This window comes from Corynebacterium sp. NML 150383 (assembly GCF_002285085.1).
Classification (GTDB): Bacteria; Actinomycetota; Actinomycetes; order Mycobacteriales; family Mycobacteriaceae; genus Corynebacterium; species Corynebacterium gottingense.
Genome location: NZ_NSGK01000001.1, coordinates 1 through 56,937 on the forward strand (window position 1 = coordinate 1; position 56,937 = coordinate 56,937).

Genomic DNA, 56,937 nt, shown 5'->3' on the forward strand with positions numbered 1-56,937 from the left:
CGGCCGCGGCGACGTAGTCAACGCCGGCGCGGTCGTGGGCCACAAGGTCTGCAATCACATCCATACCCAGCACCATACGGGCCTGTGACCAGCGCAAACAAGCACTTGTGAGAAGACTCCCAAAACATCCACCAAAGGGAACCGCAGGCCCGTTCCCTGCGTCTAATACGGGTTAAGGGTTTTCCGCGCGCCTCGCCGATGGGACAATGGTCCACCCGCTTGGTTAGGATGTTCGCATGCGCCAGACCATTCTTGCCGGCACCATCGCTGCCGCACTCGCTGTATCCACTGTCCAGTTCAGCCCCCTCGTCTCGGCCGCCGCCGCTGCGGAGGCGGGAGAGAACGGGGGCGATGGGGCGTCGTCAAGCACTCGCCCCAAGGGCAACAAGCCCGGCGACCCCTCGCCCGGCCTGAAGCCGCTGGACTACGACGAAGAGAAGGATCCCATGCACCTGGATCCGGACAAGAACCCGGTGAAGAAGGTGTCGAGCTCCGAGATGTTCCTGGATTGGACCAAGGACATGGAGGAGGGCGACGGCAAGGACGTCGTGCAGGCGTGGGCGAAGAACTCGTCGGTGCCGGATACCGCGAACCCGTGGGAGCTGGCGAAGCAGGAGGTGCAGGGCTCGTCGATGATGTCGTCCGGCTTCTTTACCGGCGACTTCGCGCAGAGCTCCGCGGGCTCGAGCCGCGCGGCGTCGTCCGTCATCCCGGTCATGCTGGGCCTGCTGGTGATCGGCCAGCTCGTGGAGCTGGTGATGCGCGGCATCCGCATGGCGCAGCAGTAGCTACGCCGCACGGCATGGCGACTTCCCCGCCGACACCGTTGCGAGTAATATACAGTGCACAGTATATTTCTACGCTTCTGGAAGTTCCATGCACGCAACATTCACCGCACGCCGGGCAGGCGTCCTCGGGGCCTGCCTCGCCGCAGCGACCCTGCTGACCGGCTGCGTGACTAACACCGAGGACGGTACGCCCGATGGCTGGGAGCCGATCGTCCCGGAAGAAGTCCCCGAGATCGCGGCCCTTGTGCCTGAGCAGGTCGCCGCGGACGGCAAGCTTTCCATCGGCGCCAACCCGCCATTCGCCCCGTTCGAGTTTAAGAACTCCGAGGGCGAACTCATCGGGTTCGAGATGGACATCGGACGCGCACTCGCGGGCGTGATGGGCCTGGAATACGACCCGCAAGACATGGACTTCTCCATGATCCTCCCCGCGGTGCAAGCCGGCAGCCTCGATGCCGGCATATCTGGATTCACTGACAACCCGGAGCGTCGCGAATCGTTCGACTTCGTCGACTTCCTGTACGCCGGCATCCAGTGGGCGCGGCAGACTGACAGCGCCGTCGACCCCAACGACGCCTGCGGGCTCACCGTTTCTGTGCAGCGCACGACCGTCTCCGAAACCGACGACGTGCGCCCCAAGTCCGACGCCTGCGTCGAGGCGGGCAAGGAGCCGATCACCGTCCTCTCCTTCGACACCGCCGATAACGCGGCGCTGGCCGCGCTCGTCGGCCGTGCGGACGCGTACAGCGCCGACTCCCCCGTCACCGCGTGGGCCGTGGAGCGCTCGGGCGGCGACCTCGAACTCGTCGGCGAGATGTTTGACGCGGCGCCGTACGGAATCGCCGTACCGAAGGACTCGGAGCTGGGCCCCGTCATGGCGCTGGCCATGCAGCACCTGATCGACACTGGGGAATACGCCCGCATCCTGGAGCAGTGGAACGTCGATAGTGGGCTGCTCGAACACGCACTCCTGAACGAACAACCGATAGAAGGGCTGGGGTAACACCAGATGAGCAACAAGGTATACAGCCGGCGGAGCAAGCCGGAGCGCATCGAGGCGAAGCCGCTTCGCCACCCCGGCCGCTGGGTACTCGCCGCGATCCTGATCGCACTCGTCGCCTGGTTCATCATCGGCGCCGCGCGTAACGACGCCTACGGGTGGGACACCTACTTCCAGTACCTCTTTGACACCCGCATCGCCATCGCCGGCCTGCACACGCTCGCGATCACGCTGCTGGGCATGATCATCGGCGTCGTCGGCGGCATCCTGCTCGCGGTCATGCGCATGAGCCCGAACCCGGTGTTCAACGCGGTTGCCTGGCTCTTCCTCTGGGTCTTCCGTGGCACGCCGGTCTACGTGCAGCTGATGTTCTGGGGACTGATCGGCGCGATTTATGACTCGATCAACCTCGGCTTCACCGAGATCCCGCTCGAGCCGTTCACCTCTTCCGCGTTCGCGCTGGCGGTCGTGGGCCTCGGGTTGAACGAGGCCGCGTACATGGCGGAGATCGTCCGCTCGGGCGTGTCCTCGGTGCCGGAGGGGCAGGTCGAGGCGTCGAAGGCACTCGGCATGAGCTGGCGCCAAACGATGACGCGCACGGTGCTCCCGCAGGCGATGCGCATCATCATCCCGCCGACGGGCAACGAGTTCATCTCGCTGCTCAAGACCTCGTCGCTGGTCGTGGCGGTCCCCTACTCGCTCGAGCTGTACGGCCGCTCCATGGACATCGCGGCGGCCCTGTTCCAGCCGGTGCCGCTGCTGCTCGTCGCGGCGACCTGGTACCTCGTCATCACCTCGCTGCTCATGGTCGCCCAGTACTACCTGGAGCGCTACTTCGAGCGCGGTGCGACTCGCCAGCTCACCGCCCGCCAGCTCGCCAGCTTGGCCGACGCGGAGGGCACCATCCCCTCCAACGTGGAAATCATCACCGCACCGGACAAGAAGAAGGGACGCTAAGCCATGACGGTCAAAGCAACACCGATGATCCAGGCCGTGGACGTGTGGAAGTCGTTCGGCCAGCTGGACGTGCTCAAAGGCATCAACCTGGAGGTCATGCCGGGCAGCGTCACCTGCCTCATCGGCCCGTCGGGGTCCGGCAAGTCGACGTTTTTGCGCTGCGTCAATCACCTGGAGAAGGTCAGCGCGGGCCGCCTGTACGTCGACGGCGACCTGATCGGCTACCGCGAGCGCGACGGCGTGCTCTACGAGATGAGCGAGAAGGATGCGGCCAAGCAGCGCCGCGACATCGGCATGGTGTTCCAGAACTTCAACCTCTTCGGCCACCGCACGGTGCTGGAAAACATCATCGAGGCGCCCATCCACGTCAAGGGCGAGGACCCGGCGAAGGCGAAGGCGCGCGCGATGGAACTGCTTGAGATGGTCGGCCTCGCCGCGAAGGCCGACGCCTTCCCCATCCAGCTCTCGGGCGGCCAGCAGCAACGCGTCGCGATCGCGCGCGCCGTGGCCATGGAGCCGAAGCTCATGCTTTTCGACGAGCCCACGTCCGCCCTCGACCCCGAGCTCGTCGGCGAAGTGCTGCGCGTGATGAAGGACCTCGCCGCCGAGGGTATGACGATGATGGTGGTCACCCACGAGATGGCGTTTGCCCACGAAGTGGCCGACCACGTTGCGTTCATGGCGAACGGCCAGGTCATCGAGTACGGCACGCCCGCCGAGGTCCTGGACAACCCGCGCGAGGAGCGCACCAAGGCCTTCGTTTCGACGCTGTTCTAACGCTCGTTCTAGCGCCCTTTACGCCCCGAACATCCCGACCAGCCCGCGCACGAGCGCGGTAAACCCGCCGAAAAACGCGAGCGAGAGCGCCACGGTGTGCGCCTTGGCGCTCGGGATGTGCGGGGCTAATTTCGTGCCCGCAACCTGGCCGACGATGAGCCCCGCGGCCGCCGCCGCCCAGAACGCCGCCGGGATGGTCGCCAGGTTCGCAGCCCCGGTGAGCTCCTTGATCAGGAACGAGACCGCGCCGGAGACCATGAAGATGGGCTGCAGGGTGGCCGCGTAGGTGCGCTGCGGCCAGCGCGCCGCCTGCGAGTACACCGTGATGGCGGGCCCTGCCACGCCAGCGAGCGTGTTCATGAACCCGCCGACGGCGCCGGAGACGGCCGCGGGCAGCGCGCCTTCGATAGGCGGCACGTAGCGCTTACCCAGGGTCACCACGCTCAGCGCGATGAGGAGCACGATGCCGACGACCACGAGCAGCGCCGAGGGCGACACCGCGCGGATGAGGAACGCACCCGGCACCGCGCCGACGACGAGCGCCGCCGCAATCGGTGCGAACTTGCCCCAATCGACGTCCGCGCGCATGGACCACGTGTTCAGCACCGCGTTGATCGTGGCGAGGACGTTGATGAGGATGATGCCCACGACCGGCCCCAGCATGAGCGAGAGCGCGGGCGCGGCGATGAGACCGAGCCCCATGCCGGAGACGCGCTGGGAGATGGCGCCGGCAGCGATGGCAACGAACACGCCGACGGCGAGCCAGATCACTGGAACTTCTCCCGCATGGCCTCGCGAACCGTGTGCGGCACCAGCCCGGTGACGTCGCCGCCGTACTTGGCCACCTCTTTGCACAGGGAGGAGGAGACGTAGCCGTACTTCTCGTCCGTCATGAGGAAGTAGGTGTCGATGCCGGACAAGCGGCGGTTCATCTGCGCCATGGGCAGCTCGTAGTCGTAGTCCAGCGAGGAGCGCAGGCCCTTGACCAGGGCGGTCACGCGGTGCTCGTTGGTGTAGTCGACGAGCAGGCCTCCCCAGGAGTCCACGCGCACGCCCGGGATGTCCGCGGTCACCTCGCTGATGAGCGCCATGCGCTCGTCCACGCTAAACAGGCCCGACTTCTTCGACGGGTTGCCGGTGACAAGCACGATGACCTCGTCAAAGCTGTGCGAGGCGCGGCGCACGATGTCGAGGTGCCCGTTCGTGATCGGGTCGAAGGACCCGGGGCAGACAGCGGTGGTCATTGCTCCTCGCTTTCGTTGGTCTCGGGGTCCGCGTAGACGGCCATGTCCATGCGGGCAATGCCGTAGGTGCGCTTCTTCAGCTTCTGGCCCGTCGGGGTGAAGGTCGCCGGCCAATCGGTCTCGGGGCTGTCGCGGTGGCGCTCGACGACGACCACGGCTCCGTCGATAAGCAATGGCTCGAGCGCGCGGACCATCTCGGCGACGGTGGCGTCATCGAGCGCGTACGGCGGGTCTGCGAGCACCATGTGGAAGTGCTTGCGCGGGGCGCGCGCAACGTAGGTGGAAGCCTTGACCGGCTCGATGCGGACGTCCGCGTGGCCGACAACCTCGGCGTTATGCTCGATGACGGCGACCGCACGCGGGTCATTTTCCACCAGCACCACCTGCTGCGCGCCGCGCGACGCTGCCTCGAGGCCAAGCGCGCCGGAACCGGCGAACAGGTCGAGCACGTTCGCCCCCGTGAACCCGAAGCGGACCTGGAGGGACGAAAACAGGCCCTCGCGGGCGCGGTCGGATGTCGGCCTCGTGCCCTCGGGCGGGACCTTGATCTTCCTGCCGCGGGCGTCTCCGGAAATAATGCGGTTCATGCCACACACTGTAGCGGGCAGGTAGCGCGGGTTTAGCTTTTGTCTAGGTATTCGAAGTCTTCGGCGACAAAGTCCGCGGTGGCGCTGCGCGCGAACTCCAGGTTGTCGGCGACGATGCTGCCCGCGTCCCGGTAGGCGCGCTCGACGAGTGCTCGGTCGTCCACAAGATTGATCAGCCGCAGGGTGCGGTGCAGGCCCGATTGCTCCTTGCCCAGCACGTCGCCCTCGCGGCGGTTAAGCAAATCGAGCTCCGCGAGTTTGAAGCCGTCCGTGGTGGCCGCGACCTGCTGTACCCGGGTAAACGACGGGGAGCCCTGGTCCGCCAGCGTATGGAAGAGGCACCACGACTCGAACCCGCCACGGCCGACGCGCCCGCGCAGCTGGTGCAGCTGGGAGACGCCGAAGTGTTCGGACTCGCGCACCATCATCACCGTGGCATTGGGCACGTCCACGCCGACCTCGATCACCGTGGTGGACACGAGCACGTCCGTGGCGCCCGCGGCGAAATCCGCCATCACGGCGTCCTTCTCTTCGCCCTTCATCCGGCCGTGGAGGACGGCGACCGTGCTGTCCGGGAACTCCGCGTCGGCGAGGTACTCGGCCACCTCGTGCACGCCGCCCTCGCTCTCGATCCTGGGGCAGACAATGTACGCCTGGTGGCCCGCCGCTATCTCTTCGCGGATCTTCTCCCACGCGCGCGCTACCCAGGACGGCCGAAACTCCGGCACGACCGAGGAGCGAATCGGCTTGCGCCCGCCCGGCAGCTCTTTGAGCGTGGACACGCTCAGGTCGCCGAACACGGTGATAGCGATGGTGCGCGGGATGGGGGTCGCAGTCATGACGAGCAGGTGCGGGGTGCGCTCCTCCGCCTTCGCCCGCAGCGTATCGCGCTGCTCCACCCCGAACCGGTGCTGCTCATCCACCACGACCAGCCCGAGGTTGAAAAAGTCCACCGTGTCCTGGATCAGCGCATGCGTGCCCACGACTATGTCCGCCTCGCCGGAGACGATCTTGAGCAGCGCCTCCTGCTTCTGCGCGGCCCCCATGGAGCCGGTGAGCGCGACGACGCGCGCGGGAACGCCGGCGCGCAGCAGCGTCTCTGTAAGCGAGCGCGCGTGCTGCATCGCCAGCACCTCCGTCGGCGCGAGAAGCGCGGCCTGCGCGCCGTTGTCCACCGCCTGCAGCATGGCGATCAGCGCGATGATCGTCTTGCCGGAGCCGACCTCACCCTGCAACAGCCGGCTCATCGGCCGCACGGAGGCCATGTCCGCGCTGATCTCCCCGAACACCGCCGATTGACCCTCCGTGAGCGCGAACGGCAGCTGGCCCAGCAGCCTCGCCTGATCCCGGTCCGCCACCCGCGGCAGGGCCTCCGCGCGGCGATGCGAGAGGTCCGCACGGCGCACCCCCATGGCCAGCGCGACGGACAGCGCCTCGTCGTACTTCAGCCGGTGCAGCGCCTTGCCGGGCCCCTCGGGGCCGGGCTCGTGGATCTGGCGGACCGCCGAGTTCAGCGGCAGCATCCCGATCGGAGTGAACCCGAGCGGCTCCTCGATGGCCGGCAGCGAGTGCAGGACCATGTGGACCGCGCCCATAATCGTCCAGGTGTTGATCCCCTTTTTGGCCGGGTAGATGGGCAGCCAGTCGCGCCCGGAAAGGATCTGCTCCAACGACCCGAAGTGCATGAGTTGTTTCAGTGAGCCGGTGGCCTGGGACGTGCCGTCGAGAAGCACGAAGTCCGGGTGCTGGAGCTGGGCGCGACCGCGAAAAAAATTGAGCTTGCCGTTGAGCATCACGCGGCGACCCTCGCGGAGCATGCGTTGCGCGTAGGCGGAGCCGAAGAAGGTGGCGGGGATGGTTTGGCGGCCGTCGTCGACCTCGATGCGGAAGATGGGGCGCTTCGGGGTCTTGCGGTTCGGGATCAGGGTCGTGCTCACGACGGTGCCGATGATCGTCGCGGTGGAGCCCTCCTCCATGCCGGTCAAGTCTGCGCCCTTGCCGTACTGGAGGTAGCGGCGCGGGTAGTACTGCAGGAGCTCGCCGCAGGTCGTGATGTCCAGGTGCTTCGCAATCGCGCGCGCCTGTTTGAGCGGGATGACCAGGTTCAGCGGACGCGAGTCTGCAAACCCAAGCATGGGCTACTCCACCCCAATCTCGGCGACCGCGCCGAGGCCGTCCGCGGGGTACGCCACCGCCTCAACGCCGAGCGTCTCGGCGAACCGCACCGCGAGCGCGTCCAACTCTTCGGCGTGCAGGTAGGTGGGGTCGTAGAGCACCGTGACCTGCTCGCCGCCGTGATCGAGCAGGCGCCGGCACGCACCCTCGAGCGCCTCCGCCGGCGTGTCCGCGATGAGCACGGTCTCTCCGTGAGCAGTAACGATGATGTCGCCCTTGCCCACGGGGCCACCCTGGATAAGCCCCGCCTTTTCGGCGCGGTGCGCGACGGCCGTGCGCATCTCGCCCGCGGCCTCGGACATGGTGAACGCGGCGGTCGCCAGGGGCTGGTTCGCGTCGTGGACGGTCAACGCGGCGATCCCGGAGACCAGCCGCACGGTGGCGAGCAGCGTGATCGTCTGCTCGAAGGCCCGCGTCGCGCGCTCGACCGCGACCAAGTTCCGGCTGTCCAGCAGCCCGTTTGGCAGCAGGATCACCTCCTGGGCGCGGGAGCGGCGGATCGCTGCGAGGATGTCCGCCACCACATCAGGGCCGGGGGCAATGGTCACGGCGCCGGCCTGACCGTACAGCTCGGTGAGCGAACCGGGCGGCGTGACCGCGATGATCACTCGCTTCGGCGCGCGCGTCACCGGCTCCGCGGGCAGGATCTCCAGCCGCAAGTTACTGACCTGCCCTGCGCCGAAGGCCTGCTCGATCACCTCGCCGGCGCGCTCGGTATGGATATGGACGGTTCCCTCGTCCTCGCCGGCGCGCGCGACGACGAGGCTGTCTCCCAGCCCGACCAGCGTGTCTTCGAGCCTCCCGAGTGCGCCGACCTCGCCGCGGAAGTAGAACATGACCTCAAGGTTTCCCGCGGCACCGTGCGAGTGCGCCGCCGAGCCAGTGCTTCTGGGCGCCCCCTCCCCCGGCTCGCTTGCCCCCGGCGCGTTTTGCGCAGCGCCATCCGCCACCTCGGCCACGAGGGCTTCGAGGAGGATGACCAGCCCCGTCGCGCCCGCGTCCACGACTCCGGCTTGGCGCAGGGCCTCGAGCTGCGACGGCGTGTTCGCCAGCGCCTGCTGCGCCGCCCCGGTTGCGGCGGCGGCGACGTCGCTGAGCGTGTTCGCGGTGGTGCCGGCAGCCGCCTCCTCTGCGGCGACGGCGGCGGCCCGCAGCACGGTGATCACTGTGCCCTCGACGGGCTCGGCGATCGCCCGGTCCGCAAACCGCACCGCGGCGGCGAGCGCGTCGGCGACGATGGCCCCACCGGAGGTCTCCTCCGTCATGGACTGCGCCAGGCCGCGCATGACCTGGGAGAGCACGACACCGGAGTTGCCGCGTGCGCCCCGCACCGCGCCCTGGGCGAGGGCTTCGGCGACCTCGGCGGCCGTGGCGTCCGCGCCGATCTGCTCGGTCGCCTCCACGGCAGCATGCATGGTGTGCGCCATGTTGGAGCCGGTGTCCGCGTCGGGAACCGGGAACACGTTGAGCTCGTTGATCTCCACCCTGCGGCGTTCGAGTTCGCTGGCGGCGCGCCTGGCCCATGAGCGCAGGCGTTCACCGTCGAAGCCACGAGGAGTCACCATGAGCGGTTATCTTACAGGCCCCAGTCCACCGGCTGCCCACCTTGGTCTTGAAGCGCCTGGTTGGCCCGGCTAAACGGGCGGGAGCCGAAGAACCCTCGGTTGGCGGAAAGCGGGGACGGGTGCGGGGACTCGATGCGCGGCGTATCACCAAGGAAGCGCGCCGCCGACTGCGCGTCGCGGCCCCAGAGGATCGCCACGAGGGGCTGGTCGCGGGCCGCGAGCGCGCGGATCGCCGCCTCGGTCACCGCTTCCCAGCCCTTCCCGCGGTGCGAGGCGGGCGCACCGGGCCGGACCGTGAGCACGCGGTTGAGCAGCAGGATGCCCTGGGCGGACCAGGACGACAGGTCGCCGTCGGCGCGCGGGACGACACCGAGATCCTCCTGCAGCTCCTTGTAGATGTTGACCAGGCTGCGCGGCGGCTTCACGCCCGGCTGGGTGGAAAACGCCAGGCCCATCGGGTGGCCAGGCGTAGGGTACGGGTCCTGCCCGACGATGAGTACGCGCACCGTGTCAAACGGGTCCGCAAACGCGCGCAGGATGTCGTTACCGCGCGGCAGGTAGGCGTCCTCGCCGCGGAGGAAGTCTCCCATGGCGTGGATGCGGTCCTCCACTCCCGCGAGCGGTGCCTGCCAGGTCTCGTGTACGGGCAGATTCATCCGAAGCTCTCCCATCCGTTGGTGTAGTGGGGCGCGGTGGCGTCGATAAGCACCTGCCCTGTGCGTGTGACCCTCCCGATCGAGCGGAAGCCGACGGGCGCGGAGCCGTCGCAGGTGCCCAGGAGCGTGTGGTCCTCGCCGCCGGTGAGCACCCACTCCCAGGGGTCCTGTCCGAGGAGCTCGCCGGCTTTGCGCAGCAGATCGTCGGGCGCGATGGCCAGGCTGGACAGGTCGATGCCCACCTTGGAGTGCGTGGCAATCTGGGACAGGTCGCGGATCAGTCCGTCGGAGTTGTCCGTCATCGCGGTGGCGCCGGCGGCGCGCGCAACCACGCCGCGGCCGGGGGTCAGGCGCGGGACCTGGTGCGCGTGGACGAGCGGCTCGAGCGCTTCCGGGATCCGCACCCCGGCGTTGAGCAGCGCGAACCCGGCGGCGGAGTAGCCGATGTCGCCGTGGGCCACGACGCGCTGCCCGGGCCGCGCGTGGTCCAGCGAGAGCGGATCGCGGTTCCCGCCGAGCGAGCCGATCGCGGCGACGGAGACCACGAGCTGGTCCGACTGCGTTACGTCGCCGCCGACGAGCTCGGTGGAATAGTCCGCGGTTGCCTGGCCCACGCCGCGCGCAAGCCCCTCGATCACGGCGAGCGGCATCTCCGGCGGCGCGGCGATGGCCAGCAGCGCGGCGATCGGGCGCGCGCCCATCGCCTCGATGTCGGCGAAGTTTTGGACGACGGCCTTGCGCCCCACGAATTCCGGCGTGGTGAGGTCGGCGCGGAAGTGGCGCCCCTCCACGAGCATGTCGGTGGCGGCCACGACCCGCGAGTTCGGGGTCGAGGGGGTGAGCACGGCGGCGTCGTCGCCGTTGATGGGCGATGGCGAGGCGCGCACGATGGCGTCGATCACCGCGTGTTCGCCCACGGATGTCAGCGTGGGCCCGACGGTGGGAAACCCGGTTCGGATCACGGTTGCTATACCGCCTTTCGTTAGACTGTGGCGCCATGAGTGCTTCCCCGGCGAACGAATCACAGGTTAATAGAACAGCGGCGTACGTCAGCCTTGGGCTCGCCGTCATCTTCGTTGTGGCGGTGCTCGGCGGGGCGCGCTTCGTGGCCACCCAGGCCGCGAACCAGCCGGTAGCGATGTCCCAGCTCGACTCGCCGCAGGCCGGGTCTCAGGAGTGCAGCACGCTTATCGACGCCCTCCCCAACCGCCTCCTCTCCCACCGCCGCGCAGCACTTGCGGACCCCGCGCCCGAGGGCGCTGCCGCGTGGCAGTCCTCCTCCACCGAGCGGGTGACCTTGCGTTGCGGGGTGGCCATGCCGCAGCAGTACACCGCGTTCGTCGAGCCCCTAACCTTCGAGGCCGCGGGCGCCCGCTGGCTGCGCGTCGACGACGCCACCCCCGGCTCCACCATGTCCACCTGGTACACCGTGGACCGCGAGCCCGCCGTCGCCGTCACCGCTGACGAGGCATCCCTCGGCCGCGACAACACCCCGCTCGACGGCCTGGACCTCTCCGGGCTGCCGGCGCAGCAACACGCCTACGCGCCGGTGCCGCTGACGCAGCTCGCTGCCGACGAGTCGGGCGCGGCGGACTCATGCCGCGCGCTCACGGACGCCGCCCCCGACTCGATTGCCGAAGGCTACCGCCGCAGCGCGCCTCGCGACGTCCCCGAGTCCGCCCACGTCATCGGCTGGATCGCGGACGGCAAGGAGCCGATCGTGGTGCGCTGCGGTGTCGCGGACCCGGCAAGCTACGCCGCGGGGGCGCAGCTCTCACAGGTGGATGAGGTCCCCTGGTTCGAGGACACGACGCTGGCGAACGGGACGACCGCCTCGACCTGGTACGCGCTGGGGCGCGCGACGGGCGTGGCGGTGTCGCTGCCGCAATCGGCGGGCAACGAGGCAATCTCGAACCTCTCCGCGCTCATCGCCGAGCAGCTGCCGGAGCAGGGCTAGCGCTACCGCTTCAGCGCGGTGGTGACCAACAGGTCCAGCAGGTCTGGGTACGCCAGACCGCTGGCCTGCCACACCTGGGGGTACATGGAAATCGGGGTGAACCCGGGCATGGTGTTGATCTCATTGAGCACCGGGCCGTCCTTGGTAACGAAGAAGTCGATGCGGGCCAGGGACTTGCAGTCCAGCGCCTCGAAGCAGCGCAGCGCGAGCCGCTTGAGCTCCGCGATCGTTGCCTCGCCGTAGGGCGCGGGAATGGTCGCGGTGACCTCGTTGTCCAGGTACTTCGTCTCGAACCCGTAGAAGCCTTCGGCGGAATCCTCGGTGCCGTTGAGCTTGGCGGGCACGCTCGCTTCGATGCGCCCGTCCGGGTGCTCGATGACGCCGACTTCTACCTCGTCACCGTGCAGCTCCAACTCGACGAGGACCTTGCCGTCCGATTCGTGGGCGAGCGCGATCGCCTCGTCGAGGGCCTCCCATGACTCCACCTTGGACACGCCAATCGACGAACCACCCGAGGCAGGTTTGACAAAGACGGGCAGTCCGAGGCGGGCACGCTGGGCGTCGTCAAGCGTCTGCCCTGCGCGCAGCACCACCTCCTCGGCGACGGCGACCCCCTCCGCCCGTACGAGCTTCTTCGTGTACTCCTTGTCCATCCCGCACGCGGAGGCGAGGACGCCGGGGCCGACGTAGGGCACGCCGGCCATCTCGAGGAGGCCCTGGATGGTGCCGTCTTCGCCGAACTTGCCGTGCAGGACCGGGAAGACAACGTCGACCTGAGCCAGGGCCTCGCCGCTTGCCGCGTCGACGAACACGCCGCGCCGGTCCGGGTTGAGCGAGAGTGCCACTTCGCGCTTCCCGGATACCTCCGGCAGCGTGGCGCCCGCGACCGGGTCGAGCGCGCCCTCCACCCAGGCGCCGCTGCGCGTAATGCCCACGGGGTAAATCTCGTAGCGCTCGGACGAGAGGTGCGCCATGACTGCGCCGGCCGAGATGCAGGAAATCGAGTGCTCGGTGGACTGGCCACCGTAAATAACGGCTATACGAATCACAGATCGAGACTACACCAGCCAGCTGCTCCGCCAGCTTCCCAGCTACTCCGACTTCTTGCTCCGCCCCATCAACGCTGCAATCGTCTCCGGCACCTTCACGCCCTTGTGGCACACGGCGTACACCGCCTGGGTCAGCGGCATGTCCACGCCCCGCTCCTGCGCGAGCTGGAAGATGCTTCTCGACGACACGACGCCCTCCGCGACCTGCCCCTTCGTTGCAGCCTTCGCCTCCTCGATCGTGGCCCCCTTGCCCAGCGCGGCGCCGAACGTGCGGTTGCGGGACAGCGGAGACGAGCACGTGGCGACGAGGTCGCCCAGGCCGGCCAACCCGGAGAACGTGCGGGCGTCCGCGCCCAGCTCCGTGCCGAGGCGGGTGATTTCCGCGAGGCCGCGCGTGATCAGCGAGGCCAAGGTGTTCTCGCCGAGGCCCTGGCCGGAGGCCATGCCGCAGGCGAGCGCGATGACGTTCTTGGTCGCCCCGCCGATCTCGCAGCCGACGACGTCCTCGTTGGTGTACGGGCGCAGGTAGTTCGTCGCGCAGGCGGCCTGCACCAGCTTTGCGCGGTTGAGGTCGGAGCAGGCGATGACGGTGGCGGCCGGCTGCTCGAGCGCGACCTCCTTGGCCAGGTTCGGGCCGGAGAGCACGGCGATGCGGTCCTCGGTCGCGCCGGTGACCTCGCCGATGATCTGAGACATACGCAGGTGCGTGTCCGATTCGATGCCCTTGGAGATGGACAGCAGCGTCGAATCGGTGCGCAAATGCTGCGCCCACCCGGTGAGGTTGTCGCGCATCGTCTGGCTCGGCACCGCGAAGACGACGATGTCCGCGCCGAGTGCGGCTGCGGCGTCGGAGGTGGGGCGCACGGCGTCGGGAAGCGTGATGCCCGGCAAATAGTCGGGGTTTTCGCGCGTGGTCTCTATCGTGCGGGCGAGCTCCGGGCGGCGCGCCCAGAGGTCTACCGCGTTGCCGGCGTCGGCGAAGACCTTTGCCAGCGTGGTGCCCCACGACCCGGCGCCGAGCACTGCCACATTCACCATTGCGTTGCTGCCTTCCTCATTCTTCCTCGCTGTGCCTCAACAAACTTTGTCAGCCTATCAAGAGTTTTGCACGCCGTGCGCGGCACGCGGGCGCAGCGGGCGCATTGGCGCGCGGGCGCAGCGGGCGCATTGGCGCGCGGGCACAGCGTGCGCAAAAATAGCGGGTATGGCTGACAAGAAATCGCGCGCGGGCGCGCCGCGCAAGGGGAAACTGCACGAGCAGCACAAGGACATCGCCGGGGAGATGTTCCTCACCGGGCGCCACCAGGAGATCCCGAAGCGCCCGCTGGACGAGTTCCCCCGCACCACCCTGGCCGCGGGCGCGGTGCTGTGGCGCGGCGACCGCACCCGACCGGAATCCATCGAGGTGGCGTGCATCCACCGCCCGCACTACGACGACTGGTCCCTGGCCAAGGGCAAGCTCGACCCCGGCGAGTCGCTCGTGGTCACCGCGGTGCGCGAGATCCGCGAGGAGACTGGCTACGAGGTGCGTCTGGGCAAGCTGCTGGGCAAGACCATTTACCCGGTGAAGCACACCACGAAGGTGGTCTACTACTGGACGGGCGAGGTCACCGGTGGCGAGTTCACCCCGAACGACGAGGTGGACGAGATCCGCTGGCTGCCCATCTCCGAGGCGAAGCCGCTGATGAGCTACAACCTGGACCGCCAGGTGCTGGAGAAGGCACAGAAGCGCTTTGCACGCTCCGCAGATACCCGCATCCTCCTCGTGCGCCATGCTCGCGCGCACGAGCGCGCGAAGTGGTCCGGGGATGACAATCTGCGCCCGCTGGACAAGAAGGGTCGCCGCCAGGCGGAAATGCTGGTGCCGATGCTCTCCCCCTTCGCACCCACCCGCATCTTCTCGGCGGAGCCGGACCGCTGCCAGGCCACCGTCGAGCCGCTTGCGGACGAACTTGGCCTGGACGTCACCGTCGACCCTCGCTTCGGCGACCAGGCCTGGCTGGGCGATATGGTCGGCGCGAAACGCGCGTTCGAGGACGTGATCAACGCCGAGGGCACGAGCGTGATTTGCAGCCAAGGCGAGGCCATCCCGGGGCTGATAGCGTGGTTGGCAGCAAGCGGTACGCTGCCGATTGATACGGAAATCAACGCGAAAAAGGGCTCGGTGTGGTCGCTGACGTTCCACAAGGGCCAGCTCTCGGGTGCGGATTACCTGCCTTCGGCGCTACCGGTGAAGTAGCAGAAAGGACAACTATGGCTTTCGCCCCGATTACGCAGGAGCGCGTCGAGGCCACACTGGACGAGCTGGGCCTCAAGCACTACCGCAGCGAGTCGGACGACATGACGGTCACCGCGTTCCCCAGCGCGGTGTGCTTCTTCCGCTTCGACGGCGACATGTTCAACATCGTCGCCCGGTGGCTGGGTACCGCCCGCACCGAGGAAGACAAGCGCGCTTTGCGACGCTGCGTAAACACCGTCAACCGCTCCCTGCCCCGCCTGCGCATACACCCCACCCCGTGGGAAGACGACGCCATGCTGGCCTTCGTCGATTCCCCGTTCTTCCCCAGCGGCGGCGCGGAGGACGAGCAGCTCAAGCGCATGCTGGACTTCTACTTCTCCATGCTGCGCTACGCCACCGATGCGCTCAACGAGGAGCTCAGCGAGCTTCGCGACGACATCGCGCGCGAGCGTTCCGCCGAATCCAGCACTGAATCCGACGCATCCGACGCATCCGACGAGGGGGCACAGTAATGGCCGACCACACAACCGGTTACCGCAACACCGACCTGGACCGCGTACGCGAGTACTTCCGGCAGCAGGGCTGGACCTACACCGACTCCGAGAACCCGGATTCCTTCCAGACGGGGTTCGCGGGCATTTCGATGGAAATCTCGTACACGTCGAACTCGATCGTGCTGTTTACCACCGTCGGCGTCAGCGAGGTCACCGCATCCCGCTTCGACGAGGTATTGACCTGGTGCGAGGAGTTCAACAACGTGCGCTCCTTCCCCACTGCGGTGGCGCTGGAGGACCCGGAACGCGACCTCGCCGCGCTGGGCGTGACCTACGCGCTGCCGTGCCACTGGAAGCACACCGACGAGCAGTTCCGCGACTTCGTGGACCGCGGCGTGCTCGGCCTGGTGAACACCTCCAAGGCGTTCCTCAAGGAGTTCGCCCCGGAGGCGCTGGAAAACCTGCCGGAGTAGCGCGACTAGCGCACCGCCGGCTTGAACGCGGGGCGCTTTGCTTCGAAGGCCTGGATCGCGGGCTCGTCGCGAAGCGTCAGCCCGATGTCATCCAGCCCTTCCATCAGGCGCCATCGGGTGTAGTCGTCGATGTCGAAGGTGTACGTGTTCTCGCCGACGGTGACCGTGCGGTCCGCGAGCGAGACCGTAGCCTCCAGACCCGGCGTCTGCTCCAGCTGCTTCCAGATCAGCTCGATGTCGGACTCGCTCATGATGCCCGCGAGCAGGCCGGCCTTGCCGGCGTTACCACGGAAGATGTCAGCAAACCGGTGGCTAAAGACGGCTTTGAAGCCGTAGTCCATGAGCGCCCACACGGCGTGCTCGCGCGAGGATCCGGTGCCGAAGTCGGGGCCGGCGAACAGCACCGAGCCTGCCGCGAAGTCCTCCTGGTTCAGCACGAAGTCCGGCTGGTTCTCGCACCAGTTGGAGAACAGGCCGTCCTCGAAGCCCGTGCGGGAAACTCGCTTGAGGTAGCGGGCGGGGATAATCTGGTCCGTATCGACGTTTGACCTGGTCAGCGGCACCCCAACGCCGGTGTGGGTGGTGAACTTCTCCATGATGTGTACTCCTCGTTGTCGTGTGTGAGTGCTGGTGGGCTTAAAGATCCGCGGGGCTGGCCAGGTGCCCGGTCACCGCAGTTGCGGCGGCCACCAGCGGCGAGACCAGGTGGGTGCGCCCGCCGGGGCCCTGGCGGCCCTCAAAGTTGCGGTTGCTTGTCGACGCCGACCGCTCCCCCGGCGCCAGCTGGTCCGGGTTCATCCCCAGGCACATCGAGCAGCCGGCGGTGCGCCACTCCGCGCCGAACTCGGTGAAGACCGCGTCCAGCCCCTCCTCTTCGGCCTGCTGCTTGACCAGCGTGGACGACGGCACGACGAGCATGCGGGTGCCGTCGGCAATGCGTCGGCCGCGCACGACCTCGGCGGCGGCGCGCAGATCCTCGATACGCGCGTTGGTGCAGGAGCCGAGGAAGACGGTGTCGATGGCGATGTCGCGCAGCGGCGTGCCCGGGGTGAGGTCCATGTACGCGAGCGCCTTCTCGGCGGCCTGCTTCGAGCTGTCGTCGGTGAAGCCCTCCGGGTCCGGCACGTTTTCACCCAGCGGGAGGCCCTGGCCGGGGTTCGTGCCCCAGGTAACAAACGGGGTGAGCGCCGAGCCGTCGATCTCGACGACGGTGTCAAAGGTGGCACCCTCGTCCGTGGAAAGCGTCTTCCAGTACTCGACGGCCGCGTCCCAGTCGGCGCCCTTCGGCGCGTACTCGCGGCCCTTGACGTATTCGAACGTCGTCTCGTCTGGGGCGACCATGCCCGCACGCGCGCCCGCCTCGATGGACATGTTGCAGATGGTCATGCGCGCTTCCATCGACAGCTTGCGGATCGCCTCGCCGCGGTACTCGATGATGTGGCCCTGCCCGCCACCGGTGCCGATCTTGGCGATGATTGCCAGAATCAGGTCCTTCGCGCTCACGCCCTCGGCGAGCTCGCCGGTAACCTCGACGGCCATCGTCTTAAACGGCTTGAGCGACAGGGTCTGCGTCGCCATCACGTGCTCGACCTCGCTGGTGCCGACGCCCATGGCGATGGAGCCGAACGCGCCGTGCGTCGAGGTGTGCGAGTCGCCGCACACAATCGTCATGCCGGGCTGGGTGATTCCCAGCTGCGGGCCGACCGTGTGGACGATGCCCTGCTTGACGTCACCCATCGGGTGTAGCGTCACGCCGAATTCCTCGCAGTTCTTGCGCAGCGTCTCCACCTGGATGCGCGACGTCGGCTCGGCGATCTCAAGCAAGTTGCCGTTCACGATGCCTTCAGTGGGCACGTTGTGGTCCTCGGTGGCCAGGTGCAGTTCGGGGTGGCGCATGGTGCGCCCGGCCATGCGCAGTCCGTCAAACGCTTGTGGGGAGGTGACCTCGTGGAGCAGCTGGAAGTCGATGTAGATAAGGTCGGGCTCGTCGCCCTTGCCTGCGGAAACGACGTGGTCGTTCCACACTTTTTCGGCCAGCGTCAGGGGCTGTTGCTCCATGGTGATTCTCCTTGGGTCAACGCACCGTCGAGAAGCGCTGCTTCCCAAAATGCGAGATGCTACTATCCATTACGTGAGACAGTATAGCGAAGACTCCGGCATCAAAGTGCTCGACCGTTCCGTAGCGATCGTCCGCTCGGTCGCGCGGGGCGACAAGACCCTCGCGCAACTCAGCGAGGACACGGGGCTGCCCAGGGCCACCACCCACCGCATTGCCACCGCGCTCGAGGTCCACAACATCCTCGCGCGCACCGACACGGGAGCCTGGACGGTGGGCCCCGCGCTCGAGTCGTTCTCTTCGGGCACGCCGCCGCAGCTGCTCAGTGCGGCGTCGCCCATCATGCGCGAACTCGTCGCCACGACCGGCGAGGCGGTCCAGCTCTACGAGCTCACCGGCGACACCCGCACGTGCATCGCCGCCGAGGAACCCGCGGCCGGCCTGACCTACACCGTGCCGGTCGGCTCGCAGCTCTCGCTCACCGCGGGGTCGGCCGCGCGAGTCTACGCCGCACATGCGCTTATCGACGCTACCCCGTTCCCCACCTCCGAACTGGACTCCGTGCGCGAGACGGGCTTGGCAGAATCCGTCGCCGAGCGCGAGGTCGGCCTCGCGTCCGTCTCGACGCCGGTGCGCGACCCCGACGGCTCGGTCATCGCGGTGCTCTCTATCTCCGGCCCGGCGGAGCGGTTCTCCCCCAGCCCCGCCGACAAGTGGGGCGCGGAGCTCCTAAGCGCCCGCGGCCGGCTCGAGGCCGCCCTCTAAGTTAGGCCTCTAAGTTAGGCCTCGACGAAGCCCTCGCCGATGCGCCACTGCTGCTCGTGCGCGAGCGACACGGTGGCGTCCGGGTCCTCGACGTCGGACACGCGGTAGTAGAGCATGTCGACGTAGTCGTGGTGGATGCTGGCGACCCCGTATCCGTGTCCGTCAAAATCGATGTGCTTGACCCACGGGTTGTTGTCACGAATGACCTTCTCCACCAGCAGCGAGGTGGAGTTGTCCTCCTCGTGGTAGGTGCCAAACGCGCTGGTGAGAATCTCATCCACGTTGGGCGCCGAGATGGAGGTGGTGACCATCTCGCAGCCGATCTCGCCGTAGGTCGAGGAGATGGAGTTCGCCCACTCGGAGTGGATGTCGCCGGTGAGGAACAAGACATTGCTCTCCTGCTCGTCCAGCATCGTAAGCAGACGGTTGCGCTCGGCAGCGTAGCCGTCCCACTGGTCCGAATTGACCGCGATACCGGTGGAGCGCTCCCTAATGAACCCAACGGCTTCATTCGCCTTGTCGTTGTCCGCGATGGTGACAAAGCGCATCGGGGAAATCATCACCGAGTTGCCCAGCACGTCCCAGCGGGCGTTGGATTCCTGCAGCTGCTCGGCAAGCCAATTGAACTGCTCGCTGCCCAGCATCGTGCGATCCGGATCGTCGAAGTGGTCGCTGCCGGACTCCTCGTCGCGGTAGGTGCGCAGGTCCATCATGGTCAGCTGCGCGAGCTTGCCAAAGTTGAAGCGGCGATAGATGCGGCGCTCTCCCGACAGGGATTCCGCGCGAACCGGAAGCCACTCAAAATAGGCCTGCATCGCAGCGTCGCGACGCTCATCAAACTGCCCTTCCTCGCGGCCGTCCGTGTGGTTCTCCGCGCCTTCGCGCCAGTTGTTGTTGGCCACCTCGTGGTCGTCCCACACCACGATCCACGGACAGGCCGCGTGCGCCGCCTGCAGGTTGAGGTCCGTACGGTAGCGCCCGTAGCGCTGGCGGTAGTCCTCCAGCGTGGTGATCTCCCACTCCGGGTGGTGCATACGAGCGACACCGCTCTTGCCCGCGTACTCGCCCGTGGGGTACTCGTAGATGTAGTCGCCCAAAAAGACCACGTGGTCGATCTCGCCACTGCGTCCGCGCTCGGCCATGTCCGCATACGCCTGGAAGTACCCGGATTCCCAGTTGGCGCAGGAGGCGATGGCCAGGTTGAGCTGGTCCAGGTCCGCGTCCTCCTTCGGCGCCGTCAGCGCGCGCCCGACCGGAGAGACCGCTCCCTCATGCTCGCCGCTTTTCACGACAAATCGGTAGAAGTACTCCGTCTCCGGCTTCAGTCCGGTCGGGTCCACGTGCACGGTGTGGTCCGACGACGCCACCGCCATGACGGAGCCCGTCTTCGGCTTCTTGAAGTCCTCAGAGGTGTCCAGCTGCCACTCCAGCTCCACATCTTCGCCCAGACCAGAACCCGGTAGCGCCTCGCGCGACGGGGTGACGCGCGTCCAGAGCACGACCCGGTCCGGCAGCGGGTCACCGGACGCGACACCGTGCAGGAACGGCAGGCCCCACTGGTCCGCAGTGGTGGGTGTTTCCGGGGTGGAGACGGTACCGGTGCGGGCGGCGTACGCCCCGGTGGCCCCCACAGCAGCGGCGGCAGCGGACGCTGCGGCCGCCTGCAGGACGACGCGACGATTCACACGAAACTCTGAGCTCATGACCGTTACTTTTACCCAACGCTCATGCCTCCGCAAGACGAACAGCGCAAAGTAAGTTACTGTTCACTTAAATTTCAGCTTTCCGCTGCTTTGCACGTAACCGCCTGTTCAGAATCTTCAGATTAAGTAAAGGACCATGGCCTTCATGCGTACCCCTCACCGTTCCCCCGCCCGCCGCGGCGCACTCGCAGCCGCACTTGCAGTGTCCCTCTTCGCCGCTCCCGTCGCAGTGCCCACGGCGCACGCCGCGACCAATGCGGTCGACCGCGTCGCCCTCGGTATCGGCGCTGACGAGACCCAGGCGAACGTCGCTTGGCAGTCCGCGCGACTCGGCGAGCAGTACCTCGAGTACTGGAAAAGCGACGATCCGTCGTCGAAGCAGAGCGTGACGTCGGAAAAGGGCCCCCGCGAGGCGCTGATGACCAACCTCGAGCCGGAGACTGAGTACACCTACCGCATTGGCAGCGACAAGATCGGTTGGACCGATGAGGCGACCTTCACCACCGGCGAGGAGTCGGATTCCTGGAACTTCCTCGCGTTCGCAGACGCGCAGATCGGTGTGGACACCAAGATCGATGAGCAGGCCGCCGCCTGGGACAAGGCAGTCACTACCGCTACCTCTGAGCACCCGGATTCCGCATTCATCATGCATCTGGGCGACCAGATCGAGGGCTGGGGTGCGCCGAACCAGCAGATGAAGGCGTTCCTGGCTCCGGAGAAGCTCAAGGAGTACCGCCTCGCCGTGCTGCGCGGCAACCACGAGACCTACGCCCCGGCCAGCATCTTCGACGACGGCTTCTACCTCCCCAACGAGGACGCCGATACCACCGACTACTTCTTCACCTACAACAACGTGCTGTTCATCGGCCTGGACGGCAACCGCAGCTCCAGCGAAGACATTCAGAAGCACGCGGAGTTTGTAAAGAAGACCATCGCCGAGCAGGGCAAGGACGCGGACTGGGTGATCGCCGGCATTCACCAGGCGCCATTCTCCCAGGGCACCCACTACACCGACAATGACGTCGTGCGTATGCGCAACGAGCTCACCCCAGAGCTGTCCAGCGCCGGCGTGGACCTCGTCCTCAGCGGCCACGACCACATCTACACCCGCACCCACCTCATGAACGGCGCCGACCCCGTCGTCCCTGAAAGCGCGGCGAAGGCGGGGGACGTACTCATCCCGGACGAGAACCAGGTCCTCTACGTCACCTCCACCACCGCGACCGGTGGCAAGTACTACGACTTCCAGGACGAGAACAAGGAGAAGCACCCGCGCATCCGCGAGGAGCGCGCGACGGACCTTGTGCACAAGTCCACGGCCCGCTGGCGCCAGGACTACAACCCGGACTACACCAGCATCGATGTCTCCCCGGAGTCCCTGAAGCTGACCACTTACAACATCAACACCCCGTACACGGTCGATCAAGTCACGCTGCAGAAGAAGGACGCGGCGAAGCCGGAGGAGACCACCACCCCGGCCAAGCCGTCCGAGGCCACGACCTCCGCGACCTCCGCGCAGGCGACGCCGACCACGGGCAAGACCAGCCCGGCCGAGACGACGACGGCAACGACCACCGTGCGGCAGGAGCCGAAGACCAGCGTGGTCACCACCACCGTGGAAAAGCCGGTCACCACGACGCAGACGGTGGACAAGACCACCGAGGTCCCGACCACGATCACCAAGGGCTCCCCGGCCCCGACCACGGTGACTACTGCGGTCCCGACGACCGTGCGCGAGGAGGTGGAGAAAACCACCACCAAGCTGGTGCCCACCACCATCACGCGCACGGAGGAGGTGTCCTCCACCGCGAAAGAAACCGTCAAGGAGACGGTAGAGAAAACCGTCGCCACCACCGCACACGCCACGGTGACCACCACCGCCGAGCCCACTGAGAAGCCGGACCAGCAGCCAAGCGAGAAGCCGGACCAGCAGCCAAGCGAGAAGCCGAGCGACGACACCGAAGGCGCATCGAGCGGCAGCAGCGTCGCCGGCGCCGTCCTGCTCGCGCTCGGCCTGTTCGCTTCCCTGCTCGCCGTCATCGCCGGCATCTTCGCCCACCAGTACCCCGACCTGGTGCAGCAGATCCGCAACTACTTCAACATCTAGCTCAACGGCCATTGCCGCTTTGCGCCGCCGCCTGCCTCCACGAGGGGCCAGGGGCGGCGCATTGTGTATGAAGCGCCCGGAATCGGCGACGTCCAGGCAGGGGTGTGTGAATCCGGAGCCGCCCCGACGGTGCCCAGTTGACGAGAACCCCGTGACGAAGACGCTGGAAAAACTCCGTGATCTCGTCAACCTGTCTTCGTCAAACAGTCCAAACTGCACCCCGCCGGCACGCCGGGCCAGTTACGGCCCACACGACAAAAGCCGGACCGGCTTCCACGCTGTGGTGAAAAACGGTCCGGCTACGTTGTACCCCGTACGGGATTTGAACCCGTGTTACCGCCGTGAGAGGGCGACGTCCTAGGCCACTAGACGAACGGGGCTCGTTCGCTGTCCTTGCGACTTTGTAAACAATAAAGGCAAACCCTACCACTTAGCAAATCGCTAGCTCATGCCCCGTTTTTCGCGCGGATCACAACGCGACAAAACCAACAAGCGCCGCGCCGATGACAACGGCCCACGCGGGCACCTTCCACGACCGCAGCGCAACGAAGGCGACCGCGGCGAGCGCCATCGTCGCGGGCCCTCCGATCCCCGACGTAAACACCGGCGTGTACAGCGCCGCTGCCAGGATTCCCACTACCGCGGCGTTCGCGCCGGCGAGCACGCTGCGGCTCGCCGGGTGGGCACGCAGCTGGTCCCAAAACGGCATCGCCCCCGCCACGAGGAGCGCAGCGGGCAGGAAGATCGCCATCGTGGCCAGGACCGCGCCCAGCGCCCAGTGGATGCCGTGTGCGCTCGCGCCGAGGAACGAGGCAAACGTGAACAGCGGCCCGGGCACCGCCTGCGCGGCGCCGTAGCCGGCAAGGAAGACGTCCTCGCCCACGAGCCCGTTCGGCACCACGGCCTGCTCAAGCAACGGCAGGACCACGTGCCCGCCGCCGAAGACGAGGGCGCCAGCGCGGTAGAAGGTATCCACGATACTGAGGCCGACGTCGCCGCCCCGAGCAATCAACGGCAGCGCGACCAGCAGCCCGGCGAACAGCGCCAGGCACGTCACGCCCACGCCCTTGGACTGCTGCGGGGTGGCGCGGTCGCGCGACGCATCATCGACCGTGCCGTCCTCCCCGCGCAGCAAACCGAACCCGGCCGCCGCGCCGAGGAGGATCGCCGCCACCTGCACCCAGGGGCTCGGCACGAGTAGGACCAGCACCATCGCGGACACCGCAATCAGCGCGCGCCACTTGTCCGTCACCAGCGAACCCGCCATCCCAATCACCGCGTGCGCAACCACGACCACGGCGGCGGCTTTCATTCCGGTGAGCCAGCCGGCGTGGGTGGCGTCGTCAAGCGTGGCGAGCCCCAGAGCGAAGCACACCAGAGCGATTGCCGACGGCAACGTGAAGGCCGCCCACGCCGCCGCCATGCCCAGGTACCCCGCCCGGCGGAGGCCGAGCGCCATGCCGACCTGGCTGGAGGCGGGGCCAGGGAGGAATTGGCAGAGCGCGACGAGGTCGGCGTACTCGGAGTCCGAGAGCCACTTCCGGCGCTCGACGAACTCGTCGCGGAAGTAGCCGAGGTGCGCAACGGGGCCGCCGAAAGAGGTGCAGCCGAGTTTGAGGGAGACGCCGAATACCTCGGCGACGCTGCCGCGCTGGCTCACTCCTGCTCCTTTGGCGTTGACGCGAAGACCAGTGGTGGGTCGATGCGGACCACTGCGGCGGTGTCGATCTCCGGGCGTGCGCTGCCGGGGGCGAAGGCGCGGAACTCGTGGTCACCCGCGCGCAGCGAGACCGAGTAGCCGCCGCGCTCGTAGAGCGCGGATGTCACGATCATCGTCATCGCCGTCGCTGTCGCGCCGTCGTGCCCGGCGCCGTCGAGGTGGACCATGGATGGCCGGACCGCCACCTCGACTTCGGTGCCGTCCGCCGCGGCGGTGCCCGAGAGCTCGGCGGGCCAGGACAGCTCGGGAAGGCTATCGACGACCACCCGTCCCCCATTGATCCGCCCTGGCAGCACGGTGGCGTCGCCCATAAACGACGCCACCCACGCCGACGCCGGCCGCGCGAGCAGGTCCGCCGGGGCAGCGATCTGTTCGATGACGCCGTCGCGAAGGACCGCGATGCGGTCGGCGATCGCCAGCGCTTCCTTCCGGTCGTGGGTGACGTGGACGGTGGTGAGGTTGTGCGTGCGTGTCAGCGCCACGAGCTCGCGCCGCAGGCCGTCGCGGAGGGGCTCGTCGAGGGCGGACAGGGCTTCGTCGAGAAGCAAAACGCTCGGCCGCGCGACGATGGCACGCGCGAGGGCGACGCGCTGGCGCTGGCCGCCCGACAGCGAGTCCGGTTTGCGCGCGCCGTACCCCGCCAGGCCGACGAGCTCGAGCACCTCTTCGACCCTGCTGCGGCGCTGCGACGCGGGCACCTTGGCCTGCTTGAGAGGGTAGGCCACGTTGGCCTCCACCGTCATGTGCGGCCAAACCGCGTGCTGCTGGAAGACCATGCCCATGTTGCGGTGCTCCGGCGGCACGGCGGACACGTCGCGGCCACCGATGCGGATCGTGCCGGACGTGGGGCGGAGGAAGCCGGCGAGGGTGCGCAGCAGTGTCGTCTTGCCCGAGCCAGAGGGGCCGACGAGCGCGAGAAACTCGCCGCTCTGCACGGTCGCGTCGAGATTGTTGAGGCCGACGGTGCCGTCGGGAAACGCCACGGTCAAGTGCTCGAGCTGGATTTCGCTCACTTGGCGCTCCTTTCTGGGTTGCGGATGGTCAGGGCGAGCGCGACGATGCCAATGACGGCGAACATGAGCGCCAGCGCGGACGCCTGGTTGTAGTTGCCGGATTGCTGCAGGTTAAACAGCTGCACACCGATCGTGGTGGTGCCGGGCGCGATGAGCAGGATGGAGACAGTGAGTTCCCGCACCGCGGTGACCGCAACCAGCACCGCGCCGGAGACGACCGCGGGGATGGCCATGCGGCCGGTCGTATCAAGCATGGCGCGGAGCCGGCCAGCACCGGAGATGCGCGCCGCCTCCTCCACCGCGGCTGGCATGGACGCCAGCGGGGCACGCACAGCCTGCAGCACGAGCGCGGTAAACGCGCACACGTACGCCAGGAGGATCACCCACCGAGTGTTGTACAGGTCGGTGTAGCGGCCGTAGATGACCCATCCGACGCCGATGATCAGCCCGGGCAGCGCCGTCGGGAGCAGCACGATCAGCGTCAGGGCGGTGTTCGAGCGCGCCCGTGTGCGGGTGACCAACAACCCGACTGCCCAACCAAGCAGGCCGCACAGCAGCGCAGCACCTAGCGCGAGGGTGACCGAATTGGTGAAGCCCTCGATCACACGCGGGTTCTCCAGGGTGGACTGGAAGTTCGACAGCGAGATGTTTTCCAGCGTAAATGGCACGCCCGGTGCGGGAAGCAGCGCGCGGTACGTCAGGCCGATGAGCGGCCCGAGGGTGAGCGCCAGCGCGACGATCCAGGCGACGACGGACACCGCCGCCCGCGACTTCCCCAGCGGCAGCGGCATCGACGCGCCAGTGTGGGTGGTGTTCGCGGCCCGGGCGGAGACGACGTAGTCCGCGACCACCGCCACGATCCCGAGGACAAGCAGCACCGTGCCGATGGTGGAGACCACCTGCAGCGGGTTGGCCACGATGCCTGACTCCATCATGCGGTAGACCATGGTGGCCAGCGTTTCGAAGCGGACAGGCGAGCCCAAGATCGACGGGATTCCAAAGTCGGCCAGGTTCGACACCGCGGTCAGCGTAAACGCGCTGAGGAACGCGGGGCCGAGCAGCGGCAGCGTGACCGTCCGCAGCACGCGGGCGTTGCCGGCGCCACTGATCCGCGCGGCGAGCTCCAAGTCGGCGGGGATGGAGCGCAGCGCCGCCGCGACGATGACGTACACCAGCGGGTAGGAGTGCAGCGTCATGAGGAAGATCACGCCGTCCGCTCCGTAGAGGTTCCAGATCTCGCGGCCGAACACAGCGTTGAGGCCCTGGTTGTTGCCAAACAGCTGCAGCCAAGAAATCGCACCAACAAACGGCGGGACGAGCAGCGGCGACAACAGCAGGATCCGCAGCGCGCCTTTGCCGTACACGTCCGTTCGCTCGAGCAGCAGCGCCACTGCCCCGCCGAGAAGCACCGCAAAGGCTGACGACGCCAACGTGGTCACCGCCGAGTTCAGCGTCGCCTTACCAAGGCCTTGCTCCAGCAGGAGCGGAATCTGGTTGCCGCCGAGCGCGAGCGACACGACGAGCGCGAGCGGAGTGAGAAACAGCGCGGCGACGACCAGCCACACGCCGAGGCGCGCGAGGCCGACGCCGGTGATACGGCGAGAGGTGGTAGTGGGCACGGTAATAGTCGGGCTACTTCACCGCGTTCTGGAAGAACGAGACCGCGTCCTCGCGGTCGTTGGTCACCGACTCGAGGTCGGCCTCCATCAGCGGGATGTCCTTGAGGCTCGGTGCGTCGCCAGGTGTGCCCACCGAATCAATCACCGGCAGGTAGTTCTGCTCCACCGCCAGCTTCTGCCCCTCCTCAGAGAGCACGAAGTTGATGTAGCGCTGCGCAGCGTCTTGCACATCGGAGTCCTTGAACACGGCGATGGGCTCGGTGATAAACGGCGCGCCCTCCTCCGGGTAGGACGTCGCGATCGGGGACCCCGCATCCGCCAGGTCGCGCACCAGGTAGTCCACCACGACGCCCACCGGGTGGCCGCCGCCCGCGATCTCCTGCGAGGTCGGGCCGTTGGACTTGGCAATCATCGGCTGGTTCGCGCCCAGCTTGGTGATCCACTCGTCGCCCAACGCCTCGTTGCCCTTCCACACGGTCGCGTTGTACGCGGCGGCGCCGGACACGGACGGGTCCGGCATGACGATCTTGCCCTGATACTCCGGGTCGGTGAGCGCCTGCCAGGAGGCGGGCGCGTTGCCCTGGTCGTACACGCCGGTGTTGTAGGCAATCACCGTCGGGATGATGCGGGTACCCACGTACATGTTGTCGGCGTCCTGCGCCTCCTCGATCACCTTGGAGGTGTCCACGTCCTTCAGCTCAGCCAGGTCGCCCGCTTCCTTGTACGTCTCAAAGGTCGGCGCGTCGGCGGCCCAGAAGATGTCGGCCTCGATGCTGCCCGCGGTCTTCTCCGCCTCAAGGCGCGCGGTGAGGTCGCCGGTGCCAGCGCGGTAGACCTCCACATTCACGTCCGGGTTGGCCTTCTCAAAGGCCTGGTTGATCTCGTCCACCTTCTCTTCCGGCTCGGAGGTGTACACGGTGATCGTGGTCTCGCCGCCATCGGCCGCGGCCGTGGACCCGTTCTCGGTGGAATCCTCAGCGGAAGGTTCGGAGCAGCCAACCAGCAGCGCCGCCACGGATCCCGTGGCAAACAGGGCGGTCAGGGTGGTTTTCGCAGTCATGCGCATGTCAATCGTTCCTCGCACTCGGCCATTTTTAACGACCAATACCGTAGCAAGGACTCAGGTACTTCGCAGCGCGAACGCACTATTGCTTCTCGACCCCACTCCCCCGCTCCCAAACGCAAAAACTGAGGCGGCCAGCAAACTCGCTGACCGCCTCAGTATCTTGTACCCCGTACGGGATTTGAACCCGTGTTACCGCCGTGAGAGGGCGACGTCCTAGGCCACTAGACGAACGGGGCTTAAGGACACAGAACTACAATGTGGAGTTCTGTTGCTGGCCTACCTGGACTCGAACCAAGAATGGCGGTACCAGAAACCGCTGTGTTGCCAATTACACCATAGGCCATCGTTTTTCAGTGCTTACCGGAGTAAACTCTCTGTGAAGTTGTTTCCGTGTTCGCTCTGAACAACGATGATTACTATAACCAGAACGCGCTATACATACCAAATCGCCTGGTCAATGCGCATTTTCAGTACCTTAAATCACGCCGTTGTAAGTGTGCTTTTGCGGGCCCTCTCCCGCCCTGCTCTCCCCCCACACAACGACAGCACCCGCGTGGCAGGCGGTGGGCCTGGCACGCGGGCGTCGTGAAGCAATGGGCGCCTATGCGGCGGTGAACGGGGTGACCTCGCGCGCGGCGCGCAGGCGGGTCAGCGTGGACTCCTTGCCCAAAAGCTCCATGGACTCGAACAGTGGCGGGGAGACCTGCTCGCCGGAGATGCCCACGCGCAGGGCGCCGAAGGCCTTGCGGGGCTTGAGCTCCAGCTTCTGGATCAGGGCCTCGTTGAGCGCCTCGTCGATGGCGTCGGTGGCCCACGCGGACTCGTCGATCGCCTCGAGGGCGGCGATGCCCTCGTCGAGCGCCTGGACCGCGTCCTCCTTGAGGTTCTTCTTCGCGGCCTTCTCGTTCAGCTGCAGCTCGGCGTCCGGGGTGACAAGGAACTTGAGGAGCCCGTAGGCGTCGCCAAGCATCTTGATGCGCGTCTGCACGAGCTCCGCGGCCAGCGCGAACTTGTCGGCCGGGTAGTCGGCCGGGAAATCGGTGTACTCCGTGAGGTAGGCGCGCAGGCGATCGCGGAAGTCCTCCGAGTCCAGCTGGCGGATGTGGTCGGCGTTGATGGCCTCGAGCTTCTTCTGGTCAAAGCGCGCGGGGTTGCCCAGCACGTCGTGCACGTCGAAGGCCTTGACCATCTCGTCGACGGAGAAGATGTCCTGGTCCGCGGACAGCGACCAGCCGAGCAGCGCGAGGTAGTTGATCATGCCCTCGGGGATGATGCCGGCGTCGCGGTGGTTGAACAGGTTGGACTCCGGGTCGCGCTTGGACAGCTTCTTGTTGCCCTGCCCCATCACGAACGGCAGGTGGCCGAACTCGGGCGTAAACTCCGCGACGCCGATGCGCTGCAGTGCCGCGTAAAGCGCGATCTGTCGCGGGGTGGAGGACAGCAGGTCCTCGCCGCGCAGCACATGGGTGATGCCCATCAGCGCGTCGTCGACCGGGTTGACCAGCGTGTACAGCGGGGCGCCGTTGGAGCGGGCGACCACAAAGTCGGGCTGTGTGTTCGACTTGAACGTGACTTCGCCGCGGACCAGGTCGTTCCAGGTCCAGTCCTGATCCGGCATGCGCAGGCGCCACACGGGCTTGCGACCCTCGGCCTCGAACGTGTCGATCTGCTCCTGGGTCAGGTCGCGGTCAAAGTTGTCGTACCCCAGCTGCGGGTCGCGGCCGGCGGCCTTGTGCCGCTCCTGCACCTCCTCGTTAGTGGAGTACGCGGGGTAGACCTCTCCGGCCTCGATGAGCTTGTCCAGCACATCTTTGTAAATGTCCATGCGCTGCGACTGGCGGTATGGCTCGTGCGGGCCGCCGACGTTGATGCCCTCGTCCCAGTTCAGGCCGAGCCACTCGAGCGACTCGATAATGGCCTGGTAGGACTCCTCGGAGTCGCGGGCGGCGTCGGTGTCCTCGATGCGGAAGACAAACGTGCCGCCGCTGTGCCGCGCCTGCGCCCAGTTGAACAAGGCGGTGCGCACCATACCGACGTGCGGGGTGCCGGTTGGCGATGGGCAGAAACGTACGCGCATTGCAGAATCAGTCATGGGGTAAATAGTAGCGCGGACGCAAACAGCGTCAATTAGCAGGCAATTGCTTCTCGACGCCCCTCCCCACGCCCCCGACCACGAGCGCCAAATCCCCAAGAGTTGCCGCACACATTGCGGTTGCTAAAGTCTTCCCTTATGCCGCATACCCCCGCGTCCGATTCCCTCCGCCCCGCGAGCGCACCCGACTTCCTGCTCTCACGCCCGGGCGGCTCTGTGCGCACCCAAGGAGCCGCGCGCCGGTTCTCCGACGCGTGGGACGCAATCGACGCGCTCGAAGCAGGCGACGTGGACATGCTCGTCGGCGCCCTGCCGTTCGACCAGGACTGCCCCGCCGCGCTCACCGCCCCGGAAAAGATTGTGCGCGAGTCCGGCACGCTCGAGCCCCACCCCTACTACCGAGTGGGCCCGGGCGCCCAGCTCAACGCGTCGGTGACCAGCTTCGACCCCTCGCCGCAGGAGCACCTGCGCCGCATCGAGGCCGCGATCGGCACGATCGAATCCTCCAAACTGAACAAGGTGGTCTTGGCGCGCGCCGTCGATATTGCCTTCGACCCGCCAGTTGATCCCCGGCTCGTCGCCGCGCGCCTGATTGACCTGTCGTACACCCGCGACGGCTTCATTGCGGACCTCACCCCCTCCGGCCGCACCGGCCACTTCTTTGTCGGTTCCTCCCCCGAGGTGCTGGTGAAGCGGCGCGGTTCGGAGGTGTCCTCGCGCCCGCTGGCCGGCTCTGCCGCGCGCATCCCGCACGACCGCGACGCCGACGAGGCGGCGGCCGCAGCCCTGTACAACTCGGCGAAGGACCTGGGTGAGCACGCCTACGTGGTTGAACACATCCGCCGCGTACTCGCACCGCTGTGCTCGCGCCTGGACATCCCCGACCGCCCGGAGTTGGAGAAGACCAGCGAGATGTGGCACCTTGCCACCCCGATCCGCGGCGAGCTCAAGGATCCAGCGCCGAGCGCGCTGGACTTGGCGCTGCGCCTCTACCCCACTCCGGCCGTGTGTGGGACCCCCTCCGACGCGGCGGAGGCGCTGATCACCACCGCGGAGACCGACCGCGGTTTCTACGGCGGTGCGGTCGGCTACACCGACGCGAACGGCGACGGTGAGTACATGGTGGCCATCCGCTGCGCCGAGGTCGACGCCGCTGGCGCCACCGCCCGCACCTGGGCCGGCGGCGGGCTCGTCATCGACTCCGACCCGCAGGCGGAGCTGGACGAGACGAGCGCAAAGCTGCGCACCATCATGCGCGCGCTCGGGCTCTAGGTCCGCCTGCCGCTACGCCTTCGCGACCGGGTTGCCCAGCGAGCCGATCCCGGGGATCTCAACCTCGATGAAGTCACCCGGCACCATCTCCGCGGTGCCCGCCGGGGAGCCGGTGGCCATGACGTCGCCCGGCAGCAGCGTGAACGACTGGGTGACCCACTCGATCATCTCACCGATGCTCATGATCATCTGCTTCGAGTTGGAATCCTGCTTCGTCTCCGTGGTGCCGTCGTGCGTGAGGTGGGCCTTGATGGGCAGGTCCGTGAAGTCGAACTTATCCAGGTCCGTCTCAATCCAGGGGCCAAGCGGCGCGAAGGTGTCGATGCCCTTGGCGCGGGCCCACTGTCCGTCCGCGAACTGGAGGTCGCGCGAGGAGACGTCGTTGATGATGGTCACGCCGCGTACCACTGACCTCCAGTCCTTCGCCTTGACGTTCTTGCACGGCACACCGATGACGACGGCCAGCTCACCCTCAAACTCCACGCCGGTGGCAAAGTCCGGGATGCGGATCGGCGCACCGGGGCCCACCACGGCTGTCGGCGGCTTGATAAAGATGGTGGGCGGCAGGTGCTCGGCAGATTCCTTAAACACCTCGGCGACGTGGTCCGCGTAGTTGCGGCCGACCGCCACGATCTTGCTCGGCAGCGTCGGCGCGAGCAGGCGCACGTCTTCCAGCTTGTATTCCTTGCCCGTGTACTCGGGGTCCGTGTAGGGGGTGCCGGCGATTGCCTTGGCCACCTTCCCCTCGTCATCGATGACCGCGAAGGTCATCCCCTCGGGTGTTGCAATTCGTCCAAAACGCATGCCGACGAGCATACCGAAACACATAGTGCAGTGATACATCACTCACCAGACAGGGCAAGGTAAAGTTCCGCACACGCCAGCGCGTCCGTCAGCGCGCTGTGGCTTGAGTACCGCGGCAGATTGTACCGCTGCCGCACCCGCGCCAGCCGCAGATCCTCTCCGCGCGGGTACGTGCCCATCCGCTCCATGTGGCGCCGTTCCAGTGCCATCGTATCCACCACCTCACTGTCGCGCAGGACCCACTTCGTGCCGGTGACCTGCCCGCCCAGGCGCCCCAGAAACCCGGTCTCCATCTGGGAGAAGTGCGCCAGCAGCTTTCGCCCGTCGATCGCGCGCGCGAACGCCGCCCACACCTCGGCCGGGTCCTCGCCCAGGCGTGCAACGTCGTCGTCGGTGATGCCGTGCACCGTGGCGGAATCGCCCACCTGCGCGCCAGCGAGCACGTGGTATTCGGCTCGCGAGAGGTCGATCACCCGCCCGTCAAGCGGCACCCAACCGACGGCCACCAGTTGGTCGCGCCCGGGGCGCAGGCCGGTGGTCTCGACGTCGACGGCCAGGAGCGCGGCGTCGACAAGCGTCCTGCGGGATGCTCGCGTGAACCCAAACATGTCACACCGCCTGGACCGGGTACTTGCTGGCCAGCGCGTTTTGCAGCGACTTGATCACGCGGAAGCTGTCGCGCAGCGCGGCGCGGTCACGCTCGGTGAGCTCGCGCGGGTCGATGTGGTAGTCGGGGCGCTCGCCCGCGCGCAGCTGCCGCGCCTGGTGGCGAAGGACCAGGTCGGAGAGGTAGTCGGAGGCGTCGAGAAGCTCGCGCGCCCCCTTCTCGGAGAGGGCAGTGCCTATCGACGCCCGCACGCGCTCCCCCGTCGCCACCTCCCCAACCCCCGCGACGATGGCGTACAGGCGCGCCATCTGGACGACCGCCGCGGTCCCGCCACGCTTCACGTCCAGGGTGGAGGCGTACTCGCCACCGCGCTCGACGACGAGCCCCCGGAAGAACCCGATCGGCGGCTCGCGGAACGTGGCCAACGCCGCCAAATGGGTGTGGAGCCGCCGCGAGCCGTGCGCAGACGCGAGTGCGGACTCGCGCACCTCCCGGGCCACCTCCCGCGCCGCGTCGTCCGAGGCGAACACGGTGCGGAAGTCGAAGAAGACCTGCGCGTGCAGCAAGGCGTCGGGGTCGGGCGCGGTCACCCAGCGGTGGAAGGTGCGCTCCCACTGTGCCTGCGTCATCCGCCACGCCGCGTTGGACACCATCATCTCGCCCGGGCACAGCGCCTGCCCCGCCTCGCTGAGCCCCTGGCAAACAAACCTCCCGAGGGCGGCGAAGTACTCGCCGTGCGCCTCCGGGTCGTACGCGTTGCCCAACACCAACGCGTTGTCCTGGTCCGAGGCCGGCCCCATCTCGCCGCGCGCCTGCGAGCCCACGGCGACGAACGCGAACGGGACCGGCGGCGGGCCGAGCTCCTCGATGGCCAGGACGCACAGACGCCGCGCGATGGCGTCAGTGATCGAGGTGAGCAGACGCTGCGACTCGGCGGCGGTGGCCCCGCGCTCGAAGAATCGCGCCGACACCTCGGTGGCGCGGCGAAAAGCGCCGTCAAGGCCGGAGCGGCTACTGCGCTCCACGTCGGCGGCGAGGTAGATCGGGTCCGCCTGGAGCAGGCGCATAATGTCGCTGGAGGTCACCACGCCGACGATCCCGCCCGTGCCGGTGACCGGCAGGTGGTGCACGCCGAGTTCGCCCATGAGCAACATCGCCTCGAACACGAGGGCGTCCGCGCCGATGGTACGCACCGGCGCAGTCATCACCTCGCGCACCGGCCCGCGCGGGTCCTTGCACCGCGCCATGACGCGGGAGCGCAAGTCGCGGTCCGTCAGGATGCCGGGCCGCTGCGTCCCCGTTGCATCGGCGACGATCAGACACGTCACGCCCTGCCGGTCCATCTCGGCAGCGGCCTCCGCAATCGAGGTGCCGGGGTGGACGGTGGCAAGCTTGCGGTCGCGGAGCAGCTGGTCCAGCTCGGTGCGCAGCACCTCCGCGGAGCTCGACCTCCGGACCTCTTCCGCAGCAGCGCGCACACGGCGCGAGGCGGACTGAAAGAATCGCCCCAGGTCCGGGTAGCTGGCAAGGAGCTCGCTAAACGACGCGCGCGGCAGCAGCAGGAGCAAACTGTCTTCCACCGCAACCATGCCGTACTGCGATTCCCGCGCGCCGAGCAGCGTGGAGTAGCCAAAATTCTTGCCGGCATCGCGGCGGTCCAGCAGCACGCCGTCCCCGGAGACGATGTCCACCGCGCCGGAGCGGATGATGTGGAGTGCGTCGTTGACCTGCCCGGGCGCCACGATCGTCTCGCCCCTACGGACGTACGTCACTGTCATTTGCGCAGGCAGGCCGGCGAGCACTTCCTCCGGCAGGTGCGAGAACGGCTCGTGCTGGCCGAGGAAACCTGCGACTTCTTCAAGTTCGACGCTCATGCCCCAACACTAGCGTGGGGCAGCGCACAATATCAGCGGCTTTACTGGTAGCTCACAAACCACGGGCGGGGCTGGACGTCGTTGAACGTCTGCTCCGGGCTGAAGGTCGGGGTGTCCTCGTCCAGGAAGTTCTTCCACGCCATGAAGAAGCGCGGGTTCAGGCCCTCCCGTAGCACGTTCCAGGTATCAAACTTCTGCCCCGGGTCGCCGTGCCCGTCGGCGTGCAGCACGTACGCGAGCTCGTCGCGGTCGGTGCGGATGTTCTGCCGGTCGGGGAACATCTGTACCTGGAATTGGTGCAGCACAAACGCCTTCTGTGGCAAGTTGTTGTCGCGCGTGAGGTCCGCGAGCCAATCGGCAACGACGTTGATCTCCTCGGCGGTGGCGGAGCCCACGCGGGACAGCGGCGCCTCGCCCGGGGTGAGCTTCCACTCCGCGTCGAGTGCAAGGCCGACGTTCGGTCGCTTCAGCAGCTCCTCGTACATCTGCACCTGGTGGAGGAAGTCGCCCTGGCCCGGTTGCAGGTCCAGCACGGCGTAGCCGCCCGCCTCCGTGATCGCATCGATGTACGGCACGACCGATTCTACGGGCGCCTCGTTGGAATAGTCGCCGTCCTCGCCCGGCGAGTTGGACGCAACGGTCACGATGATCTCAAACGCCGGAATTACCGGTTCCCCGGCCAACGGCTGGTACTTGCTGGCGTAGTCTTTGGCCATCGCGGCAGCCTCTTGCGGCGGCTGCTCGCCCATCACTCCCAGCTCGGGCGCGAACGAGTGACCATAGAGCGCGATCATCCTGCGCCCCGGGAAGACCAGGCCACCGCCGCCCGGCAGCTCGCCGTTGCCCGCCAGCTCCACGCGGCGCGCGAACGCATCGGTGCCGCCCCACTGCAAGCCAAGCGCGAGCGTGTCCTGGTCGGAGACCGTACGCATGCTTTCCGACGTCACACGCGGATCCGGGTACGCCACCACCTGCACGTGAGCGCCTGCGGCGCGCGCCGTCGCGGCCGCCGCGCGCGAGGTCTCGGCGGTGGCGAGCATCGGCGGGAGCTCGCGCTCGCCCTTGTTCGGCGCATCGAGCGCTGCGATCGCGGCGACGTCCTGTTCCGGCGCGTCGCTCTGCACGGGCTCGGTGGCGTCGTCGGCGGTGTCCTGCGCGTTCGCACCGACCTCGATGACCTCGTCGGCGCCTAGACGTTCCAGCTCCGCGCTCACCGCGTCGCCCGTCGCCGGGTAGCGCACGAGCATCGGCGCCCCCTTGTCCACCGCCAGCGCAGCGGCCTTCAGCTGGTCCTCACGCTTCGGGCCGGACACCACGGCGGTGTCGGCGGCGTCAAAAAGCCGACGCGACACTTCGACGCCGGAGCCGTCGGCGTCGTCAATCGCCTCGGCACCATGCGTCTCCAGCTTGTCGGGCTGCGGCGAGGATGCCGCGCCGATGCCGCCCTCACCGCACGCGGTCAGGGCGAGGCTGGAGGCCAGCACTACGGCCAGCCCCACCGCCCCAATTACCTTCCTACGGGCTCGGTTCGTGCTGGCGGACATCGCGGGAACGCTCATACGGGAGTGCACCTTTCATCTGTCTAAAGCTGGCTGACAGATTACTGCAGTGCTGCCGCGATCCGGGTTCCGACCTCCTCGGTGCGCACCGCGCCGCCGTCGCGAGCAGCCACCTCATCCTCAACCGCGCGCTCAATCCGCGTGGCGTTCTCCTCATCGCCGAGGAAGCGCAGCATCATCGCCACGGAAAGAATCATCGCGGTCGGGTCCGCTATCCCCTGCCCCGCGATGTCCGGCGCCGAACCGTGCACCGGCTCGAACATGGAGGGGAACTCGCCCGCGGCGTTGATGCTGCCGGAACACGCCTGCCCCACGCCGCCCGTGATGGCGCCCGCGAGGTCCGTCAGGATGTCGCCGAACAGGTTGTCGGTCACGATCACGTCGTAGCGCGACGGATCATCCACCATGTAGATCGTGGCGGCGTCGATGTGGTTGTAGTCCACGTCGACCTCGGGAAACTCCGAAGCAAGCTTATCGACGACACGCTGCCACAACCCGCCCGCGTTCACCAGCACATTCGTCTTGTGCACCAGGGTGAGCTTCTTGCGCCGCGTCATGGCCAGCTCGAAGGCGTAGCGCACCACGCGCTCCACGCCGAAGTAGGTGTTCTGGCTCACCTCGGAGGCCACCTCGTGGTCGGTGCCCTGGCGCAGCGTGCCACAGTTGCCGGCGTAGAGCCCCTCGGTGCCCTCGCGCACGACGACGAAGTCCACGTCGCCGGGGTTGGCCAGCGGGCTCGTCGACGTCGGGAACAACCGCGACGGGCGCAGATTGACGTAGTGGTCAAGCTTGAACCGCAGCGGCAGCAACAGACCGCGCTCCAGCACGCCCGCGGGGACGTTGGCTGGGTCGCCAACCGCCCCGAGCAGGATCGCGTCGTGTGACTTCAGGCTGTCCAGGTCCGCGTCCGTGAGCAACTCGCCGTTGCGGAGGTAGCGGCGCGCGCCAAGGTCGTACTCGGTGGTCTCCACGTCGTTGCGGACAGCGCGGAGCACCTTGAGGCCCTCCGCCATGACTTCGGTCCCGATGCCGTCGCCAGCAATCACAGCCAGTTTCATTTTCTGAGATTCCTTTCCCACATATTGGACTTACGGGATAGCGTAACAGCTCCGCCGGCGAAAAATCGGCGCTGCGCGGAAAAGGATTCAGGACCGCGTGAGGCCCGCAGCGACCTAGTCCAGGTCGATCTGCAGCGCGGAGGCGCCGAGCTCCTGTGCAATCTCGTTGACCAGGGCGTCCGGCACCTCGGCCTCGACGCGCAGAATCAGGATTGCGCCATCGCCCATGGACGCCTGCGTGAGCGCGGCGGCCTCGATGTTGATGCCCTTGTTCCCCAGTTTGCTGCCCACCGTACCCAGCGCACCGGGCGCGTCCGTGTACTGGAAGAACAGGTTGCGCCCCTGCGCGCGCATGTCCACGCCGCGGCCGTTGATGCGCACGATCTTCTCCACGCCCTCGAGGCCGGTGAGCGCGCCCGTGACCGTCACGGCGTTGCCCGCCGCGGAGACCACCTGGACCTCCAGCGCGCTGCGGTGCGCCCGCGCCTCCGTCTGCGTCTCCACCGAGTACTCCAGCCCGCGCGACTGCGCGATCTGCGGCGCGTTCACAAACGTCACCGGCTCATCAATGATGCCGGAGAACAGGCCGCGCACAGCGGACAGTCCCAGGGAATCAATCTGTTCCGTGGACAGCTCGCCGCGCGCGGTCACCTTCAGCGACGCCGGCGCGCCGTCCAGCAGCTCGCCGGCGATCAGGCCAAGCTTGCGCGACAGCTCCAGCCAGCGAGCGACCTCCTCGCCCACGCGGCCGCCGGTGATGTTCACCGCGTCGGCGACGAACTCGCCGGCCAGGGCCTTGAGCACCGAGTCCGCAACGTCCGTTCCCGCGCGGTCCTGCGCTTCCACCGTGGACGCGCCCAGGTGCGGGGTGACGACGACCTCGTCCAGGGCAAACAGCGGCGAATCGGTGCACGGCTCGGTGGCGTACACGTCGAATCCTGCGCCGCGGATGGGGCCGTTCACGATGGCGTCGGCAAGCGCCTGCTCATCGACCAGGCCACCGCGGGCCGCGTTAATGAGGATCTGCCCCTCCTTCGCCTTGGAGAGCAGGTCCGCATTGAACATGCCTGCGGTCTCCTTCGTCTTCGGCAGGTGGATGGTAACGAAGTCGGCGCGTCCCATGAGCTCCTCCAGCTCCACGAGCTCAACGCCGAGCTGCGCGGCGCGCGCCGGATTCGCGTACGGGTCGTAGGCGATGACGGTGGTCTCGAACGCGCTGAGGCGCTGCGCAAAAAGCTGGCCGATGTGGCCGAAGCCGACGATGCCGACGGTCTTGCCAAAGACCTCAACGCCCTTGAACGACGAGCGCTTCCACTCGCCGTCGCGCAGCGTCTTGTCCGCCGCCGGGATTTGGCGCGCGGTGGACAGCAGCAGCGCGATCGCGTGCTCGCACGCGGAGTGGATGTTGGAGGTCGGCGCGTTGGCCACCATGACACCGCGCTCGGTCGCGGCGTCAATGTCTACGTTGTCCAGCCCAACGCCGGCGCGGCCGATGATCTTCAGGTTCGGCGCCGCCTGGATCACCTCGCGGTCCACGGTGGTGGCGGAGCGCACGAGCAGTGCGTTCGCTTCAGGCACCGCGGCGAGCAGCTCGTCGCGGTTCGGGCCGTCGACCCAGCGCACCTCCACGGAGTCTCCAAGCGCTTCGACGGTTGATTGGGACAGCTTGTCTGCGATCAGCACGACCGGTTTGGACACTGGGGATCGTCTCCTGCGGTATTTCAATAAAGGAATAGGTACGGGGGTAACTTTAATGTCCGCAGGCACGCTTGTCTGCCATCCGCGCTAATATTTTTCTTCCGCCTGCATAATTCGCTCCGGAATGTCGCTCGCCGGCTCGAATTGCGTCCCGAGTGCAATGAGCGGTGCGTCCGCCAGGCCCGCCATCGCCAGCAGCGTGTCCTCGGATTCGCGGGGGTCCGGGTTGTCCACCATCGTGACCCGCGCGCCGAACGCCCGGGCGTTTGCAATCGAAGCAATTGACGACGCCCGCGTGGCCACCACCTGCGGCGCCATATCCGCATCGCGGCGCGAATGGACCGGGAACGGCTTCGCCACCGCGTTCGGCATCACCTGCGGCTCCGCCCAATTGGCGTGCAGCCACGTCGGCACCGACGTATCCAGGTCGGCGATCACCTCCTGCGCGTCCGCCGGGTCGTGCACGGGCCGTTCGTGGAACCGTACCGAGGTCATCTTGCCCAGCGCGTCGATCCCGCCCGGATCGCGGTAGACGCGCACGCTCCCGGACGCCGGCGCGATCGCCACATCGCCCACCGTGAGCAGCGTAAACGTTTTCAGACGCTTCACTTCCTGCGTGATCTGCCCGTGGTGGTCCTCGTCGTAGACCAGCATCGGCGCGTGCGCGTACGCGGCGATCGACGCCGCCCGCAACTGCGCCTCCACGCTGGAATCCGACACCACCAACGTCTCGGACGTGTTGAAGAAGTACTCGGAGCTGACAAGCCCGTTCGTGTCATCGAGTACTACCGGGTGATCATCAAACGCAGTGGAGACGTGCCGCGACTGATTCGCGGCCCGGGCCTGGTCCAACGGGGTACTTGTGTCCTCGCCCGCGCACCCGCCGGCGGCGAGCGCCACGCAGCACATCGCCACGGCGAGGCCCCGGCTAGCTTTCTGCTTCGCTGCCATTCTCCCCGTCTGCGTGATTGGTGCTGCAGGCGTCCACCGTGCGCGTACCGAGGGCCCCGAGGGCTCCGTCCAGGTCGCGGACGACCGGCTTGTCCAGCGCGTACTCGATGATGCCCACGAAACGGTCGCGGCGGTCATGGATAAAGCTGTTCCAGTCCGAGTTCAACAGGTCGGCCGGGCGGATCTCGTGGCCCTCCAGCATTGTGTCGAACTCTGCGTCGTCCATCAGGGACTTCGACTGCAGGCGCGGCAGGTAACGCTTCGGCTCGTTGTTCTCCATCACCACGTCGGTGCGCCGCCCCATCGGGGTGCGGTTGAGCACGGAGTCAGCCAGCTCTTCGGTCGCGCCGGCCTGCAGGCAGAACTCGCGCGGGAAGACGGTGTGGAAGCGCGGCTGCAGCTCGGCGATGGTGTCGCGGTTGAGCGGCTTCCCGGTGCGCCAGTCGAGCGCTCCGCGGGCCATCAGCAGGGAGTACAGCCCGCGGTACACGCCGCTCTCCGCCGTCGCGGACTGCAGGCGGGACTCGTGGAACTGCGCGTCGCCCACGGTGCGCGGCACCTCGTCGGTGTCCCCGCGGACCCAGGGGGTGACCTCGGTGACGTCGAGGCCGGCGCGAATCGTCGGCGCGTGTGCGCCGTAGAGCTCGCCGAACACGCCGGACCAGTACCAACGGTTGAGTCGGTCGCGCGGCTCCTTCTCGTCCAGCAGTCCGGGCTGCTCGGCCAGTCGCGCGAGGATGACGGCCAGCGGAATGATCTGCGAGGAGTACGGGACCTGGTCGATGGCCAGGATGCAGCGCTCCGCGAGGAACTCGGCAGCGGCAACGAAGGCATCGGCCAGCTCGTCGCAGTGGGTCAGGTAGTCGTGCAGCGAGATATTGAGGATGTCGCCGCGGTGCCCCACCGCGGTGCCCTTCCTGCTGGTGATCAGGAGCGACAGCCCACGCAGGAACTCGATGCGCCCGATTCCGTCCAGCGCCGGGTACAGGCGCAGCGTGCGTTCGATGTGCGCGAAGTGGTCGGCCAGGCGGAAGTTGGGGTCTTCGGTGGCGAATACGGCGGTGAGCAGCTCGAAGACATCCATCTGCACACCGGCGGAGTTGGCGTGCGCGAAGATCTGGCCGACGCCGATTTGCGAGGTTTCACGGTCAATCCGGATCACAGGCACGTCGTACGCCGGCAGCCAGCGCAGGACCTCGTTCTGAAAGGTCTTCACCGCGGCGCGCATCTCCGGGTCGTCCGTGTCGGCGGCCATATCAATGAGGAGGTCGTTGCCTTCCTTCCACAGCAGCATTGAAACGGGCACGACGCCGTGCGCCAACATGTCCTCGCGGGAGTGGATGCCCCCGTCGATCTGCGGGCCGAAGTGGGAGCGCACCTGACCGTCCGGGTCGACGGCAAAGACCGCTTCGACCGGCATCGGGTCGGCGGCCACCGCGGCGCGCACGTCGACGAAGAAGCGGCGACGGATGCGCCGGCCCAGGTAGTCCACCGTCGGGATCTCGCCGGCCCCCTTGAGGGCGTAGAAGAGCGAGGTGAGGCGCTGTTGACCGTCGAGAAGCAAAAGCCCCGGCTCCCGATCCCCCGTCGTCAGACCGTCGAGCGGGCGCGGGCGGAAACGCATGGGCGCGTTTCGGGTGTCCAGGGCAAGGAAAGAACCGATGGGGTAACCGCGAAGCACTGAGGTGACCAGGGTGCGAATCCTGTCAACATCCCAGATGTATTCACGCTGGAAGTCGGGCAACTGCAATTCGCCACGTTCAGCACGGGCGAACAAGTCCTTCAAGGAATAGCTTGGCGTTGTAAAACCCATGCCCCAACCTTAGAACGGAATCAGCAAACCTGCTCGTGCGATTCGTGCTCCGGGCGCTCGATCTGGATCGTGGAGTGCTCGATGCCCAGCTCGCGCAGGGCGTGCTGTACTGCATCTAGGAGCGGCCCACTATCCGTACCCGCCGCGCCGACCACGTGCACCGTAGCCAACACGTTCACGCCGTCGAGGCTCCAAAGGTGAAGGTCATGGATGTCTGCAACCCCCGCGGTCGCTCGCAGCGCCTCCTCCACCTCGGCGGTGCGGAAACCCTCCGGGACCTGTTCGAGGAGCACGCCAGCAGATTGGCGCATCAGCTGCCACGCCCGCGGCAGCACGAGCGCGGCGATGATGAGCGAGGCCACGGCGTCCGCCACGGCCACACCGGTTGCCATGACCACGATGCCCGCGACAATAACCGCGGCCGATCCCAGCAAGTCCACCAGCACGTGAAGGAACGCGCCGCGGACGTTGATCGAGTCGCCGCGGTGACCGTGCAGCACCCACGCCGAGATGCCGTTGGCCGCAAAACCGATGACGGCGATGAGAAGCATGGTCCCGCCGTGCACGTCGGCGGGTTCGCGGAGGCGACGGATCGCCTCAACGACAATCCACACAGAGATCGCGAGCACGAGCACCGCGTTGACCAGCGCCGCGAGCACCTCCACGCGCCGGTAGCCGTACGTTGCGTGGCGTGAGGCCCGTTTCCGCCCCACGAGCACCGCGAGAACGGCGATGATGAGCCCGGCGGCGTCGGAAAGCATGTGCATCGCGTCCGCCATGAGCGCCATGGACCCGGCGAGCCATCCCCCAACCAGCTCCGCAACGAAGACCGTGGCGGTGACGGCGAGCGCAACGAGGAGCGCGCGCAGCGGAGTATCGCTCGACGGGGCGTGATCGTGGTTGTGGTCGTGTGCCATAGCTCAACCCTAAACTGCCACACAGCTAATGACAATTAAATGAAAACGGCTCCCGGTTTCAAAAAACACGCGGTGAGCAGGGCTCATTATCGACGCTACGCCCTGCCCACCCCACACAACCGTACAAGTTGCTGACTATTTGCGCGATGCCTCAACAACTTTTGCTACCGTTGATAGGCGCAATAGCACAATGGTCTCGAGCAGTGAGCCAATTTACGCAATGTTCATCCGCTCGCATGGGGCCACATACGAAAGGATACGACTATCACTTCCGCAAACCCGAACCCGAAGGATCCGAACCGCGTGGAGAAGGCCGCGAAGCACATCGGCGACCACGCACACGACGCAAAGGACAAGGTCGGCGAGACCTTCACCTCCGCAAAGGGCAAGGCTGGCGACGCTGTCGACGGCGTTCGCGGCACCGGTTCCACCACCGTGTCCAAGACTGAGGGCACCACGAAGGCAACCTCCGGCACCACTGCAGCCGACACCGGCAACGGCGGTGGCGGCTGGTGGAAGTGGCTGCTCGGCCTAATCGTCGCAGCTCTGCTGGTCTGGCTGCTGATCAGCCTCTTCAGCGGCGGCAGCGACGACTCGGACGGCGCTGCCGTCACCGAGACCTCCACCGTTGCTACGGAGACCACCAGCGAGACCGTCACCGCTGACCCGAGCGAGGACGCTACCGCGGGTGCCGGCGACGCAGCGGCTGACGCCACCGACAATGCTGGCAATGCCGCAGGCGACGCAACTGACAAGGCTGGCGACCTCGCGGGTGACGCGAAGGACGGCGCTGGCAACGCGGCCGACAAGGCTGGCGACCTCGCGGGTGACGCGAAGGACGGCGCTGGCAACGCGGCCGACAAGGCTGGCGACCTCGCGGGCGACGCGAAGGACGCTGCAGGCGACGCGGCCGACAAGGCTGGCGACGCTATCTCCGGCGCCACCAACTAGTTTCGCCACAGCGCAACACAACACTGCCCCAGCTCCTGGACTGACCAGGATGCTGGGGCGGTGTTTTCGTGCGGATGTTGTCGCGCGTGCGTCTACGCGGTCTCGTTCAGCGGGTTCTTCACCCAGGTCATCATGTCGCGCAGCTGCGCACCGGTCTTCTCAATCGGGTGCTCTGCAACCTTCGCGCGCAGGCCCTCGAGCTCCTTGTTGCCGCCCTCGACGTTGGCCACCAGGCGCTTGGTAAACTCGCCGGACTGGATGCCCTTCAGGATGTCGCGCATGCGATCCTTGGCACCCTCGTCGATCACGCGCGGGCCGGACAGGTAGCCGCCAAACTCCGCGGTGTCAGAGACGGAGTAGTTCATGTTGGCAATACCGCCCTCGTAGATGAGGTCGACGATCAGCTTCATCTCGTGCAGGCACTCGAAGTAGGCCATCTCCGGCTCGTAGCCGGCCTCGGTCAGCACCTCGAAGCCCTTCATGATCAGGTCCTCCAGGCCGCCGCACAGGACTGCCTGCTCACCGAACAGGTCGGTGACGGTCTCCGCCTCGAACGTGGTCGGTATGACGCCCGCGCGTGCGCCGCCGATCGCGGCAGCGTAGGACAGCGCTAGCTCCTTGCCGTTGCCGGTCGGGTCCTGCTCGACCGCGATCAGGCAGGGCACGCCCTTGCCGTCGACGTAGGTGCGGCGGACCAGGTGGCCCGGGCCCTTCGGCGCGACCATCGCAACGGTGATGGTGTCGGCCGGATCGATCAGCTTGAAGTGGATGTTCAGGCCGTGGCCGAAGAACAGCGCGTCGCCGTCCTTCAGGTTCGGCTCGATGTCCTTGCTAAAGATTTCTGCCTGCGAGGTATCCGGGGCCAGCAGCATGATCACGTCGGCCCACGCCGCGGCGTCCGCGTTGGTCTTGACCTCAAATCCGGCCTCCTGGGCCTTTGCGGCGGACTTGGAGCCCTCGCGCAGGCCGACGACCACCTCAACGCCGGACTCGCGCAGGTTCTGCGCGTGGGCGTGGCCCTGGGAGCCGTAACCGATGATGGCGACCTTCTTGCCCTGGATGATGGACAGGTCCGCGTCGTTGTCGTACAGAACGTCAATTGCCATGAGTGAAACACTCACCTTTCCTATTATATGGGACGGCCATTTCATATTATGGCATAGATTTGAGTTTATGTGGGGATTATGTGGCGTCGGCAAGCGATTGCTTCTTTACGCCACCGCCTACCCCTTCGTCGGCGCCATCGTCTTCGGGCCGCGGCTCAGCGCGACGTTTCCCGAGCGGACGAGCTCCTTGATGCCGAAGGTCTCCATCAGCTCCAAGAAGGCCTTGAGTTTCTCCGGCGAACCCGTGGCCTCGATGACCACGGACTCCGGCGACACGTCGACGATGTGGGCGCGGAAGATGTTCGCCGCGTCCACCACCTGCGGGCGGTTCTGGTTCGTCGTGGCCACCTTGACCAGCATGAGCTGGCGCGCGATCATCGAGTCGTCTTCCAGGCGCGCGACCTTGAGCACTTGAACCAGCTTGTGCAGCTGCTTCGTGATCTGCTCGATGGCGTACTCGGACGCGTCGACAACGATGGTCAGGCGGTTAATGCCCTCGGTCTCCGTCTTCGCCGACACGAGCGAAACCAGGTTGTAGCCGCGACGGGTAAACAGCGCGGTGACGCGGGTGATGATGCCGTCGACGTCCAGCACCAGCACCGACAGCGTGTTGCGAGAAATGGTTTGGTCAGACATCTACTTTCCCTCCTGGGTGGTGGTATCGGCAGCCTCTGTAGCTTCTACGGCCTCGATGGCCTCGTTGATCGCCTCCGGGGTCTCCCCTGCGGACTCCTCCATGTCGAAGAACGGGCGCATGCCCAGGGCGTACTGCATATCGGAATTCGACGCGCCGGCCGCGATCATCGGCCACACCTGCGCGTCCTCGCCGACGATGAACTCGACGACGACGGGCCGGTCGTTGATCTCGCGCGCCTTCTGAATCGCCGGCACGACATCTTCTTCCTTGGTCACACGGATCGCCTCCGCGCCGAGCGCCGTCGCCAACTGCACAAAGTCCGGCACGTACATTTCCTCACCGCCGAGCTTGGTGTGGGAGTAGTGGCCGTCGTAGAACAACGTCTGCCACTGGCGAACCATGCCGAGGTTGCCGTTATTGATCAGCGCCACCTTGAACGGGAAGCCCTCCATCGCGGCGGTGGTCAGCTCCTGGTTGGTCATCTGGAAGCAGCCGTCGCCGTCAATCGCCCACACCTCTTTATCCGGGCAGGCGACCTTCGCGCCGAGGGCCGCGGGCACCGCGAAGCCCATCGTGCCGAGGCCGCCGGAGTTGATCCAGTGCCGCGGCTGTTCAAAGTCAACAAACTGGGCCGACCACATTTGGTGCTGCCCCACGCCCGAGACGTAGATCGCGTCCGGCCCCACCGTCTTCGACAGCGTCTCAATCACAAACTGCGGCGAGAGCTTGCCGTCAGACTGCGGGTCGTAGCCGCGCGGGAAGCGCTCCTTCAAGTCGTTGAGGCGCGCGAGCCAATTGCTTATCGACGGCGCAGCATTCCTCTTCTCGTCCCTAAACGCATCGAACAGCTGGGACAGGACCTTCTTCGCGTCGCCCACGATCGGCACGTCCGCCTCGCGGATCTTGCCCACCTCGGCCGGGTCGATGTCGGCGTGGATGACCTTGGCGTAGGGGGCGAAGGTGCTGGTGTCGCCGGTGACGCGGTCGTCGAAACGCGTGCCGATGGCAATGAGCAAGTCCGCCTCCTGCAGAGCGCCGACCGCGGGGACGGATCCGTGCATGCCCGGCATGCCCATGTACAGCGGGTGCGACTGCGGGAACGCGCCCAGCGCCATGAGCGTGGTCACCACCGGGATGCCGGTGCGCTCCGCAAACGCGAGCAGCTCCTCGTGCGCGCCCGACTTCACCACGCCGCCGCCGATGTAGAGCACCGGGCGCTCCGAGGCGGCGATCAGCTTCGCCGCCTGCGCGATCTGCCGGTTGTGCGGCTTGGTGTTCGGCTTGTAGCCGGGCAGGTCCACCACCGGGGGCCACGCGAACTCGATCTCCGCGGCCTGCAGGTCCTTCGGAATGTCCACCAGGACCGGGCCCGGACGGCCCGTCGACGCGATGTGGTGCGCGGCGGCGATCGCCGCCGGGATGTCCTCGGCGCGGGTGACCATCAGGTTGTGCTTGGTAATCGGCATCGTGATGCCGCGAATGTCCGCCTCCTGGAAAGCGTCGGTGCCGATGAGCGGCGAGCCGACCTGGCCCGTAATCGCGATCATCGGGACGGAGTCCAGGTACGCGTCCGCGATCGCGGTGACCAGGTTCGTCGCGCCCGGGCCCGAGGTGGCCAGACACACGCCTACCTGGCCCGAGGCGACCGCGTACCCCTCCGCCGCGTGGCCGGCACCTTGCTCGTGGCGCACGAGCACGTGGCGCAGCTTCTCGGCCTGAAACAGGGCGTCGTAAAGCGGAAGGACCGCTCCCCCCGGCAACCCGAAGACGAACCGGGTGCCCAACTCCTCAAGACTTCGCACGACCGCGTCCGCGCCTGTGATTCGCTCCGGCTCGACGCTCGGCGCCGGTTGCGAGTTGCCGTCCGGCGCATTCGATGAAGCTGCCACGTTTCCAAACTCCTTGGGTCAATGTGTCGGTTGTGAGGGTGATCAAAACAAAAGCCCCCGGCGAGCACTTCTCGTGAGTGCTGTCGAGGGCGCTTGTGTCAGCGGCGTACGAAAACGAACCCGCTACGGCAAGCGCCGCGAGGGAATTCGTACTACTAGTCGCTGTGTGATCATGTGCGCTACGTTACACAGCCGGGCGGACTACCGCGCCGATTTCACTGATTAAAATTCACATCCCACTTTTTGGGAAGCCGCGCGAGTGTGACCGACGGCACCGTTCAGGCCCCCTGCCCCGGACTAAACTCAAACAGACTATGCCGTTCACATATATTCTGCTCGGTTGGTGGCACTGGATCGCCGAAACCGGCATCAACCTCGCCCTCCTCTTCGTCCTCGCGCTGCTGGTGCCGCGCGCCGGCCGGTTTATTAACCGCTACTTCGAGCGCCAGGTCACGCGCACGACCGATGTGGACGAGGGCAAGAGCCGACTTGCCCTCGTCGGCGTGGCGGTCTACATCGGCGAAATCGTCGCCTACTTCCTCCTGCTCATCTTCGCGCTACAACAGATCGGCTTCTCGCTCGCCGGCGCCGCGATCCCCGCCACCGTCGTCTCCGCCGCCGTCGGCTTCGGCGCGCAGAGCATCATCGCGGACTTCCTCGCTGGCTTCTTCATCCTCACCGAAAAGCAGTACGGCGTGGGCGACTACGTCTCGTTCCAAGGCAGCGGGGTCGACATCGAGGGCGAAGTCATCCAGATCACCATGCGCGCGACGCAGATCCGCACCATCGAGCAGGCGACCGTCTCCATCCCGAACTCCACCGCCCGCGTGTGCATCAACCAATCCAACTACTGGTCCAACGCGATGGTGGTCATCCCCGTCCCGCTGCTCGGATCCCGCTCCGCCGACGAGGCCATCGCACGCTCCGAACGCGCCGCGCGCCGCGCCCTCGCCCAGCCGGAAATCGTCGGCACCGTCCGCGACGAGCTGCAGGTCCACCCCGCCGTCGGCATCACACCGCCCGCTACCGTCGGCTCGCCCTGGACCGTGGACATGCGCTTCCTCGTGCGCGTCGACCCGCTGGCCCAGTGGATGGTCGAGCGCGCCATCCGCGTCGCCATCCTCGACGAATTTTGGAACGAGTACGGCTCCGCAACAACGCTCGACGGGACGCTTGTCGACGCCCCCGTCACCCCTCCAACCACGCATCACTCCGGCGTCAACCCGCCCGAGGCACCCTCTCCTGTTCGTCCTCCCGATGCACTGGATGCGACAGACACGACGGAAACACCAGCACCGTCGCCCTCCGCCGAAGCGACGAACAGCCCGACCCCTCCGCACCCGGTAGACGATCCGGCCGCAGCACCCACCCGGTCTGACCCCGCTTCCTTCGCTGCCCACGGCAACAACGCGCGCACTGACGACGCCCCCAGCACCGATACAGGCAGCGACCACCGCACCTGGTTCTTCTCTTCGCCACAACGGGTACTCAACGGCATCATGCGAATGTCTACCCTCGTATTGCTGGCGATCTTCGGCGTCCTCTTGCTCATCCGTGGCTTCATGGTGCAACCGGGCGAAGAAAGCGAGGCAAACAGCGGCTTCCTCGCACCTCCCGCCCGCACCACCGCACAGACGACCGAGACCGTGCCGGACGCTGAGGACGTCGCCCCCACCTACGAGCAAACCGAACCGGAGTTTACTGCCCCAGCCCAGCCCACCACTGAGGCCCAACAGTCCACTGAGCACACACCTTTGGAAACCTCGAGCTCAGACGAAACCGTCCGAAGCAGCGACGCGCTTCAGAGCCCGACCGCCTCTGAGTCTGCACTCCCACAGGTCACTGAGTCCGCAACGCTCTCCACCGAGCCTTAAAACGACCGTCCTCTGCTGAAAAGCCCCAAACTGTATTAGACGTTGGAAACAGGGGCTCGGTTCTGTTTCGGGGCGATATTGGAATACTTCTCGCACTTTGCCGTTTTCCCTGGTCATGGGGTGCTTGTTGCGGTTATTGTGTGGGGCACGGACTACATTGACGCGCTTGTTACCGCCGACAGGAACGGCATCTCCATCATTGCCGATGCCGCCGGCGCAAGCGTTGATGCGCTCAACTCTCGCGGGTGAGACCAGGACCGTGCCGAGCACTTGGTGGATACGGCCGGGGTGTTTTACGGCCGTGTGAGTATCGGACAATAATGCGTAGTCCTCCAAGGGTCTGGACACAGGAGCTTTCCCCTTTGCTCAGTGGTGCGACCAGAAGGAGAAGAAACATCCACCCCGGTGCACCCGCTGCAGTGACAACGACCCATCGCCCGCAGCAGGTGGCAATCGTCACGGTTACCCTTCTTTTTCAGATTCCTGTCCTCGGGGTCAGAAAAAGACGGGGACCTGTCATAGGTCAGTGAGCATCTGCTGCATCTGAGCGATCTCGGCCTCCTGGTCGTTGATAATTTGTTCGGCCAGGGTGATCGCATGGGGATTCTGGCCGTCAGCAACCTCGTCACGGGCCATGTCGACCGCACCTTCGTGGTGGGCGGTCATCTGCTCCAGGTAGAGGCGGGCGGCCTCGGTGCCCTGGGCTTCCTCAAGGGCTGTCATGTCCTCCTGGCTCATCATCCCGCTCATGCCACCCATCTCGCCGTGATCCATTCCACCCATCTCGTCACTGGCCCCCATGCCCCCAGAGTCGGTGACCGGCTGCTGGCCCCAGGCCTCGAGCATGGCGTTCATCCGGTCAATCTCCGGTCCCTGGGCGTCAGTAACCCCCTGGACAAACTCCACGACCTGGGCGGGGATACCCTCCTTGGCCAGGAGCATCTCACTCATCTCCACGGCCTGCTGGTGATGGGGGATCATCATCTGGGCAAACATGATGTCCGCGTCGTTGTGATCGGCGGAGATCTCCCCGTCCGCATCAGTCGTCGCCGTGGTGGTCTTGGTCGTCTCAGCGGTAGTCTTCGCAGTGCTGGTGGCCGAGGTGGTGGCGTCGGTGTTGCCCGACTCGGTGGCCTCACCGCAGGCGGCCAGCGCCAGGGTGGAGGCCACGGCGAGAGCGGAAAGAACAAGGGTGCGCTTCATGGTGGAGCCCTTTCAGGGTCATATGGGGTCTGATGGATCAGTGGACGGCGGTGGATTTCGGAGTAGGCGTGGTGTGTTCCTCCTTCGATTTGGTGGGAGCCAGGTGGGCCGGGTCCAGATCAATCCGGCGCAACAGCTGGGCGTTCAGGGCCACCACGATGGTCGAGGCAGACATCAAGATCGCGCCCACGGCCGGGGACAGCACGAACCCGATCGAGGCGAGCACTCCGGCGGCCAGCGGCACGGCGAGGATGTTGTAGCCAGAGGCCCAGATCAGGTTCTGGATCATCTTGCGGTAGCTGGCCTGGGACAGCTCAATCATCGACAGCACTGCCCGCGGGTCATCACTGGCTAGGACCACCCCGGCAGATTCCATGGCCACATCCGTGCCGGCACCGATGGCGATACCGACCTCCGCGCGAGTCAGAGCGGGGGCGTCATTGACACCGTCACCGACCATGGCCACGCTCAAACCCCGGTCCTGCAGCTGCATGACCTTGGTGTCTTTGTCCTGAGGCAGGACCTCGGCGAAGACCTCATCGATCCCCAGGTCCTGGCCAACCGCCTGGGCCACCTGCTGCGCGTCACCGGTGATCATCGCGACCTTCACCCCGCGGTCCTGCAGGGCTTTCACGGCGGCGCGAGATTCGGGGCGGATCTTGTCCTCGACGGCCACCGCACCGATGATCTGACCGTCGCGGACAATATGGAGCACACCGGCCCCACGCCCGGTCCAGGCGCTGGTGGTGTCGGTGAGCTCTGCCGGGGTAGTGAGGTTGAACTCGCGCAGCATGTTCGGCCCGCCCACGAGGATCTCAGCGCCATCGACAGTGGCCCGGACCCCCCGGCCGGAGGCGGCGCTGAAACCAGTTGCACGCATTTGCTGACGGGAGGCCTCGGGATGGGCGGCCGCGGCCGCCACGATGGCGCGGGCCACGGGGTGCTCACTGTCGGCCTCCGCGGCGGCGGCCAGGGCCAGCAGCTCGCCCTCGGTGACGCCGCCAGCTGCCGCGACACCGGTGACCGCGTGCGCACCCTCGGTCAGGGTGCCGGTTTTGTCGAAGAGCACCACGTCGATGGTGCGCATCCGCTCGAGCGTCATCCGATCCTTGATGAGCACCCCGGATTTCGCGGCCCGCTCGCTGGAGATCGCAATGACCAGTGGAATCGCCAGGCCCAGGGCATGCGGGCAGGCGATGACCAGCACCGTGACCGTGCGCACCACGGCATCGTCCGGGCTGCCGATAATGGTCCACACCACCGCGGTGATCAGAGCGGAGATCAGCGCGAACCAGAACAACAACGCCGCCGCCCGATCCGCCAGGGCCTGGGCCCGGGAGGAGGACTCCTGGGCGTCGGCAACCATGCGTTGGATCCCGGCCAGGGCGGTGTCCCCGCCTGTAGCCTCCACCCGGATGCGGACGGTGTTGTCGGTGGCCACGGTACCGGCGACCACCTTGTCACCGGTGTCGCGGAAGACGGGACGGGATTCGCCGGTGATCATCGCCTCATCGAATTCGGCGGCTCCGTCGATGATGGTTCCGTCGGCCGGCACCCGGGCACCGGCCCTCACCAGCACGACGTCGTCGACGACCAGCTCGGAGATGGCCACGGTGCGGGTGGTCCCGTCGATGACTTTCTCGGCCTCATCCGGCAGCAGGGCAGCCAGCGCGTCAAGCGCGGAGGACGCGGCCCCGAGAGCAGACATCTCCAGCCAGTGGCCCAGCAGCATGATGGTCACCAGCAGGGCCAGCTCCCACCAGAAGTCCAGCTCAAAACCGCCCAGCCCCAGAGTGGTGACCCAGGAGGCGACAAACGCCACGGTGATGGCCATGGCGATCAGGAGCATCATCCCGGGTTGGCGGGATTTCAGTTCTTTCCATCCGCCCTTGAGGAAAGGCGTTCCGCCGTAGACGAAGATGATCGTGCCCAGCACCGGGGGGATCCAGGTGGATCCGGGGAATGCCGGGAGGTGGTAGCCAAGCAGGTTGGCGACCATGGGGCTGAAAATAACGACGGGAATGGACAGAATCAGCGACCACCAGAAGCGGTCCCGAAACATTGCGGTGCTGTGTCCGGCGTGTTCGCCGTGACCATGAACGTGGTGGTCGTCGTCCAGGGCGGAATGCGGGTGATCGTGGGGCATCGCCTGGCCGTGGGTGTCGGCATCTGCGTGGTGTTCGTGGCTGGCATGGTGGTGTTCATGGCTTGCATGATCCGGGTGGTAGGTGTGGTCTGTTTCCGGAGCAGGGTGATCACCATGGTGATCGCCGGAATGGTGGGGAGTGCTCATGACGTTCCTTTCCACTCAACCCGGTCGGGGTCGAGATGACGGGTAAAACTGATCAGGATAAGACGGTGTAGCCGGCGTCCTCGATGGCCCGGCGAACCATCTCCGGAGGTACGACACCGGTGACCGTGACGGTGGAAACTCCACCAGCAGCGAGATCAACCTGGACGTCGTCGACCTGGGGAAGGGCCTGAAGGGCCTGGGTCACACTTTTCGCGCAGTGCCCGCAGGTCAGGCCGGTGACCTGGTAGCTAGGGGTAGATCCTCCTGCTGACGAGTCGCCGGTGGCAGGGCTGGAGGCGGTGTCGGCGCGTGAGGCAGGTCCGCAACAGCTGCAGCCGTGGGAGGCCATGGGCAAGAGGCGGGGCTGGGAGGTGATCATGGGAAAGCTCCTTCGGTTCGGTGGGGTGAGGCGATGCCGCCCTTTATCGTATACCCCCCTGGGGTATATTTCCCTAGCGTATACCCCACCAGGGTATATTTTCAAGGAGTGGAGGGCACGGCTCTCACGCGGGGCTGGGTCCTCACCTGCGCCTGTCTCCCGTGTCACTGAAATCTTGCACCAAGAAAGGTTAAATGATGATGAACGCGTATTCCCGACGACAGATTCTGCTCGGCGGGCTCGCCCTCGCCGGCACCGGGGCCGTGGCCGCCTGCACCAGCGATCCTGGACCCACTGCCTCGGCACCAAGTCCCTCCCTTCGCCCCACTCCCACCCCCACTGCGCTCGGTGAGCCGACGGTGCGCCGGAAACTGACCGCCCGGCCCCTCTCGCTGGATATCGGCGGCATCGAAGCCAAGACGTGGGGATACGTCTCTGACACCGGGGATGCGGCCATTGAGGCCACCGCCGGCGACGTCCTCCAGGTCGATATCACCAATGAACTGCCTGAGAGCACCTCCATCCACTGGCATGGCATCGCACTCCACAACGCAGCCGACGGTGTGCCCGGCATGACCCAGGACCCCATTGAACCTGGCGAGTCTTTCTCCTATGTTTTTGAAGCCCCCCACGGTGGCACCTACTTCTACCATTCTCACACCGGCCTGCAGCTTGATCGCGGCCTCCACGCCCCACTGATCATCCGTGACCCGCAAGACGCTGAGGACCACGACGTCGAGTGGACCATCGTGCTCGACGACTGGGTCGATGGCATTCAGGGCACTCCCGAAGATGAGCTCGACAAGCTCACCGGAATGGGTTCGGGCGACCATAACGGGAGGATGGGAATGGGAGGTCACGGCCAGATGATGCACGGCACCCCGGACCGGGTACTGGGCGGGGATGCCGGCGATGTGATGTATCCGCACTACCTCATCAACGGACGTATCCCCCGCGCTCACCGGACCTTCGAGGCTCGCCCGGGCGACAAGGCCCGCCTGCGGTTTATCAACTCCGGCGGTGACACCATCTTCAAGGTGGCCCTCGGTGGTCACCGCATGACCGTCACCCACACCGACGGCTTCCCTGTCCAGCCCTCGGAGACCGAATCGATCTACCTGTCGATGGGCGAGCGTGTCGACGTCGAGGTCATCCTCGACGACGGCATCTTCCCGCTCACGGCTTTGGCGGTGGGTAAGGACGACCGCGCCTTCGCCGTCATCCGCACCGCCGGCGGCCAGGCCCCCAACCCCGATGTCGACTTCCCCGAGTTGTCGTCCACCGGACTGCTTCTGTCCTCCCTGAAGCCAGCGGACCGTGCACTCCTGCCCGAGGGCACACCAGACCGAGAAGTCAGCATCGACCTGGACGGGCAGATGATGCCGTATGAATGGAGCATTCTCACCGACGGCCAATCCTCCTCCGCAACCGTGCAGGAGGGCCAGCGCCTGCGACTGGTCATGCGCAACAGGACCATGATGCCCCATCCCATGCACATCCACGGCCACACGTGGGCGCTGCCCGGCAGCGGCGGGCTACGCAAGGACACCGTCCTTCTCCGCCACGGTGAAACCATGGTCGCCGACATGATCGCTGACAACCCCGGTGAGTGGGCATTTCACTGCCATAACGCCTATCACATGGAAACCGGGATGTTCAGCTCGCTTCGCTACGAGTAACCCCCACAGCAGGATTGAGTGCCGAGGTGGGCAGAGTCGCTGCAGACCACCCGCCGGGCAGCACGATGAGCTTCCTCGGTGTTGTGGTCTTCCGGGACAACCAGAACACCGTCCTCTTCCCCACCGCCCCGGAATAAGGAAATCTAATCGATGCCGAGCACACCCCCGTAGAGCCGCCATCGCGGTTGTCGCGGTACTCACCGCCGTGACCCTGGTGGCCTGTTCCTCAGGCGACGGCGCCCGAAACGCCGTCGCCGTCGGGGGCACCTTCCAGTACCACTCACCAGGAGGCCAAACCGAGATTATCTGCGCAGAGGAGGAACGTGCCCCGCTGCCGGATTTCTCCGGCCCGTCGCTGATGGAGAAGGGTGATGAGATAAGCCTGTCTGATTTTGAAGGCGAGGTCGTCGTCCTCAACGCTTAGGGCCAGTGGTGTGCACCGTGTCAGGCGGAAGTCGATGACCTGCAGCTTGTCCAGGAGACTCTCGATCCCCTCGGCGGCACGGTGCTAGGCATCAACGTCCGTGACTACAACCAGACCATCGCCCAGGACTTCAAACTCGACAACGCGGTGACCTATCTCTCGATCTACGACCCGCCGTTTCGTATCGCTACGCACCCGCGCACCAATCGCCGCGTCCAGCCTCGCGCCGACTAGCATGTTGTGCATGACTGAGCAGTCTGATCATCAGCCGAAGGTTTTTCGTCCGTCTCGCGAGCACATCATTGGTATTGTCCTCATGATTGGTATCGCGTTGATCGGCATTTCGTGGGCCCCGTTGGCGTTGGGGTGGCTGTTGCTGTTCCCGATCGCGTGGATTATCTGGGTGCTTTCGTCTTCAACCACTGTCGATGAGCGTGGCATCGCGCTGCGTTATGTCGTGCGCCCGAACACGCGCATTGCGTGGGACGAGCTCGAAGGCATTGGTTTCAAGGGGGCGCGCGCGATGGCGACAACCACGTCCGGCAAGGAGTACCCCATGCCCGGCGTGACTTTTAATTCACTGCCGGAGCTCGCGGAGGCGTCGCGCGGACGAATAACGGACGTGATCACGGGCGCGCAGGAGGCTGCGGACGGCAAGTACGAGATCATCGACAAGGACAACCACCACGTTCTGCTGTCGCGCGAAGAGTATGAGGAGTACCTTAAGTCTCACCCTGATACGCCGGGCCCGCGTCCGAGCTAGCGCCCTCTCGCTTATCGACGCCCCCGTGCCCCCACCCCACCCCTCGTCGTAAGGAGCTTTTCGTGATTCCCCTTCGCTCGCGCGTGACCACTGTTGGCCGCCAAGCCGCCGGTGCCCGCGCCCTCTGGCGCGCAACTGGCACGGAGGAAAGCGAGTTTGGCAAGCCGATCGTCGCGATCGTCAATTCGTACACGCAGTTCGTGCCGGGCCACGTGCATCTCAAGCACGTCGGCGACATCGTCGCGGACGCGGTGCGCAAGGCGGGCGGCGTGCCGAAGGAGTTCAACACGATCGCCGTCGACGACGGCATCGCGATGGGCCACTCGGGCATGCTGTACTCCCTGCCAAGCCGCGAGATCATCTCAGACTCGGTGGAGTACATGGTCAACGCACACACCGCCGACGCGATGGTCTGCATTTCCAACTGCGACAAGATCACCCCGGGCATGCTCAACGCTGCGATGCGCCTGAACATCCCCGCGGTCTTCGTCTCCGGCGGCCCGATGGAGGCCGGCAAGGCGTTCGCGGTCGACGGTGTGACCAAGCCGAAGTCGGATCTCATCGACGCCATCGCGCTCTCCGCCAACGACGCGGTCTCCGACGAGCAGCTCGACGACATCGCCAACGGCGCCTGCCCCACCTGCGGTTCCTGCTCCGGCATGTTTACCGCGAACTCCATGAACTGCCTCACCGAGGCCCTCGGCCTCTCGCTGCCGGGCAACGGCACGACGCTGGCCACCCACACCGCCCGCCGCGACCTGTTCACCAAGGCCGGCGAGATGATCGTCGAGATGTGCAAGCGCTACTACGGCGACGGTGACGAGCGCGTCCTGCCCCGCAACATCGCTACGAAGCACGCGTTCCGCAACGCGATGGCGCTGGATATGGCGATGGGCGGCTCGACCAACACGATCCTGCACATCCTCGCCGCCGCGCAGGAGGGCGAGATTGCCTTCGATCTCACCGACATCGATGAGCTCTCCCACGTCATCCCCTGCCTTTCCAAGGTCGCGCCGAACGGCGAGGCGCACGTCGAGGATGTGCACCGCGCCGGCGGCATCCCCGCCATCCTCGGCGAGCTGCA

The 56,937-nt window shown here is 66.6% G+C and carries 49 protein-coding genes, 3 tRNA genes and 1 pseudogene (1 of these 53 only partly in view); 18 read left to right on the forward strand and 35 right to left on the reverse strand.

What is annotated here, in order from left to right:
* Positions 1–236: 236 nt before the first annotated feature.
* The 4 genes from CKJ85_RS00005 (at position 237) to CKJ85_RS00020 (ending at position 3,522) form a co-directional block, all read left to right on the forward strand.
* Entirely contained in the window at positions 237–788 is a 552-nt protein-coding gene (locus CKJ85_RS00005; RefSeq protein ID WP_095546310.1) for a hypothetical protein, read from the forward strand.
* 88 nt (positions 789–876) lie between these two features.
* Positions 877–1,791, forward strand: a complete 915-nt coding sequence (locus CKJ85_RS00010) for an ABC transporter substrate-binding protein (RefSeq protein ID WP_095536879.1) — start codon at positions 877–879, stop codon at positions 1,789–1,791.
* A 6-nt stretch (positions 1,792–1,797) separates the two neighbouring features.
* Positions 1,798–2,745 (forward strand): amino acid ABC transporter permease, encoded by a 948-nt coding sequence (locus CKJ85_RS00015; RefSeq protein WP_095534986.1) that lies wholly within the window; start codon positions 1,798–1,800, stop codon positions 2,743–2,745.
* A gap of 3 nt (positions 2,746–2,748) precedes the next feature.
* Positions 2,749–3,522, forward strand: coding sequence for an amino acid ABC transporter ATP-binding protein (locus CKJ85_RS00020; RefSeq protein WP_269150535.1), 774 nt, complete (start codon positions 2,749–2,751; stop codon positions 3,520–3,522).
* An 18-nt stretch (positions 3,523–3,540) separates the two neighbouring features.
* Here the strand turns inward: CKJ85_RS00020 and CKJ85_RS00025 are convergent, their stop codons facing one another.
* Genes CKJ85_RS00025 through CKJ85_RS00055 form a run of 7 tightly spaced genes read right to left on the reverse strand, consistent with a single transcriptional unit; the run spans position 3,541 to position 10,711 of the window.
* Positions 3,541–4,293, reverse strand: a complete 753-nt coding sequence (locus tag CKJ85_RS00025) for a sulfite exporter TauE/SafE family protein (protein ID WP_338065188.1) — start codon at positions 4,291–4,293, stop codon at positions 3,541–3,543.
* On the reverse strand, positions 4,290–4,766 hold the full coding sequence (coaD, locus tag CKJ85_RS00030) for a pantetheine-phosphate adenylyltransferase (RefSeq protein WP_095534987.1): 477 nt from the start codon (positions 4,764–4,766) through the stop codon (positions 4,290–4,292). Before coaD ends, CKJ85_RS00025 begins: the two co-directional genes overlap by 4 nt.
* Complete coding sequence (gene rsmD, locus CKJ85_RS00035) at positions 4,763–5,353, reverse strand: 16S rRNA (guanine(966)-N(2))-methyltransferase RsmD (protein WP_095534988.1); 591 nt, start codon at positions 5,351–5,353, stop codon at positions 4,763–4,765. The genes coaD and rsmD overlap by 4 nt, the downstream gene beginning before the upstream one ends.
* 32 nt (positions 5,354–5,385) lie before the next feature.
* Entirely contained in the window at positions 5,386–7,488 is a 2,103-nt protein-coding gene (locus CKJ85_RS00040) for an ATP-dependent DNA helicase RecG (RefSeq protein WP_095553032.1), read from the reverse strand.
* 3 nt (positions 7,489–7,491) lie between these two features.
* Positions 7,492–9,093, reverse strand: coding sequence for a DAK2 domain-containing protein (locus CKJ85_RS00045; RefSeq protein ID WP_095553033.1), 1,602 nt, complete (start codon positions 9,091–9,093; stop codon positions 7,492–7,494).
* Positions 9,094–9,104: 11 nt separating this feature from the next.
* Positions 9,105–9,749, reverse strand: coding sequence for a uracil-DNA glycosylase (locus CKJ85_RS00050; RefSeq protein ID WP_095553034.1), 645 nt, complete (start codon positions 9,747–9,749; stop codon positions 9,105–9,107).
* Complete coding sequence (locus CKJ85_RS00055; protein ID WP_095534992.1) at positions 9,746–10,711, reverse strand: thiamine-phosphate kinase; 966 nt, start codon at positions 10,709–10,711, stop codon at positions 9,746–9,748. The genes CKJ85_RS00050 and CKJ85_RS00055 overlap by 4 nt, the downstream gene beginning before the upstream one ends.
* A 35-nt stretch (positions 10,712–10,746) precedes the next feature.
* On the opposite strand from CKJ85_RS00055, the gene CKJ85_RS00060 reads away from it, so the two are divergent.
* On the forward strand, positions 10,747–11,706 hold the full coding sequence (locus tag CKJ85_RS00060; protein WP_095553035.1) for a DUF3515 domain-containing protein: 960 nt from the start codon (positions 10,747–10,749) through the stop codon (positions 11,704–11,706).
* 2 nt (positions 11,707–11,708) lie between these two features.
* On the opposite strand, the gene CKJ85_RS00065 is transcribed toward CKJ85_RS00060, so the two are convergent.
* Both CKJ85_RS00065 and CKJ85_RS00070 read right to left on the reverse strand, forming a co-directional pair.
* On the reverse strand, positions 11,709–12,755 hold the full coding sequence (locus CKJ85_RS00065; protein ID WP_095553036.1) for a D-alanine--D-alanine ligase family protein: 1,047 nt from the start codon (positions 12,753–12,755) through the stop codon (positions 11,709–11,711).
* A gap of 42 nt (positions 12,756–12,797) precedes the next feature.
* Entirely contained in the window at positions 12,798–13,793 is a 996-nt protein-coding gene (locus tag CKJ85_RS00070) for an NAD(P)H-dependent glycerol-3-phosphate dehydrogenase (protein ID WP_095276170.1), read from the reverse strand.
* 166 nt (positions 13,794–13,959) lie between these two features.
* Here CKJ85_RS00070 and CKJ85_RS00075 point away from each other — a divergent pair, with 166 nt between their 5' ends.
* Genes CKJ85_RS00075 through CKJ85_RS00085 form a run of 3 tightly spaced genes read left to right on the forward strand, consistent with a single transcriptional unit; the run spans position 13,960 to position 15,961 of the window.
* Positions 13,960–14,994 (forward strand): bifunctional NUDIX hydrolase/histidine phosphatase family protein, encoded by a 1,035-nt coding sequence (locus tag CKJ85_RS00075; RefSeq protein ID WP_095536887.1) that lies wholly within the window; start codon positions 13,960–13,962, stop codon positions 14,992–14,994.
* A 14-nt stretch (positions 14,995–15,008) separates the two neighbouring features.
* On the forward strand, positions 15,009–15,506 hold the full coding sequence (locus CKJ85_RS00080; RefSeq protein ID WP_095553037.1) for a YbjN domain-containing protein: 498 nt from the start codon (positions 15,009–15,011) through the stop codon (positions 15,504–15,506).
* A complete protein-coding gene (locus CKJ85_RS00085) occupies positions 15,506–15,961 on the forward strand; it encodes a YbjN domain-containing protein (RefSeq protein ID WP_095536889.1) in 456 nt (151 codons plus the stop codon). Before CKJ85_RS00080 ends, CKJ85_RS00085 begins: the two co-directional genes overlap by 1 nt.
* 5 nt (positions 15,962–15,966) lie before the next feature.
* Here CKJ85_RS00085 and leuD read toward each other — a convergent pair whose 3' ends face one another.
* Positions 15,967–16,557 carry a 3-isopropylmalate dehydratase small subunit gene (leuD, locus tag CKJ85_RS00090; RefSeq protein ID WP_095553038.1) on the reverse strand — a complete coding sequence of 197 codons (591 nt, stop codon included), beginning with the start codon at positions 16,555–16,557 and terminating at the stop codon, positions 15,967–15,969.
* 40 nt (positions 16,558–16,597) lie between these two features.
* Positions 16,598–18,019, reverse strand: a complete 1,422-nt coding sequence (gene leuC / locus CKJ85_RS00095; RefSeq protein WP_095553039.1) for a 3-isopropylmalate dehydratase large subunit — start codon at positions 18,017–18,019, stop codon at positions 16,598–16,600.
* 49 nt (positions 18,020–18,068) lie between these two features.
* Here leuC and CKJ85_RS00100 point away from each other — a divergent pair, with 49 nt between their 5' ends.
* Positions 18,069–18,782 carry an IclR family transcriptional regulator gene (locus CKJ85_RS00100; RefSeq protein ID WP_095553040.1) on the forward strand — a complete coding sequence of 238 codons (714 nt, stop codon included), beginning with the start codon at positions 18,069–18,071 and terminating at the stop codon, positions 18,780–18,782.
* Between the two features lie 14 nt (positions 18,783–18,796).
* Here the strand turns inward: CKJ85_RS00100 and CKJ85_RS00105 are convergent, their stop codons facing one another.
* Positions 18,797–20,485 (reverse strand): alkaline phosphatase, encoded by a 1,689-nt coding sequence (locus CKJ85_RS00105; protein ID WP_095553041.1) that lies wholly within the window; start codon positions 20,483–20,485, stop codon positions 18,797–18,799.
* A gap of 145 nt (positions 20,486–20,630) precedes the next feature.
* On the opposite strand from CKJ85_RS00105, the gene CKJ85_RS00110 reads away from it, so the two are divergent.
* Entirely contained in the window at positions 20,631–22,592 is a 1,962-nt protein-coding gene (locus CKJ85_RS00110; RefSeq protein ID WP_158221596.1) for a metallophosphoesterase, read from the forward strand.
* A 307-nt stretch (positions 22,593–22,899) separates the two neighbouring features.
* On the opposite strand, the gene CKJ85_RS00115 is transcribed toward CKJ85_RS00110, so the two are convergent.
* The 8 genes from CKJ85_RS00115 to gltX form a co-directional block, all read right to left on the reverse strand.
* Positions 22,900–22,972, reverse strand: a tRNA-Glu gene (locus tag CKJ85_RS00115).
* Between the two features lie 89 nt (positions 22,973–23,061).
* The gene (chrA, locus tag CKJ85_RS00120; RefSeq protein WP_095553043.1) at positions 23,062–24,252 is read right to left on the reverse strand and encodes a chromate efflux transporter; all 1,191 of its coding nucleotides are present in this window, start codon (positions 24,250–24,252) and stop codon (positions 23,062–23,064) included.
* Entirely contained in the window at positions 24,249–25,325 is a 1,077-nt protein-coding gene (locus CKJ85_RS00125; protein WP_095553044.1) for an ABC transporter ATP-binding protein, read from the reverse strand. Before CKJ85_RS00125 ends, chrA begins: the two co-directional genes overlap by 4 nt.
* Positions 25,322–26,944, reverse strand: a complete 1,623-nt coding sequence (locus tag CKJ85_RS00130; RefSeq protein WP_095553045.1) for an iron ABC transporter permease — start codon at positions 26,942–26,944, stop codon at positions 25,322–25,324. Before CKJ85_RS00130 ends, CKJ85_RS00125 begins: the two co-directional genes overlap by 4 nt.
* A gap of 13 nt (positions 26,945–26,957) precedes the next feature.
* A complete protein-coding gene (locus tag CKJ85_RS00135; RefSeq protein ID WP_369825010.1) occupies positions 26,958–28,016 on the reverse strand; it encodes an ABC transporter substrate-binding protein in 1,059 nt (352 codons plus the stop codon).
* Positions 28,017–28,173: 157 nt separating this feature from the next.
* Positions 28,174–28,246 (reverse strand) — tRNA-Glu (locus tag CKJ85_RS00140).
* A gap of 35 nt (positions 28,247–28,281) precedes the next feature.
* Positions 28,282–28,353, reverse strand: a tRNA-Gln gene (locus tag CKJ85_RS00145).
* A 258-nt stretch (positions 28,354–28,611) separates the two neighbouring features.
* Positions 28,612–30,102 (reverse strand): glutamate--tRNA ligase, encoded by a 1,491-nt coding sequence (gene gltX / locus CKJ85_RS00150; RefSeq protein WP_095536899.1) that lies wholly within the window; start codon positions 30,100–30,102, stop codon positions 28,612–28,614.
* 138 nt (positions 30,103–30,240) lie between these two features.
* On the opposite strand from gltX, the gene CKJ85_RS00155 reads away from it, so the two are divergent.
* Positions 30,241–31,374, forward strand: a complete 1,134-nt coding sequence (locus CKJ85_RS00155) for an isochorismate synthase MenF (RefSeq protein ID WP_095553047.1) — start codon at positions 30,241–30,243, stop codon at positions 31,372–31,374.
* A 12-nt stretch (positions 31,375–31,386) separates the two neighbouring features.
* Here the strand turns inward: CKJ85_RS00155 and CKJ85_RS00160 are convergent, their stop codons facing one another.
* The 9 genes from CKJ85_RS00160 to CKJ85_RS00200 all read right to left on the reverse strand — a co-directional run bounded on the left by CKJ85_RS00160 (position 31,387) and on the right by CKJ85_RS00200 (position 42,655).
* Positions 31,387–32,178 (reverse strand): fumarylacetoacetate hydrolase family protein, encoded by a 792-nt coding sequence (locus CKJ85_RS00160; protein WP_095553247.1) that lies wholly within the window; start codon positions 32,176–32,178, stop codon positions 31,387–31,389.
* Positions 32,179–32,216: 38 nt separating this feature from the next.
* Positions 32,217–32,786, reverse strand: coding sequence for an exonuclease domain-containing protein (locus CKJ85_RS00165; protein WP_095553048.1), 570 nt, complete (start codon positions 32,784–32,786; stop codon positions 32,217–32,219).
* A 1-nt stretch (position 32,787) separates the two neighbouring features.
* Positions 32,788–34,659, reverse strand: coding sequence for a DUF294 nucleotidyltransferase-like domain-containing protein (locus CKJ85_RS00170; RefSeq protein ID WP_095553049.1), 1,872 nt, complete (start codon positions 34,657–34,659; stop codon positions 32,788–32,790).
* 41 nt (positions 34,660–34,700) lie between these two features.
* A complete protein-coding gene (locus CKJ85_RS00175; protein WP_095553050.1) occupies positions 34,701–36,203 on the reverse strand; it encodes a cell wall-binding repeat 2 family protein in 1,503 nt (500 codons plus the stop codon).
* 56 nt (positions 36,204–36,259) lie between these two features.
* On the reverse strand, positions 36,260–37,276 hold the full coding sequence (locus tag CKJ85_RS00180; protein WP_095553051.1) for a 3-isopropylmalate dehydrogenase: 1,017 nt from the start codon (positions 37,274–37,276) through the stop codon (positions 36,260–36,262).
* Between the two features lie 114 nt (positions 37,277–37,390).
* Positions 37,391–38,974 (reverse strand): phosphoglycerate dehydrogenase, encoded by a 1,584-nt coding sequence (serA, locus tag CKJ85_RS00185; protein WP_095553052.1) that lies wholly within the window; start codon positions 38,972–38,974, stop codon positions 37,391–37,393.
* Between the two features lie 87 nt (positions 38,975–39,061).
* Positions 39,062–39,925 carry a hypothetical protein gene (locus CKJ85_RS00190; RefSeq protein WP_095548293.1) on the reverse strand — a complete coding sequence of 288 codons (864 nt, stop codon included), beginning with the start codon at positions 39,923–39,925 and terminating at the stop codon, positions 39,062–39,064.
* Positions 39,903–41,738 (reverse strand): DUF262 domain-containing protein, encoded by a 1,836-nt coding sequence (locus CKJ85_RS00195; protein ID WP_095553053.1) that lies wholly within the window; start codon positions 41,736–41,738, stop codon positions 39,903–39,905. The genes CKJ85_RS00190 and CKJ85_RS00195 overlap by 23 nt, the downstream gene beginning before the upstream one ends.
* Positions 41,739–41,758: 20 nt before the next feature.
* Positions 41,759–42,655 carry a cation diffusion facilitator family transporter gene (locus CKJ85_RS00200; RefSeq protein ID WP_095276120.1) on the reverse strand — a complete coding sequence of 299 codons (897 nt, stop codon included), beginning with the start codon at positions 42,653–42,655 and terminating at the stop codon, positions 41,759–41,761.
* A gap of 303 nt (positions 42,656–42,958) precedes the next feature.
* On the opposite strand from CKJ85_RS00200, the gene CKJ85_RS12055 reads away from it, so the two are divergent.
* The gene (locus CKJ85_RS12055; protein WP_198947113.1) at positions 42,959–43,606 is read left to right on the forward strand and encodes a hypothetical protein; all 648 of its coding nucleotides are present in this window, start codon (positions 42,959–42,961) and stop codon (positions 43,604–43,606) included.
* Between the two features lie 92 nt (positions 43,607–43,698).
* Here CKJ85_RS12055 and ilvC read toward each other — a convergent pair whose 3' ends face one another.
* The 3 genes from ilvC to CKJ85_RS00220 all read right to left on the reverse strand — a co-directional run bounded on the left by ilvC (position 43,699) and on the right by CKJ85_RS00220 (position 47,238).
* Positions 43,699–44,712, reverse strand: coding sequence for a ketol-acid reductoisomerase (gene ilvC / locus CKJ85_RS00210; protein ID WP_095553054.1), 1,014 nt, complete (start codon positions 44,710–44,712; stop codon positions 43,699–43,701).
* A gap of 117 nt (positions 44,713–44,829) precedes the next feature.
* Positions 44,830–45,348: an acetolactate synthase small subunit gene (gene ilvN / locus CKJ85_RS00215; RefSeq protein WP_095553055.1), complete on the reverse strand. Its 519-nt coding sequence runs from the start codon at positions 45,346–45,348 to the stop codon at positions 44,830–44,832.
* Positions 45,349–47,238, reverse strand: coding sequence for an acetolactate synthase large subunit (locus CKJ85_RS00220; protein ID WP_095553056.1), 1,890 nt, complete (start codon positions 47,236–47,238; stop codon positions 45,349–45,351).
* A 314-nt stretch (positions 47,239–47,552) separates the two neighbouring features.
* Here CKJ85_RS00220 and CKJ85_RS00225 point away from each other — a divergent pair, with 314 nt between their 5' ends.
* Entirely contained in the window at positions 47,553–49,112 is a 1,560-nt protein-coding gene (locus CKJ85_RS00225) for a mechanosensitive ion channel family protein (protein WP_095553057.1), read from the forward strand.
* Between the two features lie 516 nt (positions 49,113–49,628).
* Here CKJ85_RS00225 and CKJ85_RS00230 read toward each other — a convergent pair.
* Together CKJ85_RS00230 and CKJ85_RS00235 are read right to left on the reverse strand one after the other, a co-directional pair.
* On the reverse strand, positions 49,629–50,315 hold the full coding sequence (locus tag CKJ85_RS00230) for a DUF305 domain-containing protein (protein ID WP_095553058.1): 687 nt from the start codon (positions 50,313–50,315) through the stop codon (positions 49,629–49,631).
* 37 nt (positions 50,316–50,352) lie between these two features.
* On the reverse strand, positions 50,353–52,461 hold the full coding sequence (locus CKJ85_RS00235; RefSeq protein ID WP_233126882.1) for a copper-translocating P-type ATPase: 2,109 nt from the start codon (positions 52,459–52,461) through the stop codon (positions 50,353–50,355).
* Here CKJ85_RS00235 and CKJ85_RS12135 point away from each other — a divergent pair.
* Positions 52,387–52,647: a hypothetical protein gene (locus tag CKJ85_RS12135; RefSeq protein WP_233126915.1), complete on the forward strand. Its 261-nt coding sequence runs from the start codon at positions 52,387–52,389 to the stop codon at positions 52,645–52,647. The two genes, CKJ85_RS00235 and CKJ85_RS12135, sit on opposite strands and share 75 nt — an antisense overlap.
* Before the next feature lie 13 nt (positions 52,648–52,660).
* Here CKJ85_RS12135 and CKJ85_RS00240 read toward each other — a convergent pair whose 3' ends face one another.
* The gene (locus tag CKJ85_RS00240) at positions 52,661–52,987 is read right to left on the reverse strand and encodes a heavy-metal-associated domain-containing protein (protein ID WP_095553060.1); all 327 of its coding nucleotides are present in this window, start codon (positions 52,985–52,987) and stop codon (positions 52,661–52,663) included.
* Between the two features lie 197 nt (positions 52,988–53,184).
* On the opposite strand from CKJ85_RS00240, the gene CKJ85_RS00245 reads away from it, so the two are divergent.
* The 4 genes and pseudogenes from CKJ85_RS00245 to ilvD all read left to right on the forward strand — a co-directional run.
* On the forward strand, positions 53,185–54,666 hold the full coding sequence (locus CKJ85_RS00245; protein ID WP_095553061.1) for a multicopper oxidase family protein: 1,482 nt from the start codon (positions 53,185–53,187) through the stop codon (positions 54,664–54,666).
* 133 nt (positions 54,667–54,799) lie between these two features.
* Positions 54,800–55,279 (forward strand): annotated as a pseudogene (locus CKJ85_RS00250) (TlpA disulfide reductase family protein); the annotation flags it as partial.
* A gap of 55 nt (positions 55,280–55,334) precedes the next feature.
* Positions 55,335–55,853 (forward strand): PH domain-containing protein, encoded by a 519-nt coding sequence (locus CKJ85_RS00255; protein ID WP_095553062.1) that lies wholly within the window; start codon positions 55,335–55,337, stop codon positions 55,851–55,853.
* Between the two features lie 62 nt (positions 55,854–55,915).
* A protein-coding gene (ilvD, locus tag CKJ85_RS00260; protein WP_095553063.1) for a dihydroxy-acid dehydratase crosses the window boundary here: on the forward strand, positions 55,916–56,937 show its 5' portion. 817 nt of this gene lie beyond the right edge of the window; only the first 1,022 of its 1,839 coding nucleotides appear in the window; it begins with the start codon at positions 55,916–55,918; the stop codon falls past the right edge of the window.

Excerpts from the sequence above, each read along its gene's own strand:
- CKJ85_RS00005 (WP_095546310.1), top strand. The coding sequence starts at position 237 with ATGCGCCAGACCATTCTTGCCGGCACCATCGCTGCCGCACTCGCTGTA.
- CKJ85_RS00010 (WP_095536879.1), top strand. The coding sequence starts at position 877 with ATGCACGCAACATTCACCGCACGCCGGGCAGGCGTCCTCGGGGCCTGC.
- CKJ85_RS00015 (WP_095534986.1), top strand. The coding sequence starts at position 1,798 with ATGAGCAACAAGGTATACAGCCGGCGGAGCAAGCCGGAGCGCATCGAG.
- CKJ85_RS00020 (WP_269150535.1), top strand. The coding sequence starts at position 2,749 with ATGACGGTCAAAGCAACACCGATGATCCAGGCCGTGGACGTGTGGAAG.
- coaD (WP_095534987.1), bottom strand. The coding sequence starts at position 4,766 with ATGACCACCGCTGTCTGCCCCGGGTCCTTCGACCCGATCACGAACGGG.
- rsmD (WP_095534988.1), bottom strand. The coding sequence starts at position 5,353 with ATGAACCGCATTATTTCCGGAGACGCCCGCGGCAGGAAGATCAAGGTC.
- CKJ85_RS00040 (WP_095553032.1), bottom strand. The coding sequence starts at position 7,488 with ATGCTTGGGTTTGCAGACTCGCGTCCGCTGAACCTGGTCATCCCGCTC.
- CKJ85_RS00045 (WP_095553033.1), bottom strand. The coding sequence starts at position 9,093 with ATGGTGACTCCTCGTGGCTTCGACGGTGAACGCCTGCGCTCATGGGCC.
- CKJ85_RS00050 (WP_095553034.1), bottom strand. The coding sequence starts at position 9,749 with ATGAATCTGCCCGTACACGAGACCTGGCAGGCACCGCTCGCGGGAGTG.
- CKJ85_RS00060 (WP_095553035.1), top strand. The coding sequence starts at position 10,747 with ATGAGTGCTTCCCCGGCGAACGAATCACAGGTTAATAGAACAGCGGCG.
- CKJ85_RS00070 (WP_095276170.1), bottom strand. The coding sequence starts at position 13,793 with ATGGTGAATGTGGCAGTGCTCGGCGCCGGGTCGTGGGGCACCACGCTG.
- CKJ85_RS00075 (WP_095536887.1), top strand. The coding sequence starts at position 13,960 with ATGGCTGACAAGAAATCGCGCGCGGGCGCGCCGCGCAAGGGGAAACTG.
- CKJ85_RS00080 (WP_095553037.1), top strand. The coding sequence starts at position 15,009 with ATGGCTTTCGCCCCGATTACGCAGGAGCGCGTCGAGGCCACACTGGAC.
- CKJ85_RS00085 (WP_095536889.1), top strand. The coding sequence starts at position 15,506 with ATGGCCGACCACACAACCGGTTACCGCAACACCGACCTGGACCGCGTA.
- leuD (WP_095553038.1), bottom strand. The coding sequence starts at position 16,557 with ATGGAGAAGTTCACCACCCACACCGGCGTTGGGGTGCCGCTGACCAGG.
- leuC (WP_095553039.1), bottom strand. The coding sequence starts at position 18,019 with ATGGAGCAACAGCCCCTGACGCTGGCCGAAAAAGTGTGGAACGACCAC.
- CKJ85_RS00100 (WP_095553040.1), top strand. The coding sequence starts at position 18,069 with ATGCGAGATGCTACTATCCATTACGTGAGACAGTATAGCGAAGACTCC.
- CKJ85_RS00105 (WP_095553041.1), bottom strand. The coding sequence starts at position 20,485 with ATGAGCTCAGAGTTTCGTGTGAATCGTCGCGTCGTCCTGCAGGCGGCC.
- CKJ85_RS00110 (WP_158221596.1), top strand. The coding sequence starts at position 20,631 with ATGCGTACCCCTCACCGTTCCCCCGCCCGCCGCGGCGCACTCGCAGCC.
- gltX (WP_095536899.1), bottom strand. The coding sequence starts at position 30,102 with ATGACTGATTCTGCAATGCGCGTACGTTTCTGCCCATCGCCAACCGGC.
- CKJ85_RS00155 (WP_095553047.1), top strand. The coding sequence starts at position 30,241 with ATGCCGCATACCCCCGCGTCCGATTCCCTCCGCCCCGCGAGCGCACCC.
- CKJ85_RS00160 (WP_095553247.1), bottom strand. The coding sequence starts at position 32,178 with ATGCGTTTTGGACGAATTGCAACACCCGAGGGGATGACCTTCGCGGTC.
- CKJ85_RS00165 (WP_095553048.1), bottom strand. The coding sequence starts at position 32,786 with ATGTTTGGGTTCACGCGAGCATCCCGCAGGACGCTTGTCGACGCCGCG.
- CKJ85_RS00170 (WP_095553049.1), bottom strand. The coding sequence starts at position 34,659 with ATGAGCGTCGAACTTGAAGAAGTCGCAGGTTTCCTCGGCCAGCACGAG.
- CKJ85_RS00175 (WP_095553050.1), bottom strand. The coding sequence starts at position 36,203 with ATGTCCGCCAGCACGAACCGAGCCCGTAGGAAGGTAATTGGGGCGGTG.
- CKJ85_RS00180 (WP_095553051.1), bottom strand. The coding sequence starts at position 37,276 with ATGAAACTGGCTGTGATTGCTGGCGACGGCATCGGGACCGAAGTCATG.
- CKJ85_RS00190 (WP_095548293.1), bottom strand. The coding sequence starts at position 39,925 with ATGGCAGCGAAGCAGAAAGCTAGCCGGGGCCTCGCCGTGGCGATGTGC.
- CKJ85_RS00195 (WP_095553053.1), bottom strand. The coding sequence starts at position 41,738 with ATGGGTTTTACAACGCCAAGCTATTCCTTGAAGGACTTGTTCGCCCGT.
- CKJ85_RS00200 (WP_095276120.1), bottom strand. The coding sequence starts at position 42,655 with ATGGCACACGACCACAACCACGATCACGCCCCGTCGAGCGATACTCCG.
- ilvC (WP_095553054.1), bottom strand. The coding sequence starts at position 44,712 with ATGGCAATTGACGTTCTGTACGACAACGACGCGGACCTGTCCATCATC.
- ilvN (WP_095553055.1), bottom strand. The coding sequence starts at position 45,348 with ATGTCTGACCAAACCATTTCTCGCAACACGCTGTCGGTGCTGGTGCTG.
- CKJ85_RS00225 (WP_095553057.1), top strand. The coding sequence starts at position 47,553 with ATGCCGTTCACATATATTCTGCTCGGTTGGTGGCACTGGATCGCCGAA.
- CKJ85_RS00230 (WP_095553058.1), bottom strand. The coding sequence starts at position 50,315 with ATGAAGCGCACCCTTGTTCTTTCCGCTCTCGCCGTGGCCTCCACCCTG.
- CKJ85_RS00235 (WP_233126882.1), bottom strand. The coding sequence starts at position 52,461 with ATGCCCCACGATCACCCGCATTCCGCCCTGGACGACGACCACCACGTT.
- CKJ85_RS00240 (WP_095553060.1), bottom strand. The coding sequence starts at position 52,987 with ATGATCACCTCCCAGCCCCGCCTCTTGCCCATGGCCTCCCACGGCTGC.
- CKJ85_RS00245 (WP_095553061.1), top strand. The coding sequence starts at position 53,185 with ATGATGAACGCGTATTCCCGACGACAGATTCTGCTCGGCGGGCTCGCC.
- CKJ85_RS00255 (WP_095553062.1), top strand. The coding sequence starts at position 55,335 with ATGACTGAGCAGTCTGATCATCAGCCGAAGGTTTTTCGTCCGTCTCGC.